The following is a 57,671-nucleotide window of genomic DNA, read 5'->3' on the forward strand; positions in this document are numbered from 1 at the left end:
AGCTTCCTTCAGATTCTACCTCACGATAGACACCCTTGCTGTTCGGCTATACACTTCCCACTATCCGGGCGTGTTCGGGACTTGCACCCGTTAGAGCGCGCCCATGGCGCGCAAACTTAAAAAAAGCTGCCGTAAATACGGCAGCCTTCTTATTGTTTTCATTATTATCTGTGTAACCTTCTGTATGATATATTATGCTTATCTTTACCGTTCTCAGTAACCACTTATCTGCTTTCCAGTTCACTGCGTTTCTTATCGATAAGTTTCTGGAGCTGTTCCAGATCTTCCAATGTGATATTATCGGATTCCAGAAGTGCGGTCATCATCTCCACTGGACTGATTTTTCTGCTTTTTGCGTTTCCTTTTAAATAGTCTTCTCTTGAAAGAAGAGGGGTATAATTTCTTGCATAAACTTTGCCGTTCATAGATGTTCCTGCAACTTTGATCAGGTTCTCTTTTAAAAGAAGCTCCAGGCATCTTCTTACTGTCGGCATTTTCAGTTCCGGTGCAATGTCATTGATCTCAAAAGCAGACAATGGTCTTCCTTCTTCCCAAAGCACATTCATAATATCATAACGTTTACCTTTTAAGATGTCCATCTTAAGATCTCCTTCCATTTTTAACCAGATATCACTATAATACAGAAATATCAGATTAATTACAATTACAGAGACCTTACACTCATTTACAGAGTTCTTACAAATTCATCTCATTCAGTTGATAATTTCGTCACAAAACGAGCTGTTTCTTTTCCAGCCGGTCGTATACCCACTCTCTGAAGAGGGTATAGATTACAGATACCATCGGAATAAAAATAAGCATTCCCACGATTCCCATCAGACTGCCACCGAGAGTTACAGCTACCAGCACCCAGATAGATGGAAGTCCAACGGAACCGCCTACTACATGCGGATAGATGAGGTTTCCTTCTATCTGCTGAAGAACAAGGAACAGCGCAAGGAACAGAACAGCTTTTAGCGGGCTTACCATCAGGATCAGGAAAAATGAAATCCAGCAGCCAATGATTCCGCCAAATACCGGGATCAATGCTGTAAATGAGATCAGAACGCCTACCAGCATTGCATATGGAAAGCGCAGGATCGTCATAGACACGAAGAACATACTTCCAAGAATGACGGCCTCGATACACTGTCCTGTAATAAAACTGGAAAAAATTCTGTTTGCCAGGTGCCATACATGTTCTATGTATCTGACCGGTTTCTCCGGAAAGATCGCGTACATGGCTTTCCTGATCTGCTGCTGAAGTTTTTCTTTCTGGAGAAGAATATAGCAGGCAAAAACAAAGCCGATGGATACGTTCATAGCGGTGCTAAGGAGTCCCATGGTGATGGACACTGTAGAAGAAACAATGTTATTTACGCCACTCTTGAGCACACTGAGTACAGAATCGATCATTTTACCCGGATCAATATCAAGGGACTGCGTCCATTTAACAATTTCCGGATTGTTTCCGAAAGCATTGTCTATCCATTTCTGAAAAACGGGGATGTTTTCTTCAATCTTTTTGCCGACACTTACGAAGGTTGCTCCCAATTCCGGCACTACTACCAGCATAACGATCACAAATACGCAAAGTACAAAGCAGATGGCCAGCACAAGACTGACCGGACGTGACAGTTTCTGGGCTGCTTTTTTCTTTTGTTTCAGGACTTTTCCGAATAAATGATGTTCAATGAATTTCATCGGGACATTCAGGATGAAGGCAATTCCGAATCCGATGATAAATGGGAACAGGAAACCTAAAAAAACTTTTGCTGTGCTGATAACGATATTGAGGTTCTGTACACCCAGATATAACAGGACAGCAAATGCGATGAGCCAGCGGATTTTTTTCATGTTTTCTTTGTTTAATTCCATTTTTTCTTTTCCCTTCTCTTTTATTTAATGGGTATTGTATCATATTTTATCTATAAAAGGGACGCTTAGAAAAATATTTTATCCAAAGGAAATTAAATGGTGGAAGTTAGATTTTTAAGTAAGCGCAAGCTAACAAAAAAGAATAATAAATTAAATCATAGAAAAGAATTGACAGTCAACTATAAATATTTTATAATCATTTTGTAAACAATATTAGAAAACTTATATATGTCCATAATCGGTTGGATGTTTCTACCAACTACCGTAATAGTTGTCTATAAGTTCTCTCCCCAAGGAGAAAGCATGAGGTAAAGGCAATATCGGTAGCTTTTTTTTGCCTTTCCTTAACTACGAAGAAAGAAGGTAATGATTATGAACAACAAAAAACAGACATTTGCACTTAAAGGAACGATCTGCTACAGCAGTTCTCAGACAGAGCTTTCTGTTACTGAGAGAGGTTATCTGGTATGTGAAGATGGGCGATGTGTCGGGGTGTTTGGCGAGTTTCCTGAGAAGTATGCAGGAATTGAATGTACAGATTTCGGTGATGAGCTTATTATTCCGGGTCTGACGGATCTTCATCTCCATGCTCCGCAGTATACGTTCCGTTCTTCAGGTATGGATCTGGAGCTGCTGGACTGGCTGAATACTTATACGTTCCCGCAGGAAGCGCGTTATGCAGATATCGATTTTGCAAAAGAGGCTTATTCTATTTTTGTTGAAGATATGAAGAAGAGCCCGAATACAAGAGCATGTATGTTTGGAACACTTCATGTTCCGGCTACGGAGCTTCTGATGGAGATGTTGGATAAAACCGGAATGAAGACTATGGTCGGCAAGGTAAATATGGACCGCAATGGTTCTGAGGAATTGCAGGAGGAAAGTGCTCAGGCTTCTGCTGATGCTACGGTTCAGTGGATTGAAGATACGCTGGACAAGTTTGAAAATGTAAAGCCAATCCTTACTCCGAGATTTACGCCATCCTGTTCTGATGAATTGATGGAGAAGCTTTCCGAGATTCAGAAGAAATATCATCTGCCGATGCAGTCCCACCTATCAGAGAATTTCGGTGAAATCGCATGGGTAAAGGAGCTTTGTCCGAATACACATTTCTATGGAGAAGCATATAGCCAGTTTGATCTTTTCGGCGGTGACTGCCCGACGATCATGGCTCACTGTGTTCATTCTTCCGATGAAGAAATTGCCCTTATGAAAAAACAGGGCGTTTACATTGCTCATTGTCCTCAGTCTAACACCAATCTTTCTTCCGGTATCTCTCCTGCGAGACGTTATCTGGATGAAGGCTTACATATCGGACTGGGCTCTGATATTGCAGGTGGAACTTCAGTTTCTATTCTGCGTGCCATGGCTGATGCCATTCAGGTTTCCAAGCTGTACTGGCGGCTGGTTGATTCTTCCATGAAGCCGCTTACCGTTGAAGAAGCCTTTTATATGGGAACAGAAGGAGGCGGTTCCTTCTTTGGAAAGGTCGGAAGCTTTAAGGAGGGTTATGAATTTGATGCGGTTGTGCTTAATGACAGCACTATTCCAACACCTTTGAAGCTTTCTCCGAAAAACAGACTGGAAAGATTGATCTATCTTTCCGATGACCGCAATATTACCGCTAAGTATGTAGCTGGAAAGAAGATTCTGTAACTGCAGGAAATACAGATTCCGGCGGCGATTTCTGATTTATCAGGACGATCAATTCTAGGAGTTTCACCCTGTTTTTTTGGGATGGTCGTCTGGATCGCCGCAGATTAACCGGCAATTTGTTACTGCTCACACTATGTACAGTAACGACAATTTTAAAATCAAAAGGGGGAAGGATTATGAACCTTGACAAATTGTTTCATCTCAAAGAGAACCACACTGACGTAAAGACGGAAGTCATGGCAGGTATTACCACATTCATGACAATGGCCTACATTCTGGCTGTTAATCCGAACATTCTGGAAGCGTCCGGCATGGACAGAGGAGCGGTTTTTACAGCAACTGCACTGTCATCCTTTATTGCCACCTGCCTGATGGCGTTACTTTCTAACTACCCGTTCGTTCTTGCACCGGGCATGGGCTTAAATGCCTACTTTGCATACACAGTTGTTCTCGGCATGGGATACAACTGGCAGCAGGCACTGGCAGCCGTATTTGTAGAAGGTATTATTTTTATACTTTTATCACTCACTAATGTGCGTGAAGCGATTTTTAACGCTATTCCAATGAACCTGAAACATGCAGTATCCGTCGGTATCGGTCTTTTCATTGCTTTTATCGGACTGCAGAACGCAAAGATTGTAGTTAACAATGACTCTACTCTGGTAAGCGTATTTTCCTTTAAATCTTCCGTATCCGGCGGAACATTTAATACTGAGGGAATCACTGTTCTGCTTGCATTGATCGGACTTCTGATCACTGCCATTCTTCTTGTAAAGAATGTAAAAGGAAATATCCTCTGGGGTATCCTGATCACATGGGGACTTGGGATCATCTGCCAGTTTATCGGACTTTATAAACCGGATGCAGCGGCTGGCTGGTACAGTCTCCTGCCGGATTTCTCAAACGGAATCTCTATTCCAAGCATGGCTCCGACATTTATGAAGATGGATTTCTCCATTGTCTTCACACTGGATTTCGTAGTCATCATGTTCGCATTCCTGTTTGTAGATATGTTCGATACACTTGGAACATTGATCGGTGTTGCTTCCAAAGCTGACATGCTTGATAAAGAAGGCAAACTTCCAAATATCAAAGGTGCTCTTCTTTCTGACGCAGTAGGAACTACAGTAGGTGCTATGTGCGGTACTTCTACAGTTACTACTTTCGTAGAGAGTGCTTCCGGTGTTGCTGAAGGCGGACGTACAGGACTTACTTCCCTGGTAGCAGCCATCCTTTTCGGATTATCACTGCTGTTATCCCCGATTTTCCTGGCAATCCCATCCTTTGCCACAGCACCGGCTCTGATCATCGTTGGATTCCTGATGCTCACATCAGTAACCAAGATTGACTTCAACGACATGACCGAAGCAATCCCGGCATTTATCGCGATCATCGCAATGCCGTTCCTGTACAGCATTTCCGAAGGTATCTCCATGGGTGTTATCTCCTATGTGATCATCAATGTTGTTACAGGTAAAGCAAAAGAAAAGAAGATCAGCGTACTGATGTATGTGCTTGCTGTACTGTTCATTCTGAAATATATCTTTATCTGACCCGAATATCAGAATTAAGAGTCAAGCGGATATTCGCAATCCGCTTCGCTACTTGCTCATAACCAAATAACTGCTTCGCAGTTTATCAGAAGGAGTTTGCATTCCTCCTGATACAAGCAAGTCCCCACCAACTGCTTATTGCTTTTCGCAATTGAAGCAGGGGACTTACTTGATTTGGTTAAACACTTACAACTACACATTTGCAAAAAGGAAGCCTCCTGCAGAGGCTTCTTTTTTATTCTCAGATCTATTACTTTAACAATCTTCTTTTACTTTCTTAATCTGTGTTGTATAATTATGAAAGCGTTTATTCATTTTACAAACCAGTTTGATAGTTGCAATTTATACGGTTTCTATCCACACTGTATGAATAAATATTTTGTATTATCCACATTTTATACATTTCATTTACACATTACTATTTATAAGGAAGGATTTTTTACAAATGCAAAAACAAAAGATACCTTTAAAAAATTCACTGCTCCTGCTTCTCGCGGCAGTTATCTGGGGCATCGCTTTTGTGGCTCAAAGCGTAGGCATGGATTATGTTGGAGGATTTACATTTAATGCAGTCCGTTCCCTGATTGGATCTGCGGTACTGATTCCTCTCATTCTTATTCTCGGACAGAAAAATTCCGGTGGCTCTACAACAGCAGAAACAACTGGCAGCTCCCACTCATCCGCCAGCACCATATCCAATATCCGGAAACGAAAAGATCTCATCATCGGCGGCATTTCCTGTGGGATCTGCCTTTGTCTGGCAAGTAACTTCCAGCAATTCGGCATTAAATATACTACTGTCGGAAAAGCCGGATTTATCACTGCCTGTTATATCGTGATCGTACCGATCATTGGACTGTTTCTTGGCAAAAAATGCAGCAAATTCATCTGGGCGGCGGTTGTAATGGCACTGATCGGACTTTATCTTCTGTGCATTACAGACGGATTCTCCATCGGAAAAGGCGACCTGCTTGTACTGGTATGTGCGTTCTTATTCTCCATACATATTCTGGTCATTGACCACTTTTCTCCGAATGTAGATGGAGTAAAACTTTCCTGCATCCAGTTCCTGACCTGCGGAATCCTGTCCGGAATTCCTGCTCTTCTGTTTGAGCATCCGGAGTTTTCATCTATTCTGGCAGCATGGCAGCCAATCCTCTATGCCGGAGTTATGTCCTGCGGTGTAGCATACACCCTGCAGATCATCGGTCAGAAAAACATGAATCCGACTGTCGCATCCCTGATCCTCAGCCTGGAATCCTGCATCTCCGTCCTCGCAGGATGGATGCTCCTTGGACAGCAGCTAAGTGCTAAAGAAATCTTTGGATGCGTGATCATGTTTGCTGCGATTATCCTTGCGCAGCTTCCGCAGAAGCAGACAGCATAATATCTCTGCCTGGTGCTATCGTTTTACTACTAAAGAGCGGCTGTTTCACAAAATGCTGTGAAACAACCGCTCCTTTACTTTTTCTATTCTTACTCTATTCCACTTCCCCCATTATTTTGTGGAAGTGCTCTTTTATCTTAGAAAAGCTCTCATCGCTCAGGTCATGCTCTAACTTGCAGGCATCCTCTCTCGCAACCTCAGGACTTACACCAAGGTGTTCGAGCATTGTACTCAGTACTGTATGTCGCTCATAAATATGAACCGCAATCTCATTTCCCTTTTCAAGAAGTGTCACCGTACCATAACGGTCCATCGCAATGTAACCATCTTCACGAAGCAGCTTCATCGCATGACTTACACTCGGTTTCGATACCCCAAGCATCGTTGCAATATCAATAGAACGAACTCCGCCCCCCTGTTTGGACAATACCAGGATTGCCTCTAAATAATCCTCCGCTGATTTTCTGATCTGCATTCAAAATACCTCCCATATTGTTTTGATATTAACACAATATGGAAAATTTTTCAATCGCTCTTCTTGAGAACAGTCGTCATTAACTGTTACTGCATTACTGTTCGCTCCGTTCTCAGTAACGTAGCCAAACTTCATTCCGGATTGCCTGCGGCAATGGAATTTGGGCTTGCGAGTCCCACCTCTCTCCGGTTCCATATGAAAAAACAGCGTCGAAAAATATTTCATTTCATGTGCATTTGCAGGATACTTAGATATTCTTAGCCACCAAAAATATGCGTTATGAGCCAGCAAGGACACTGTCTGAGCGAAGCGAGTTTGTCCTTGATGACTCATGCTTTTAGCAGATTTTTGACGGCTTAGAATATCTTAGTGTCCGAAACCGCACATGAAATGAAATATTTTTCGACGCGTCCCTATTGAAAGTAAAAAAGCCCCCAGACCAGTATTCCCACATACCAGTCAGGGAGCTTATCCCTTAAATTCCTAAAGCAATCTCCATCATCTTATTAAACGAAGTCTGTCTTGCCTCCGCAGAAATCGCTTCCTCTCTGAACATATGATCAGAAATAGTAAGAATACCCAGCGCCTCCTTACCAGCTCTTGCCGCATTCATAAATAATGCCGCACACTCCATCTCCGCGCAAAGAACTCCCATCTTTCTCCATGCCTTGGAACTCTCCGGATTATCACTGTAGAACACATCAGAAGACACAACAGTACCTACATGAACCGGAGTTCCCTGCTCTTTCGCAACTTCTACAGCTCTCTCAACCAGACTGTAACTTGCTGTCGGAGCAAATGTTCCAGGTAACTGATACTGGCTTCCGTAATTAGAATCTGTGCATGCACTCATGGCAATAACAACATCCATTACATTCACATCATCCTGTAAAGCACCTGCAGAACCGATACGGATAATCTTCTCTACATCATAAAAGTTATAAAGCTCATAGCTGTAGATACCCATAGACGGCATACCCATACCGCCACCCATAACGGATACCTGCTCTCCTTTATATGTTCCTGTATAACCGAACATATTTCTCACTGTGTTAAAGCATACCGGATTCTCCAGATATGTCTCTGCGATATATTTCGCACGCAGTGGATCTCCCGGCATCAGAACTTTCTTTGCAATGTCACCTTTCTTCGCGGTATTGTGTGGTGTTGGAATACACATAGTAATTTTCCTCCTTTTTGTTTTTATATAAATTTAATAAGTAACCTCTGCTTTTCCTTTACCTCTCGCCAGCAGCTCTTTCTGCAAGCGGATTGCCTCTTTCATCAGCGCCTCCGTATCCATCTTCAGCTTACCATCATATTTCAGGAACTCACCTGCTACCATAGTATATTTTACATTCTGGCTATTGCTGCTGTAAAGGATAGATGAGATCGGACTGTAAAATGGGAAAGTATCCGGCTGGTACAGATCCCAGATTACCAGATCTGCCGGTGCACCCTCTTTCATTCTTCCACTTCCAAACGGGAATGCCTGGTGACTTGCCATCAGATGTTTCCAGATTTCCTCAGCCGTATACTCTGCGGAATTTCTGTCCTGATACTTGCCAAGCAGACCAAACAGTCTTGCCTGTTCCATCGGATTCAGTGTATTGGAGCTTGCTGCACCGTCTGTTCCGAATCCGTAATTCAGTTTCTTATAATGATCAAAGAAACCGCCCTTACCGGATGCCAGTTTCATATAAGTCTTCGGGCAGAATGCAAACCAGGTATCATCTCTCAGATATTTCAGGTCATCCTCCTCGATCCATAAACCATGTCCGATCAAAACCTTACAGTCAAATCCGCCTGCCTCATGCAGGATTCCAAATGGTGTCATACCTGTCTCTTTTCTGGCTTTCTCTACCTGTACATCCTCTTCTGATACATGCAGATGGATCGGCAGATCCAGTTCTTTTGCCACATCAACGATCTCTTTCAGTGTCGGTGACGGGCAGGTATAGTTAGCATGCGGTCCCATGTGGAAAGAAATCTTGTCAGAATCATTTCTGTGCTCCTGGATAAATTCTTTCACCTGAGCCAGACGGTCATGGAAATCAGGAGTCATACCAAACAGTGTCGGTGCCAGATCTCCACGGATTCCTGTCTCTTTCACTGCTTTCAGTACCTGTTCCTCTCCGAAATAATGGTCTGCAAAAACTGTTACACCATTGTTGATCATCTCGGAGATTCCCATAAGTGTTCCGATATAAACATCATCATCTGTCATCTTGCTCTCATACGGCCAGATCATCTCATTGAACCAGGCATCTGCAGTTACATCCTCTGCAATTCCCTTAAAGATATTCATAGCTGTATGTGTATGCAGATTCGCCAGACTCGGACTTACAAAGTATTTGCTGCAGTCAATGTTCTCATCTGCAGCTACGGAATGGTCATCTTCACTCTCTGCTACAATCTTGAGGATTTTTCCATCTTTAATATATACATTCTGTTTCAGAGTGCATTTTGCTTCTTCATCCAGAATTCCTGCACCCTGCAGTAAAATTGTTTTCTGCATTAATTTCACCCTTTCTATATTGCCAGTAAAATCTATCTGTGATAGCATGTTTCTCGTAATAGTTCATTATCAATTTCTGTCTGCCAGATTTACATAATAAGATATCAGAATCAAAAACATCTTATTTTCAGGCAAAATTATGGCATTTCAACAGAAATTATTTTTTCATAATTACACAATCTCACATCATCAGAAGGAGTTTCCATCATGAAAAAAGCACTGATCATTGGTTCTACTGTTGTAGATGTTATCGTAAATCTTGTTGATTCTCTTCCAAGAACCGGAGAGGATGTTCATGTCCGCAGCCAGCACATGTCTCTGGGCGGATGCGCTTACAATGTTTCTGATTCTGTCCGTCATTTCCAGGTTCCTTACATTCTGTTCTCCCCTGTAGGTACAGGAGTTTACGGATATTTCGTAAGAGAAGAATTAAAGAAAAAAGGTATCGTCAGTCCTATTCCGTCCCCGAATATGGATAACGGATGCTGCTACTGCTTCGTAGAAAAAAGCGGTGAGCGCACTTTCATCTGTTATCATGGTGCGGAATACCTGTTTCAGAAAGACTGGTTTAAACGCATTGATCTGGAAGAAATTGACTCTGTCTATATCTGCGGTCTGGAGATCGAGGAAGTGACAGGAGTCAATGTCGTAGAGTTCCTGGAAAAGAACCCGCAGCTCACTGTTTTCTTCGCCCCCGGACCAAGACTTACAGTCATTGACCAGACTCTTGTAAACCGCATTTATAACCTCTCACCGATCCTGCATCTCAATGAAACAGAAGCACTGGATGCCAGCGGAAAATCCACCATTTCAGAGGCAGGTGCCTATCTCTATGGTAAAACACACAACACTGTGATCATTACTCTCGGAGAAAAAGGCTGCTACTATTTCGACGGAGCCACCGAAGAAATCGTTCCTCCGGTACCGACCACTCAGGCAGATACCATCGGTGCTGGTGACTCTCATATCGGTTCTGTCATTGCCTGTCTGAAAAAAGGTGACAGTTTACATGATGCAATCGCAAAAGCAAACCGTGTTTCCTCTGCTGTTGTAGCAACTCCGTCTGCAATTTTGCCAGATGAAGAGTTTGCAAAACTAGATTTGTAAATAAACCAACAAAAGACAAGTTACAAATATCAGCTTAACTCAATCTCAATTTTCAATCCTCAAATTCATATCCGTACAATTAATTTCAGGAGTTTGAAATAAGATTCACTCAATTCTTATTATCTCGTATACAAGCATCCCTGCTCTATTGCTGTCTGCAATATAAGCAGGGATTTTTTTAATTAAAGCATTATTTTTTATTTACCACTCAGACACTCTTTTTTCTTCTTCTGGCCATAATAGTAAATACCAAGTCCGATCAGAGTAGTCAGATAAGGTACCATCAGGATGATCTCATACGGCATAACAGAGGTAAGCTGCATAACGTTTGCAACCGCCTGTGCGATACCAAAGAGCAGGGATACCAGGAATCCTCCGATTGGGGTGTTTCCACCCATACTTGCTGCTGCCAGAGCGATGAAACCACGGCCACCTGCCATATCCTTTGTGAACATGTTCATATATCCACCGGAAAGATAGAAGCCACCCATAGCTGCCAGCACACCACTGATGATCAGTGCGATATACTGAATCTTACGGGAACTGATACCTACAGATTCTGCTGCATTCTTGTTCTCGCCGACTGCACGGATCGCAAGTCCCAGAGGAGTCTTGTACAGGAACAGATGAAGCAGGATCACTGCCAGGATAGAAAACCATGTCAGGATATTCTGTCCGGAAAGAACCTGTCCGATAAACGGAATCTTGTCAATAAGCGGAATTGTTACAGACGGTGCAGACACGCTTCGGATAGAGGAAGAAACTCCTCGGTCTCCGGAAACTGCAACCAGAAGTAATACCGTACCGCCGGTAGCCGTCAGGTTGATAGCGATTGCTGCCAGGATCTCGTCTGTCTTCAGGTTCAGGATAAAGAACGCAAGGATCATACCGATCAGTCCGCCGATCACCATTGTGATCAGAAGTCCCAGCCATGCGCTGTGTGTCATTGATGAAAAAATAACTCCGAACAAAGCAGAAAACAGCATGATTCCCTCGAGGGCCATATTACAGATTCCGGCTTTTGCAGCAATGGCAGCTGCCAGAGTTGCAAACAGGATCGGAGTTGCCGATCTTAAAATTGTCGCAAAAAAGTCAGGGGATAAAATCGCGCTCCACATACCTATGCCTCCTCATCTTTCAGTGCTGCTTTTGCTTCTTTGGCAATGATCTTATGTTTATACTTGCTCAGGAACTGTTCAGCAACTACAAGCAGAATGATGATACCCTGTGTGATCTGTACGATCTCCAGTGTAACGTCAGTTCTACGTGCCATGATAGAAGCTCCTGTACGCAGATAAGCAAGGAACAAAGCTGCAAAAGGTGTATACAACGGGTTCTTTTTGGAAAGTGTACAGATGATGATCGCATCCCATCCATATCCAAGAAGGGAGGTCCAGGTAAATCTGTTATAGATCGGGCTGAGCATTTCCACACCACCGCCGAGACCTGCAACAAAACCACCCAGAAGCTGGGAGATCATGATAACTTTCACAATACTGATTCCGGAATATTTTGCAAATTCTTCATTCTCACCTGCAAGGCGGAGTTCATATCCGGTCTTTGTTCTGTAAAGGAAGAAGTATCCGAGAACAGCTACTGCGATCGCAATGATAAATCCTAAATGTACACGGGTTCCAGGGATCAGTACCGGAAGCTCTGCAGCGTCTGCCAGCTTATAGGAAGCAGCACTGGCTTTCGGATCACCGATCACGTTATTTAACATATAGTTTCCAAAATATAACGCCAGATAGTTGATCATCAGGGATGAAACCATCTCAGACGCTGTTGTTGTAATTTTCATGATAGCAGGGATTGCTGTAAACAGCGCACCTACCAGACCAGCACAAAGAAGTGCCATAAATGGTGATACAAAAGTGGCAGTTAATTTAATTGCCACGCAGGATGCGATCAGACCACCAATGTGGAATGCACCCTCACCAGCCAGGTTGATCTGGTTTGCAGAGAACATGATGCAGACACCAGTACCTGTAAAGATCAGCGGAATCATGGATTCCACTACGTTTCCCATACTTCTCTTGTTTGTAAAAGGACCGATCAGCAAATATTTGATTGCTTCCAGCGGCTGATCACTTACCATGAAGATAATCACAAAAGAGATGGCAAGTGCGATCAGGACGGAAAAGACGGTCCTCACCATATCAAATTTCTTTGCACTATTCATATAATACTCCCTCCAGTACATCATCATGCTTAATACCCAGCATATGCTGTCCAAGCTCATCCTCTGTTACATTCTCCACGTCTGTAAAGAATCCGGCAAATTTGCCTTTGTACATAACAGCCAGTCTGTCACTCAGGGAGAAAATCTCTGTAAGGTCCGCAGAGATCAGGATAACCGCACATCCCGCATCACGGAACTCCAGCAGTCTCTTTCTGATAAATGCCGCAGCACCAACGTCGATACCACGTGTCGGCTGGTTCGCAATAATAATATCCGGACCTGTTGAGAATTCTCTGGCAACGATAACTTTCTGGATATTACCACCGGAAAGCATTCCCACGTTCTGCTTTCTGGATTTACACTTAACCATATATTCCTTAATCAGCTCATCACTTCTCTGTTCCATTGCCTTGCGTTTCAGCAGGAATTTTCCGGAGAATCTCTTATCTTTATACTGATTGGAGAACATATTTTCCATGATACTCAGGGTTCCTGCACATCCGGAAGTCATACGGTCCTCAGGGATATGTGCCAGCTTCATCTCTCGGATATCCTCAATAGAAGCATTTGTAATATCCTGTCCTTTGATCTTGATCTCACCTTTGTACTTCTTGTTCAAACCTGTCAGTGTGTCGATCAGCTCACTCTGTCCGTTACCCTCAACTCCGGCGATTCCAAGGATCTCACCGCCTTTCAGGTCAAAGGAAAGATCGTCAACTTTCAGGACACCCTGTGCATTATGTACAGTCAGGTTCCGTACTCTCATAAATACGTCATCTGTAAGATGCTGCTCTTTCTTGTCAAATTTCAGGGAAACTTCTCTTCCCACCATCAGACGGGACATTTCCTGTGTGGAGATATCCTTTACCTCGTATGTTCCCATACTACGTCCATTTCTCATGATAGTTGCACGGTCGCAGATCTTCTTGATCTCATCCAGCTTATGGGAAATAAAGATAATCGTATGGCCTTTCTCTCTCAGCTTCATCAGCTGGATGAAAAGCTCGTCTGTTTCCTGTGGAGTCAGTACTGCTGTCGGCTCATCCAGGATCAGGATCTCAGCACCTCTGTAAAGGGCTTTCAGGATCTCTACCTTCTGTTTGATACCAACCGGGATCTCCTCTACTTTCTGACGGACATCAATGTCGAAGTTGTACTCTTTTGCAATGTCCTCTGCTGCCTTGATCGCCTTGTCCATATCAATGAACAGACCTTTCTTCGGCGCAACTCCCAGAATGATATTCTCAGCAACTGTCAGTGACGGTACCAGCATGAAGTGCTGATGTACCATACCGATTCCCTTACTGATAGCATCCTGCGGAGATTTGATAGTTGTAGGCTGTCCCTTGAGAATGATCTCACCCTGATCCGGTGCTTCCAGTCCGAAAAGAACTTTCATCAGTGTACTCTTACCGGCACCATTCTCACCGAGCATCGCGTGAATCTCGCCCTTACGAAGCTCAAGGGATACATCTTCATTGGCTACCACACCATTGCCGTAAATTTTCATGATGTGGTTCATCTGTAATACAGTCTGATTATCCAATCCGTTCACCTCGTTTCTTATTTGTCGCATATATCAGGTTCAAAAAACTCAAAAACACTCATCACTATGCAGCTAAGCTTTTGGAACCTGATATCATTGCTCATCTCTGATATAGTATCGTGTTAAAACGTATACTTATCTAAACAAGAATGCGCATCATGCGAAACAGCATGACGCGCACCTTTGCTTATCATCTTGATATATCAGAATACAGACACATCACCAGCCTAAGGCTTGGTCGTTTTTCAATATTCAGTTCAATTAGCTTAATTTTGCAGAGTCGATCAGCGCCTGAACATCATCTGGGCTCATTGCATCGTCGCCGAGAGTTGTTGGAACTGTGATCTTTCCATCGATGATATCCTGTTTCAGTTCTTCAACTTTTGTACGGATATCTTCCGGAACTACTTCTTCGTAATGTTCGTCTTCTACAAGTTCAACACCGCCGTCTGCAAGTCCAAGGTATTCAAGAGTACCATATGGAAGTTCTCCATCCATGTCTTCTTTGATCGCACGAACCAGAGAGTTACCTACGTTCTTAAGAGCGGATGTCGGAATGTTTGCTGCATAATCCGGAAGAACTGCTGCCTGGTCAGAGTCAACACCGAATGCATATCTGCCTGCATCAACAGCTGCCTCGATCTGTCCAAGACCTGCACTACCTGCTACGTTAAATCCTACGTCTGCGCCATTCTGGTACTGAGTAAGAGCCATATCTTTACCAGCTGCGGAATCATAGAAGTTACCTACATAAGCAAGCGCAACCTGTGTTTCTTCGTCGATATCTTTCGCACCCTGGATGTATCCAACAAGGAAGTCCTCGATAACGGAGTTGTCCATACCACCAAGGAATCCGATGATCTTATTGGACGGATCAACCATTTCAAGAGAATCATCTGTTGTCATCATAGCAGCCATAGCTCCGAGAAGATAAGATACTTCGTTCTGTTTGTACATTACATTGTATACATTGTCCTCTCCGCCTGCGCTAAAATCAAAAGCTTCATCAAAGAAGATGAATTTCTGATCCGGATAATCATTTGCTGCATTTGTAAGAGCATCCATCATCTGATAAGTACCGCAGATGATCATATCGTAAGAACCGTCATCACAATAGTCGTACATTGTCGGCTCCCATTTTGCTTCGTCTGCAGATGTAGCACCCATCTGTTCTACTTTGTATGTGAACTTGTCTTCTCCAAGTTCTTCCTGCAGTGCTTCCATTCCTGAGTTTGCAGAGTCAAAGAATGATTTGTCTCCGAGAGTTCCGTTAAGCAGAAGTGCTACTTTGTATGGTTCTCCATCGTCTTTGGCCATAACTGGTACTGCTGCTACTCCCATGGACAGGATCATTGATGCGGTAAGAGTTGCTGCTACTAATTTTTTCTTCATTATTTCGTTCCTCCTTTTCCTTTTGCCTGTTCAGCCATTTTGATACTCTTTACTGTTTTCTGAACTAACTCCTCCAGAGAAATGGTTCTGTATTCTCCCCTCATGTAGGTGTCCAGCCTGGAAAAAGCCGGATGGATCAGTTCAGCGGGAATCGCTTTGGTTCCCTGTTGAATTGCCAGAAGCGGCATGATCATTCCCGCATTGCAGTCCACATCAACACCACACATGGTAATGATATGAAGTGTCTCACGGAAATCGCCGTTTCCATATATTAATGCGATGATCTCGCAGCAGGCATTCGGGTACGCATGGATCCAGTTGTACTTATGGAACTTGTCCATACATGCCTTTAATGCATCCTGCCAGTGCTCATAACGTATACAGCAGTCATACGCATAAGAGATCACCGAATAATATTCACTGTCTTTCGGAATCAGATCTATGGAAGTTCTCACCACATTCCGGATATCCGTATCCACAAATGCCAGTGAAGTCATCACTGCGTTGAAAACTTCTCCAAGAATTCCGTTGTTCGCATGGGAAACCTCTCCGTCCCTCCATGCAAGCATTGCTGCGATATAAGGTTTCCCTGGTGCCGCCATGCCGCATACACCGGCTCTCATCTGAGCCCCGATCCATTCATTGAACGGATTACAATGTGTACCGCTCTCCGGCGGGAAAATCCCATTCTTGATATTGCGGATCGCCAGTTCCTCAGCAGACCATCCACAAGGGATCAGTCCCACCCAGGCAAGTGCAATATCCTCCGAGGTTACCTCATATCCTTTCTTTGAAAATGCATCCAGAAATGCAAGTTCAAAAGTTATATCATCATTATATGTATTGGGCTCTCTCAAAAATCCCTTTACATCTCCAAAAGCCTTAACTAAATTCTCGCTGGTATAGCCCTCGACCATAGTTCCCATGGCACCGCCCACCAGCTGCGCAAGCCACCCTGCGTGGATCTTGTCCGCAAACTCCTCTGTTGTACAGTCTACAGAAACTGCCTCCGGAAAAATGACCTGCTCTTCATACTCCTCAAAGGAGTGATAATACCTGTAATTCCAGTAAGGCGATGTCTCATCTTTCACTGCATGTGCCAGTTCTCTTCGAAGCTGTGCGGAAACCTGATGAAGTTTCACAAAGTCTCCTGCTTCATGTGCCGCAAGTCCTTCGTGTAAAAGCTGATAGCCTTTCTCACTGACCAGATAACCTCTGTTCTCCAACGCCTGGACCGCTGCCACCATGATCTTCTCCGGTGCTCCGGATCCCGGTACATTGCTGCCCCAGTCAAGAGACAGGTTGTCATCATAGAAACCAGACACATCTACGTTATCCGTCCATGTCTGCTCTTCTTCGCTGCGGATCACGGGCTGTGCATTATGAAAAATCTCCTGTGCCATCTCCCATGCTTTCATAGGTTTGTCTCCTTTTTTTGGTGTTATTGACCAGAATATTGATGTTTTCGTCAATATTTTAGTTTAATATATCTATTGTAACTTACTTTCAAAAGAATTTCCACCCTTTTTTCTGACAAAAAATATATATTTTGGTGATTCTGAAAATACTTTCTTTCATTTCAGCCAGTTTCACTCTCATATTTAGATATCTTCCCGATTTTCGAAAATAATTGTCTGATAATTTTCTCAAAGGACTGGCAAGCCGCATTTTTTTCCTGTATAATAGCGTGATACAATGTTAACTGCATATGATATTTTCATTTTTCTTTATGAAAATATCACCCGGGGATTTCTGTCAGTTACAGATAAACGACAGTCATCCCGTAACATTTTACTATTTAGGAGGAGGAAATCTTTTTATGTACGCATTTTTTACTCTGCTTGCAGGTGCCTGCCAGTCTGCCATGGGCAGTCTGAACCGCATGCTCACAGATTATGTGGGCATGTTCGGCATGAGTCTTGTAGTTCACGCTGTCGGCGGTATTCTTCTGATCCTGTACATGAAGCTGTACTGCCATGAAAAATTAAAAATTTCCGGAATGCCATGGTACCTGTATTCTGCAGGATTCTTCGGCATCTTTCTGGTTGTCACTTCCAGTTACTGTATCGGAGCCCTCGGAGTATCCGTCATGACCTGTCTCTCTGTTACAGGACAGCTTGTGATCTCCGCAGTGATCGACCACTTCGGCTGGTTCGGAGTTCCTAAGATCCCGTTCAACCTGAAGCGTCTTCCCTGCTTCGCACTGATCCTGATCGGACTGATCATCATCAATCTTTCATGAAAGGAGCTTCGATATGGCATTTGTACTTACTCTGGCATTCGTAAACGGATGCGCAACTGTAATCTCAAAGATGATCAATTACCGCTGTACCAAATATCTCGGAACAAATAATGGTTCCCTTGTAAACTACATCGTTGCTACAGTGTTATCTTTTATTCTTCTGCTGGTATCCACCAGATTCTCCGTGGATCTGTATTCTTTCGGACAGGCACCGTGGTGGGCTTACCTTGGAGGTGCATTCGGGATCGTGGCATTTATCATTTCCATGATCACCCTCTCACACCTCAAGGTTATGGAATCCACCATTCTCCTGCTGGTTGGTCAGTTAACCGCAGGTATTCTCTTCGATGCTCTGATGTTCCAGAATATCAGCCTTAAGAAAATCCTTGGCATCGTTCTTGTTGCCGCAGGTATTATCTGGGACAATCGGATTTCGCACGGTCCTGAGCAATAAGCAGTCTCAGTGCTCCCACACCCACGCGCACAGCCATGTCTGTGTCGTGGCACTGCGGGTTGTCCATTCCTCTCTTCGCTCTCTCCTGATTACCTACAGCAAGAAAAGCTGCACCGCAGCGAACTCTCAGATAGCTGCCTACTGTGAAAAGAGCAGCTGATTCCATTTCAGATGCAAGGCATCCAAGTCTCATCCATGCTTCCCATTTATTTTCAAGTTCATAACTTACAGGTTTTGTCTGTGGTGAATGCTGTCCATAGAAAGAATCTTTACTCTGTACAACACCTGTATGATAATTGCATCCCATTTCTTTTGCAGATTCTACCAGAGCATTGACCACGTCCAGGTTTGCCACTGCCGGAAATTCGATCGGTGCGTATTCTTTACTTGTTCCCTCCATACGGATAGAACCGGTTGCCACGATAATGTCGCCGCCTTTTACCTCAAGGTCCATGCCGCCGCAGGTTCCTACTCTGATAAAGGTATCTGCGCCGCACTGTACCAGTTCTTCCAGTGCGATAGATGTGGACGGACCACCGATCCCTGTAGAGGTTACGCTGACTTTCTCTCCGTCCAGATAGCCTGTGTAGGTTACAAATTCTCTCTTATCTGCGATCTGTACCGGATCATCGAAATATTTGGCGATTGCCGCACATCTCTTCGGATCTCCTGGCATAAGTACATATTTGCCTACCTCTCCCGGTGCTACATCAATGTGAAATGCTCTTCCGTTGTCTGAATAAACCATAACTTGTCCTCTCTTTCCTTTTTATGTTTTATTTTGAAATTTTGTTTTAACTTCGGCACATATATTTTTCATATGCTCTTTAAACTGAATTAAGTAAGTTTGATACTTCAATCACAAATATTTGTTGACCAATTCCCTATAATATCACACAGAAAATATCTGCATTTATCATGCCTGAGTTTTTTCAATGGCATTAATTCCGTCTTAATTTCGCACTTTTAATATTGCTATTAGTTACTCAGCGCACAGACGGCTGCATACTGTTTTTGTCTCGTCAATAGCTTCACGCAGAATCTCTTCTCCATCCAGTTCCTGGATATCAATCCCATCTGCATATACGCAGGCATATTCATCAATTCCAAAGAACTTGCACAGAGCCTCCATATAGGTGCTTCCCTGCTCCATATCGCTGTCTGCCCAGATTCCTCCACGTGTAGTAAGGAAAAGCATCCATTTCGCCTTACAGAGACCATACAGGCCCTCTTCATTGCATCCAAAGGTAATGCCCTCTGCGGATACATTCTCAATGTAAACCTTGAGAACTGCCGGAACGCTCAGATCCCAGAACGGGGCAGCTATGATCATTCCATCTGCCTCACGGAACTGATTCCCGTACTTAAATACCGGTGCATCATACTCTTTCTTTGCCAGAAGCTCATCACGTTCTCTCAATGTCTCTGTCTTCCAGTACATTAAATCCAGATCCATAAGGTTCAAAATCTCCAGATTCCAGTCCGGATGTTCTTTTCTTACAGTGTCCAGCGCTGCATCCAGAAGTTTCTTTGTTCTGGATTCTTCTCTGCGGACACACGCATCGATCACAAGAATTGTTTTTTTCAAAACATTTCCTCCTGTTTTTTCATATTTATTTTTTACATTGTTTATTTTGCATACAATTATATAGGTTTTCAGATTTTTTTACAATCAAAATAGCCCAAAATGTCGAAAACAAAATAAGCCCTTTGTTCACTACCGAAGTAATAAAACAAAGAGCTTATCGGATTTACTCAAATCAGGCAATTATTTTGTTATAAGCAAACAGCAAAACAGGAATTATTTGTCATCTCCGGTAAGACGTAAAACATCCCTGATTTCTTCTTCATCCATGTCAAGAATGATTGCCAGTTCCTCTACACTGAATTTTGAATTTTCGTCATCTTCATCCTCTGTAAGTTCGCGGACTGCTGATTCCAGCTTTTCTACTTTTGCCACCAGATAATCATCTTCAAATTTTCTCTGGGTCTGTTCTTCAATAGCGTTACGGATTCCTGCACGGATACGGCCGAGAAGCCATGTCTCATCCTTCTGTGCAGGTTCTTCCTCTCCCAGAGCCATCAGAAGGCTTATATTTGCCTCCTGGATCAGATCAGCAATGAAAATCTCCTCACAGTTCATTTCGACTGCCATTTCGGCCGCTGAGCGCAGATATTTCTGTGAAAGTTCCGCCTGCGCCAATGCATCGCCCTGAGAGAGCAATGCAAAGAGCTCTTCCGCACCTCTTTCTCCCTGTGCCTGTTCATCAAGACCTTCCAGATATTCTTTCAGATATGCCTCTTCTTCCGGGGTAAGAGGTACTTTCGTTTCCTCTTGTTCAGACGCAGCTTCCGTTTCTTCCTGATGTGCTGCTGCAATAGCTTCTGCACCTTCAATGGAAATTCCTTTTAATTTCAGATACTGCAGGATCTTAATCAGCTGTGATTTGTCCAGGTCCAGTTCTCCGAAACACTCTTTTATCTGTTCCGGCTTCAGTACCTTGCCGTTCTTTTCTCCAAGCTCACAGACTTCTGTAAGTTTCTGCTGAAATTTCTGTATATCCATATTTTCGATCTCCTTATTCTTAATATTCTCATGTTTTAAACATCGACCAGACAGTTCCGGGGATCCTTTACCTGCTGATCAGGCAGATAAAATATTTCGTTTCCCTGTTCGATCAAATCCATTCACAAATTATAACTATTCAATCCCTTCATAGCAGACTGCAAAATAGCTATTGTAAATTAAATATACAACAAAATATTTCCTCTGTAAAACAGAAAAAGTACCGTCTTAACCGGTACTTCTTCTGTGAATGCGGATAACAGGACTTGAACCTGCACGGGAAGCCCACTGGTACCTAAAACCAGCGCGTCTGCCAATTCCGCCATATCCGCATCTCATTATAAATATTTTATGCTTTTACTATTTCATAAAAGCATTCCGTAAGTTTCCGGTTTCAAAAATAACTTTACCGGTACCTCCGAAAAATAAAATAGCGGAAACCTATGATTAAGATTTCCGCTAATGAAGCATCGGGGATTCGAACCCCGGACAACTTGATTAAAAGTCAAGTGCTCTACCGACTGAGCTAATGCTCCATATTAAGACTGGGCTAGCTGGATTCGAACCAGCGAATGCAGCAGTCAAAGTGCTGTGCCTTACCGCTTGGCGATAGCCCAAAGGCGAAGGGTGGATACAGGGATTCGAACCCTGGGCCTCCAGAGCCACAATCTGGCGCGCTAACCAACTGCGCTATACCCACCACAGCGTGCCTGAAGGGATTCGAACCCCCGACCCACGGCTTAGAAGGCCGTTGCTCTATCCAGCTGAGCTACAGACACATCTCTCTGTGCATACAGAGAAGCGGGTGATGGGAATCGAACCCACGTATCTAGCTTGGAAGGCTAGTGTTCTACCATTGAACTACACCCGCATTTCGCTGAAACGGTAATGTTGTTGTTACAGCAGTCGGGGTGACAGGATTCGAACCTGCGGCCTCCTGGTCCCAAACCAGGCGCTCTAGCCAAACTGAGCCACACCCCGCTGTTTTTCTTTATTTATTTGTGCTTCGTTGTCCGACGCAAGACATATTATATGGTAACCCACCCTAAATGTCAACACTTTTTTTCAATTTTTTTTGATTTTTTTTGAAAAAGTGATTTTTCAAGGTCAAAAAAATTCCGCAAAGCCAGTAAAATCAAGGGTTTTCGGGGTTTTAACTTTTTTGAAAAAAGTTGAGATTTTTTTATAAAAAATGGGTTTTCGGAGTGGTTTTTATAATTTTTTGTAAAAAAATATTTTATTTACACAATAAAAAAATCTTAATTTTTTTTACTTTTTTTCTCATATTTTTTCTGAGTCAAAATAAAATATCGTTTTATTTGTACTACTTTTTTTATTTTTCATTTTAAATATTTTGATTTAGAACAGAAAAAGCCCAATTACGGTCAACTAAAATTTAGAGGATTCTTGACCTAATCTTAGAAAAATGTAATTACAGTCATATAATAACGCGGAAACTTTTGACTTAAACTTAGAAAAATACAATTACAATCAATTAAACATGAAAATTTGTTGATCTGAAACAGAGAAATTACAATAACAGTCAATTAGAAATAGAAGTATTCTTGACCTAAAATACAGAAAACAGAAATATGATCAACGTATAAAGCAATTATAGTTGACTATATTGAATAAACTTCCCAATTCCGGTCAATTTACATATACATATTTATTTTTCAACTTATCATTTCATATTTTTCCTTAATTTTGTTTAGAAAATAAGGTTACCGCAATCTTATATGCAGTAACCTCGCAAAAATCCATGCTCAAATAGTTTTATTATAGATACCTGATCTCTACCTGAGGCGCTTTCCCCTGTTCCAGCTCCATAACCGCATAGCTCGGCATGCGGCCGCGCTGGCGTGGATAGGTAAGACTTCCGGGATTGATCACGAGAATTCCGTCCTCTTCTTCGATCACAGGCATATGCGTATGGCCGTACATGGCGATCTGACAGTTATCTTCTCTGGCTTTCTCCACAAGTCTGTCATGATTTCTGGACACAAAATAATAGTGTCCATGTGTGACAAGCATCTTATGTCCTTCCAGTGTAATTTCCTCTTCATGTGAAAGATCTGTAAAAAAGTCATTGTTCCCTGCAACAATGATGCATGGGCACTCTGCCAGGGATTCAATAAAAATTTCTCTGCCTTCCACATCTCCACAATGGATCAGATAATCAAAAGGAGCCTCCCTAAGTACTGCCTCTTCCAGATTCTCATCTCGTCCATGAGTATCGCTGACAATCAGTACCTTCATTGCAGTTCTTCCTTTATGGCACGTAATGCCTTGCCTCTGTGACTGATCTTATTCTTTTCTTCCATAGAAAGTTCGGCTGATGTGCATCCATACTCCGGCAGATAGAAAATCGGATCATAACCAAAGCCGTTCTCACCCTTCTCTTCGTAGCCAATACGGCCTTCCATTGTTCCACGTACTGTTTTTACACTTCCGTCCGGAAAAGCGGCTGCAACAGCGCATACGAACCTTGCAGTGCGTTTCTCGTCCGGCACACCATTCAGGCGTTCGATCAGATTTGCATTTTTGATGCGGTAGGAGGTGTCCTCACCCATATAACGTGCAGAATAGATTCCAGGTTCTTTATTCAGATAATCAATCTCAAGACCGGAATCATCCGCCAACGTGATCTCTCCTGTCATTTCACAGATGGTTTTTGCCTTGATCGTGGCATTTTCCTCAAATGTAGAACCATCTTCTACGATATCAGCATGAATCCCTGCTTCTTTCATGGAAACAACCTCTACATCCATATCTGCAAGGATTTCGCGGATTTCTTTCATTTTATCCTGATTTCCAGTGGCAAAAATTATTTTTTTCATAATTTCTATTATGTCCTCTGTTTTACAAATTTTATGTTGTTACATTTTCCTGTGCCAGAATTTTATCTGCTGTTTATTTCTGGTTTTTCTTCGGTGGACGCGGTCCAAGGAACTGATAATAATAGGTTTTCAACATTCCGTTATAAATTTTACGGTTCTTGTCTGCTTTTCTTCCAATATCGTTCTCTGCTTTATCATAAGATGTGATCAGATACATAGACCATTTGTCCAGTCTTGCATAGCTTTCCCCGATTTCTCTGTAAAGCTGTGCCAGATTTTCTTTCTCTTCCAGTCGTTCCCCGTATGGCGGATTTGTAATAATAAATCCGTATGGTTTCGGATGGCGGAGATCTTTTACCGGGCGCTGCTGGAAATGGATCAGCTTGTCTACTCCTGCCATCTTTGCATTTGCACGGGCAGCTTTCAGTGCCTCCGGATCAATGTCAAAGCCCTGGATATCTGTATCAATGTTAAGGTTTACTCTGTCCTGTGCTTCTTCATTGGCATCATACCAGCATTTACGTGGAACCAGATGCTTCCAGTCCTCTGCAAGGAAAGAACGATTCATTCCAGGTGCAATATCCGCTGCCATCATAGCCGCCTCGATCGGGAAAGTACCGCTGCCACAGAACGGATCCACCAGGATTCTGTCTTTGTTCCATGGAGTGAGCATGATCAGTGCAGAAGCCAGTGTCTCTGTGATCGGTGCCTTTACAGTCATCTTACGGTAACCTCTCTTGTGCAGAGAAACTCCTGATGTATCAATACCGATAGTTGCCACATCTTTCATAAATGCCACACGGATCGGGAAACTTGCACCGTCTTCCTCAAACCAGGATACCCCGTATACGCCCTTCAGACGCTCTACAATGGCTTTTTTCATAATAGACTGAATATCTGACGGGCTGAACAGTTTACTCTTCACAGAATTGGCTTTAGCCACCCAGAATTTGCCGTCTTTCGGAATATAATTCTCCCACGGAAGGGCTTTGGTCTTCTCAAAGAGTTCGTCAAAGGTTTCTGCCTTCACTTCTGCTACTTTCAGCAGGATTCGTTCTGTAGAACGAAGGAATACATTCGCATCTGCGATTCCCTGGGCATCTGCCTCAAAAGTTACTTTGCCGTCCTCTACCTTGGTGATCTCATATCCCAGATCAAGGATCTCTCGTTTCAGTACTGCTTCCATGCCAAAATGGCAGGGTGCGATCAGTTCAAATTTTTCCATTCTTTATCCTCTCTAATTATATACAGTGATATGCCAGAACTACTGCTGTTCCAACATATGGACAATATCCAGACACTTTCCTTTCAGGTGGATCTCAACACCCCACTGTCTGTTCTTACCTGAATATCTTTCCTTCTTTTTAAAGGTCAATACTCTTTACGATATTTCCTTCAAAGTCCTTAATCGTAAACACACCATCCTCAAAAATTGCATACGTAGGCGGGTTTCCCTCTTTCGGGATAGATACAGAGCCTGGATTCAGGATCACATAGCCTTCTTTCCGCTCTGCTCTGAGCACATGAGTATGGCCATGGATCAGAATATCTCCTTCCTGGATTGGCGGCAGATTGTTTTCATTATAGACATGTCCATGTGTGGCATAGAAAGTTCTTCCATCCAGATTTAAGATGCAGTAATCTGCCATTACAGGAAACTGCAGTACCATCTGATCCACTTCTGCTTCGCAGTTTCCACGTACCGCATAAATTTCTTTCTTCTTCTCATTGAGCATGGCGATAACTTCCTTCGGTGCATATTCCTTAGGAAGATCATTTCTCGGTCCATGATAAAGCAGATCGCCCAGCAGTACCAGGCGTTCTGCCTTTTCTTCTTTATAAGCATCCAGCGTCTTTCTGCAATAATATGCAGAACCATGGATATCTGACGCAAACATATATTTCATGATTTTGTGTCTCCTTTTTTATAGTTTGTATTTTAGTAACTATTCAGCAGTCTACTGTGAAGATACTGAACAGTTACGTTTTTTGTTGTCATTTGCATGCCGCCTTTTCTCTTACATCACGCAGTTTCCCGGTGCTGTATGAAACATAGCTGTGTCTCGTATTGCATTCCACAATATTTTTCAGCATTGCAGGATCTGTTTCTGTTATCAGAACCAGAAAAATCTGCCTGTAAACAGCTATATACACCTTATCATGCTTATGGCGAAATTACAAGATTTCTTCCCCGATATGCTTCAAAACCGCCGATCACTGACCGGGTGCGGTATCCAAGTTTTGCAAGCTGACGTGCAAGGCGCAGGCTTGCCCCGCCTCTGTCACAGTAAAGTACCAGTGTTTTCCCCCTGGGAAATGAAGTATACTCGTCAATCTCTGCGTATGGCATATTCACTGCTCCTTTTACATGGCTGTGTACATAGGATTCTCTTTCGCGCAGATCTATGATCAATGCGTCCCTGCGGTCCACATAATAATCCAGCATTTTTGCAGAAATCGTTTCCACCGGAAACATGGCAGACTCCTTTTTGTTATATCATATGTAAAAAAATATAAATTGCCAGCGGAATGAATCCGCTGGCAGAAAAAACTTAATATTCGTTTTCCTCTGAAGTATAAGACTGAGAAGTTTTATTTTTCATCTTATTTTTTGTCTTATCTTTGTAATCTGTCTCGTTCTTGCTTCTCAGATTATCGGTATGGTTCATTTCATTTCCATAGGCATTTTTGCTGGATGTCTCTGTGTAATTTTTGCTGTTTCTGCTTTCAGATTCGTAATTTTTTGCCATTATTTTATTCCTCCTGATGCATTTTGTACGCCCACACCTTCTGAAAGTCCCAGAAGAATTCAGGCACTTTTGCAACGCACTTCATTACTGAATGTGCTTCACATTGACTATTATCCCAAAAACACGGGGGAATATTCATCAAAATATGTTGCTTTTTTCACCAAGCTATATTATAATCATACCTGTAAAAAGAATTTACCCTTCAAAAATTTTTTTTACATAAACCCCTTATTTAATTATTTATACTCCCCTCGAAAGTCCCGGCAGCTCCCCTGTCGGGGCTTTCATTTTGTATTTATACGGGTTTGCAGGTTTGGGAATAGCTCCTATTTTGTTAATATTTTCGTAACATTTATATTTGTACCCAAATTTTACCCAAGATTGCTTCTAAGGCTTTTTCCATTTCTCCCGGCATAGTCGTTCCAAACTTTGTCAAAAAATAAAAAGCCCTCGGTTTTCCAAGAGCTTTCTATTCTTCTTAAAATAATGTCGCCAGTTTATCCATCTCTTCTGCTTTTTTGTCAGGAAGAACATGTGAGTATATATCCAATGTCATAGTGATAGATGTATGCCCCAATATCTCCTGCATAACTTTGGGCGGTATTCCCTGTTCCAATCCGCGAGTAGCAAATGTATGACGTAATGAATGAGGATGATATATTTTCATCTCATGTCCGTCCTCCCGAATTTCCTGAATAATCTTCTTCATATCTGTATGAAGTGCTGTACCCGTAATGCAACGTCCAAATCGTCCTGTAAACACCAAATTTTCAAGTCCTGCCTGTGGCTTCCACTTATCTCCCAATAACATTCTCATTCTCAACTGTTCTTTTCTATGAATTTTTAATGTTTCCATAACATAGTCCAGTATTGGAATATCTCTTCGCCCTGAAGTTGTTTTGGGTTCATCAATTATGTATTTTTCAGTTGCTCTGGGAATATACTTCAACGTACCTTTCACATGAATTACTTTATTTTCAAAGTCAATATCATTCCACTGTAATGCCTGTAATTCGCCCGGACGCATTCCTGTTCCCAATGCTACTGCATAAACTCCATAATACGGACTATTCTTCGAATATCTCAGAAATAATTTCTGTTCCTCCAAAGACATAGCACTTATTTGTCGTTTTCTCTTTTCTTTTTTAATAGATGTATTTGCCACTGGATTTCGTAATACCATACCGTTTTTCACAGCCTGTCTGTACATTCCATTCAATATCACTTTAGTCAGGTTAATTGTCGTTCTACTATATTTTTCTGCCATATCATTAAAAAGTTTCTGCACATGCTCTCCTCTGATATCTTTTAATTTTCTTTTTCCAAAAACTTCCTTGATATGAGATCTATACTCATCCTGATAAAGTTTATACGTTCCATACTTTACCGTATTTTTCTTATATTCCTGTAACCAGGTATGAAACCAGGTATCTACTGTTACATTTGTTTCCTTTGCATACAAGCCATGTTCTACTTCATAACGTTTATCCGCCATTTCACTTTGTAAAATCTTTAAATTTGTATTATACAAAGTATAGTCCTGTCCTTTATAGGTAAATCTGCCTTCATAACGTCCATCCTTTCTTTGGCGAATACCTTTAGGTAGTGGTTTACCCTTAATATCTACACTCATTTTCATTCCTCCGATACTGTAAATGCCCTCCAGATTGTGTCCGGAGAGCATTTTTATTTCATTAATCCATATCTGTCATATTCGCAAAGTATTTATCAAGTTTTGGTAAATATATCAAAACCCGTCTGCCAATCTCTATTCTTGCCCCCGCACGCCGTGCTATTTTGTCCGCGGTGTATTGACCGCATCCTAAAAGTTTAGGCAATTCTTTACGACTTACGCATACAGCTTTTGCAGTAGTTTCATCATTTGAATCGTTTACCATAATCTCTTCCTCCTATTCGTTATATACTTGGCATGAAAATAATGTATAAGGGTTTAAGATAACATTACGGTTTCATTCCACAGTTTTTTTCCATTTTATGTAACTGCATAATGCATCTAGCATTATTACATAATGACGTTTTTTCATGAATTTTTTTCCTCTTTTATCGCAATCTTCATCCAATAGTGCTTTTTCATCCAAATCATCTATTATTTTTCTCCATGAGACAAAATGACCATAATATTTAATCATCCCCTGTACTAATGCCTCTTTTGTAATATATACCCTGTTATTTGTCCAGACACATCTGTCTAACTGTCCCGGAACATACTCGAGCACACTTGCGACAGCTGTTATATATTTATCATTCCCAGTCAGCATTTTGTAAACATCCACGGCATAATCAATATCACATTCTCTTTGCAGCTCTCCCTGTTGAATCATACAATTTTTCTTTATCGCATCATCCAAAGCCTTAGCTTCTGTCACATCAGAGGAACCCATACACATATATTGTCTGAAAAGTTCTTCTGTTAATCTGATAAATATTCCATGATGATATGTACGTGTATCATAGTTTACTCCCTCTATGTTTAGGTTTTGTTCCATATATTCACGGATTCTTTTTTTCACAGAATCATAATTTTTCATCAGGCTTTCCAGAAACAATGTTGCTAATCCACTCATATAATCCGATGACAACAAGCCAATTTTTCGTTTCAATTCTTTCAATTCTTCAGAATTTTTCCTCGGAATTTTTATCTGCAATATTCTGTCTTTACAACTAAAAATTCCCATTTTCTCCATAGTTTCACCAGTAACAAAAATATTTGCAGAATTTCTATGTACTCCTATGTGGCGAACCCATGAATCCAGTTTTTCTTGCTGTCTGGCTGCTACATCGGATGCTCTGGCTTCATGCAAATCATCTACCAGAAAATTTTGTCCGGGAATCTTATCTATCATGGCAATAATACTACTATTGCGTCTGTGATCTCTAAAAGACACCTCCTGCTTTTCAGAGTCATCAAGCCATAAAGCATACTTTCTTGCCATGCTGGTTTTCAAATGTCCCGATGGTCCTACCAACGATATAGCAAAATCCGGCTTAATTCCCATATCATCTATATCGTTCATATCACATAAAATAGGTTTTACCACCCCAAACAAAGCACCATAAAACAACATTTCTGACACTCCCGGAAAAAAATTTATGTAATTTTTTAATGATAATTGCCAGTCCGAACAACTCACATTATTGCGCAATGAAATACCTGCCTCGTTAATAACAGATATTCCCTGCTCCAGTGCATGGCTCATAAATATATTCTCACCAAAGCTGTAAATGTCAGAACCTTTATAGTGATATAATCCCTGGTCAACTTGTACAATATTTTCTATCTGCTTTTTATTAAGCTGGGCTACATCCTGTTGCAATTTATACTGCAAAATCTTTTTTTGCTTGGCTGATAATGCACAGTCAGGAATATTCCACATATCAAAATATGATATTTGACATAAATTATCTATTTCCTTTATTTCTGTTTCTGTGCCATCTATTTTCCGAACCATAATTTCATATGTCATTTTTGTTGTTCTGTCAGGCAACCGGATATGTCTCTTAATTCCAATTACCCTTGGTTCAAAATTTGCAATCAGGTTTTCGTCCGCATATAAACCTTCATTTTCCCTGAAATATATCTTCATCTCCCATTGCCCCCTCTCCACTGACCATTATTTTCCATCATCCCCAACTGCTTACACTTTCCATTACGCTTTATCACTTTATTTGCACATTTCTTTACTTCCTTTTGTACATTCTTTTTCTTAATATATCTATCAAACATACCGCCAGCAATTCCCATATCTCTTATTATTTCCATAATAGAAATTATTTTTCTATTTGTCTCCTTGATATTTTGATTCAAGCAATCCTCCATTTGCTTAATCCTGTTCTTCTGTTTTTTCACACTGTCTTTCAGATCAATAATAATATCATCCTGTTTTTCCAGTCTTTTTTCCAGCAAATCAATTTTTCCAACCAAATTTGTAAAGGCTTGTCTGCTGTATATACTCTCTGCATTTTTCTGTTGAACAAACATGTCTGAATCATCAACTGTTGTGTCTTGTATATCATCTTGGATAATTCCAGCTAAATTCATTTTCTGATTGTAGTTTTGGCATTGTGATACTTCCATTAAATCTTGTCTCTTCTGAAACTCTTCAAAAAATTTTTCTACAAATTTATCTCTTTCTTTTTTCTTCATTATTATATTGCTCCTTTCGTTACATCTTTAATAGATTTTTTATATGTCCATAATATCCTTTTCAAAATGATATGTCAGGAAACAAAATGTGCCTTATTTTCCAATAAAAATTAGGGCTTTATCCCATCCGTTTATCATCACAGATGTATAAAGCCCTAATTTTCCCACATTTATCAATAGGTAACACTTTGTGCCTTTTTATTTTTTATTTTTCTCAGGATCAGGAACATTTTCAACCTTTTGTCCCTCTTTTGCACCTAAATTCCAAGCCTCAATTAATTCTCGCCAATCTTCCAACGTCTCACCCGTATGATTATGTATTAAATCCAGATAACACCAATCCTTTTCTCGTTTGTCGTTCAAAAAAACTCCCCCCTCTCTCAAAAGCAATAGGCAAAGTTCCTCTTTAATTCCCAATCCTACACAAAGTCCCATTAAATTTGAAGGCTTTATATTTTTACGTTTACCTGATTGATAATTTTTTATAGTAGTACTACTTAACCCTGAACGCGCTGCCAGTTCTTCGATTGTTATATGCGCCACTTCCTCTCTGAGATATTTAAGTAACTCTGGAAAGTCTTTTGTTTCTATCTCGTCCATAATTTTATTGTTTGTTCTTCTTTGCTTTCTAACCTTCATGTACTCATCTTGTTTCTCTTCTAAAGTCTGATTATTTTTATTTTCACCATAATTATAGAACATCAAATAATCATCTTCTGAAACATCCCTGTTCAAATAACACTGTCCATAAAAATCATTTCTATCCATTAATTCAAAAGATGATTCCCAGCCAAAAATCAAACAACACTCATCAACATGATCTCTACCATAATCCGTTAAATCGTACCCTGTGACATTATTATTCTCATCCCTTACTTCCTCCACATACATATTATCATTACAACACACTACATAGCCTAAATAAATAAATTCCTCCGATTCGAGTAGCTCTTTTAAATGTTGATTTTGGTTACACAATTTTTCCAGATTTTTTTTATCAATCAAAAATGTTTGTTTTCTCTCAATCACTTTCCTTTTAAACGAAAACGGAAAATGATAGCACTTATTTATGTATATCCATGTTCCTAAAGCCTCTGTAAAGCCTAACTCAACAGCTCTTTGCTTAGCCGCAAGTTTCGGCACTCCAAATACTCTGGCTGTTTCTCCAATTGCTTTCTCCCATACATCTGCTTTCCAAGAGTGCTTACTTGGTATATTTAATGCTTTTTGATACTTATTTTCGAGAATCTTCCGGAATAAATTTCTAGGCATTGCAAATTTCATTCCAATTGTATTTGCCTGCCACTCTGCAATCCATATCGCTTTATCAATATCAGATAAATTCTCTGAATATTTTTTAGGTTTACTGTCACAATTCAGCACGGATTTACCTGTAAGTAAGTTTAATATTGCAACAAAGCTACGATGTGCCATCCAATGCACAATTTCATGTGCAATTGTCAGAATGTCATTTCCCATAGTTTCTAAAAAAAAACATTTATCATTAAGAACAACAGTACCTGGATTTATTATTTTTTCTTTATCTACATTATCCATTTTATATTTTTCAAAATACATTCTTCCCATTATATTGTCTGGCAGTTCAATTTCTGCAATTTGCATCTCCCATCCTCGCAAAAGTGTCCGATACGGCAATTTACAAGAATCATACGAAGGTTCTATAATTCCTAAATATTTCCAAAGGTCTTCTGCCAGTTCTTCCATATCCTCTTCTTCCATTTGGGGAATCGCAAATTCTTGAAAAACAGTTCCTTGTGGAAAAGCTTCAGCAGTCTTATATTCTTTCATATCAACATATTCAAATGTCAGTTCTGGTTTAATGTCCGCGTTTAAAAGCAGTGCGAGATATTTTGCTTCTAATCGGTCTGCTTTATTATTTCTTACATCTACCAACATACATATGTAAATATCTACATTATTCGCCCTTATAGGAACACAGCCAACTGATTCTATTTCAAGCTTTTCTATATCTTCATCCAACACTAAACTGCCATTCTTATTACTTAAAAACTTTTTCACCTGATTTATTAAATATCCTGAATAATTTTCTTTTATATAGCTTTTGAAATTATCATATTTCATTGCAGTCTCTCCTTCGTATTATAATATTTCAACATAATTTGATTTTAACACATCCACCTTCAAAAACAATTATTCTGTTTTTAATCATTAAAAATATAATAACTTCAATAATATTTAGCAGAAAGGTGGGAACATTCCCACCTTTCCACCAAAAATAATGCATTTACTCATCACAAAAGCAAATGCATTATTTTCTTATCTATTGCAGATATACTCTTCAATATCTTCTTTTACAAATAACCACTTTCCTCCCACCCAATGTCCTGGAATGACATCTTCATGAACCAACTTCAGTGCTGTATTTTTTCCAATTTGAAGAACTGTTTGTAATTCTTTCAATGTCAATGTATCAGGTATATTATCAAGCATTTTGTATACCTCCAATTATAATTGTTTTAGAAGAATGTTTAATAATATTCGGTCCATTACGGTTTATCTTAGTTTATTCAGTACCATTTAAGCACTACACAACTTATATATCTGGTTTTTACATTGAACACTCTTGCTTCAGTTCCCGTTTATACTTGTAATAACTTCCTTTAGATATACCAATAAGTTTTATACACTCTTTATCTGACAGAGTTCCAGAAAAATCCCGGCTATACTTCTGTATCAATCGCTTTGAATCCACTGATTTTTTAGTAACCAGCTTAGTTCCCCGTGTCAGCCCAATCTGCTTTCCATTCAATCGGGCAGTTTCTATTCCTTCACGAGTTCTCTGATGCAAATCAGCAACTTCTTTTTCTGACTGCTCAAATGCAAGCTGAATCTGTTTTCTGGCAAGATTCAACATATAGCCATTGACTGCATTCAATATTCCAGACATAAGTTCGTCTGATGCCAGATCACCTGTCTTTATATTTACAGATAGTTGATTATTCATCGCCTGTTGGTAAGTACTGGTATTAATATGCGGCTCCTTTAGAAATACCAGTGATACACCCCGGTTATATAGTTCTTCATATGTTTTATAACCATCCTGCGAAGTACGGCTCATTCTTGATACCGAATCAAACACCAATGTATCACCCTCAGAAACCTTTCTGAGAAGTTTTTCAAATTCTTTTCGTTCATGTATCTTGGTTCCAGTGTATATTTCTCGCACAATAACCGCATCCGGATACACTGTCCTGATGTTTCTGACCTGTCTCTCCAGATTTTGTCTGGGAGTAGAAATTCTACAATATCCATAAATCATTTTCAAAATCCTCCAAGAAAAAGGGCAGAACCTCAGAATATTCCAAAGTTCTGCCCTAAAAGCCTACTTATATTATGTCTCTTACCAATATTTTTTCACGTAACCAACAGCCTCTTCTTCGGATAAAGAAAATTCTTTCATGAGATTCTTAACCGTTACATCCTGACTTGCATTAAAGTTCTTACACGTTCTGATATTTGCACGAATACCATCAAGCCTTCCAATCTGCACGCCTTCCTGTCTTAGTTCTTCCAATGCATTACACATATTAATCTGACCTCCTTTTTGTTCCGATTCCAAAGCATGGTCAATCAGTTTCTGTGACTCTGTAATTGCGCCTATCACAAGACCAAGTTCCGCTGACATCACCCGATCTTTATATACCATATTAATCTTTTGATAATCACGCGCATAAATAGATCTGCTGACATCAAATACCGTATTTACATCCGGGTTACAAAATTTAAGGGATTCGCTGGCTCTTACTTGAATGAGATTCATTTTGTAATCAACTACCAGAGGTTTCAGTTTCTCCGGGATTTCCAACATATCCTTTAAAGAAAATGGTCCATCCCATTCACGTTCGCCATAGTATACACAAAGGCTGATTACCGGATGCAGACGGTCTGTTTTCCTAAAATTTGACAGGAACTCATCTGACGACTGAAAATTTTTATCGTTCCTGTTCTGTACTGCAATCTCATCATATTCCTTCATGTATGTAAAAGCATCCCCAACCATATGACGCAATGGCATTGCATAATGTATCTTTGCCTGATTTTCCAGACCCCATATCACGAAGTCTACGCCATACGCTGTTTTCTTCACAACGTCCAGAATCTTCTGTACTGTTTCCGCATGTCCATTAAATTTCAGCATTGATGAAACATCTGTATCAACTTCAGTAAGATCATCCGGCTTCAATACCTGTTCACCATCAAACAACGCTGCATTAAACAGATCTGCAAAATGATTATTGTCTCTCCAAAAGGTCTTTAGTATGGTATCCGGTTTTATTTTGTTCTTTTCCACCGTTTTTGACACCTCCTCTTGTCTGTTGTTATTATCAATATACCATAATCTATATTCTATTTCTATTAAAACAAAATGTAAAATTCTTAAAAATTTGGAAAATGCTACCAAAAGAGCCCTCTACAAAAAAAGTATCAAAAGTTGAGCATCTACATATATTCCAGATATTATTTTTCCGGTCTATATCTGACGCTCGTTTCTTTTGATACTTTTCATAATTCTACAATAAAACGTATGCCCCTTAATTATTGCTTACTGTTTTAATCATTTACCCGATTCCTCTTCTGAGTTTTCGTAAACCATCTCATTCTCTACTTCTGTTGCCATGTCCATACTCAGTCTGCTTTTAATCGTTTCGTCCGTACTGAGTGCTCTCTGGAACTCGGTCTTTATCGGAGCATACTTCAAAGCCTGTTTGATAACCGTTTTCTTCGCCATTTCCTCATAATTGCTCTTCCATGGTGAATAGTCGGAATCAAAAGCCTTGGAATATGTTTTTGCGTAAATATCCATGTCATTCTTGGACATTACTGAGAATCCATATCCACCATTTACCGTTTTAAAGATTCCATAGAAATAAATCAAATCTCCTCTGTCCGAGAACGCTGGTCTATGTCTTAATTTTGCATCCAACCCGTATTCATAGAAGAACTCATCATTTTCATAAACCGCCTGTGCCTGTATGGTCTGCATTTGTCCATTACGATAGGCAAGGTCAATCAATCCCTTATATCCTATCTGAAACTGGCATTCCAGTTTTCCATGATTCTTATATGGAATCAGATATGCCTGTCCCAGCGGTGTATTCGGTTCCAGTCCGAGCTGTGCTGAATTTAATAAAGCCGCCAGAAATGACATTGGCGTACACGCCTGCAACTGCGGTGTATTATTCAGTGCTGATAATGCAATCCTTGTAAAGCGTTCCGGTGACATCACACTTGGAAGTGCCTTTTTGATTTCCGGCATCATCACTTTTACCATATCCGGAATTGTCATATTTTTTGTCAGTTTAACTTCCTCATCTTTCTTAGCTGGCTGTGCCTGCGCCTGTGCTGCCAGTTCCTCTTTCAAGCTAATCTGTTTTGCTGCCATTTCCTAATCCCCCTTCCTATGCTACACGGTTTACTGTAAATCTTCTCGTACTGCTTTTATTTACATATGCCTCATAAATCTCTGGTTTCTCAGCTTTCAGCTTTTTGCTGTCCAGACGTGATGAACTGTAAGAAGTCCAGCTAACCTGGTACTTTTCTGTCAGTGCCTTTGAAGCGTCCTGCATTTCCAGTTTTATCTTCTGGTCAATAGTGTTTTTCTCATTCTCCATTTTTTCAATCAATCCCACCAGTTCCTCACGACGGCTCAGTAATCCGTTATATCCATGCAGTTCCACAACTTTTTCCTTATCTGCTTTAAAATACATCTTCGCAATCTGCTCAGAACAGTTTTTAGTTCCATCCGGATCAGGCATGACATGTGCCATCACATGTTCTTTCCAGAAACGTTCCTCTATGATAATCAGGTTCTGAATCATTTCTTCATCCCTGTCTATCTTATGAACGATAAAATCTTTTCCAAAGACTACCGCCGCGACATACCAGCAGTCAAAACCACTGACCGCCAGATAATGCTGTACCTGCATCTGATAATGAAGTGGTATCTGTCCCTCTGACCATTTATCTGAAGAATACGGAGAAACAGTCTTGCACTCTAATCCGGCTTTCTGCCCTACAATCAAACGGTCAAAATCCGCCAGCATAATCGGATGTTCTTCGTTCTGAAAAATCGCATTCGCCCTGCGTACCTTGAAACCTGTTTCTTCCATAAATCTCTGCGCCACATATTCTTCCAGATCTCTTCCCTGACGCATAGCTTCATTATCTTTTTCTTCAATTTCATCTGTGATTTTATCCTGATAGACCTGAAATGCTGATACATACGGATTTAATCCGCAGATCGCACCTGCATCTGTACCCGTAATCCCTGTTTTGCGGTATTTCAGCCATTCCTTTTTCTCTAATCTATTTGTCCCAATCAGTCGTTTCATATCAAAATTTCCTTTCTATTGAAATCATTTCTTAGTATTTAAATTCTTAAACTGCCTCGTAAAGTCCATATCCTTCCAGCTCATCAAGCTCATGTTCGACATAATTATCTAATTCATCGAATGAAGAATCCTTAATTCCAAGCCATTTTTCATACAGACCTTCCAGGATTCCGGTTCCCATATTGAGAAGATTCAAAAGAGCCACGTCGCTAAGCTGTGTGGATTTTTCCAGCAGAATCTCATATAAAGATGAGAATGTCTCAATCTTATACGCGTCTGCAATCAAATCAGTGGAACTCTCATTCAGCAGATTCTGTCTGTAATCTTTAAACTCTCCATAAATACGCTTAATAACTTCCTGTTTTAATTCTTCCTGAACTTTTTGTTTCATTATGTCTGCCTCCTCTTACGAAAAAATATGGGAACTTCCTTTTTCATTCAGAAGTTCCCATTTTTGAAATCATGCTGCTTTTACAATCTGATATGCCCGGTCAATCATCGGGTTGCCGTCCATTGTTCTCATAAACAGATTTTCCTTATAGTTTGCTGTGCGTCTCAGTGGTTCATTATGCGTAGCAAAATCTGATACTGCATTAATAAAACGGTAAGCATTGTTTCCACCCACATCCTGTAAATCCGGTGCATCATAATATCTTGCTCGCAGATCATCTCGCAGCTTCTTTACATTCTTTGCCGTTACCAGACTGGTAGTCTTTTCTAACGGAAGAAGCAGTTCAATATATTCCTTCACCTGTCTTTCGGATAATTTCTGGCGTTTCAGTTCTTCAAACTCTTTTCCGAGCTTACTCATATAATTCTCTGCCATAAATAAAGTTTCCTGCGCTTCATGAATTTTGCCTTTGATATTTCCGGTATGTACCATAGCCCAGGAACGCTTTGCTGTACTCAGCGCCAGATTCAATGTATTATTACACACTACACGAATCGGAGTCACTGCAACCCTCACTGCCGCACTTCCATCATGGCTGTTACTGAACACCAGATACGGAGAAATCTGTTCACCGGAAATGATATACTCTTTCGGGAGTCTTGCCAGAAGCCAGACTTTCTTACCCTCCTGTAAACTACCCGCAGTTTCATAACGGACTCCTTTACCCAGAAGTGCATCTGTAAATGAAAATGCCTCTTCATTCTGTACGATTTTGTAGCGTTCGGTCACAACGCCCAATACTTTATTATCTGTATTTCTGACATTTGCACGATAGCCCTCAATCTTAATACCGGAGTCTGTATATACCTCTCTCTGATAAACTTTCCAGTCCAATCCTGCCAGTCTTAACGCATCCTTTGATTCCGGTGCTTCCCGTACCTGTACACCAAGTCCATGCCACGGCTTTGTTCTTGTGTAAAACATAGATTCTACATTTGCTGCCATAATTATTTTCCTCCCTTTCGACTGATGATCTCATTCCAGATCACAACTACTGTTGATAAAACCGCCATAATAATCTTCTGCATTTTTCAAATTTTCCTTTCTTCCTTTTACTTGCATGGAAAAACATTTCCTTCTCCGCTTGCCAGACGGATGCAATGATTCTTTCCGTCATAATAATAGATTTCCTCTGTCAGCTTGTCTTTCGGGTTTCGATTCTGTTTTAACTCTTTTTTCAGTCTTTCTTTCATTTTACTGACTGATACCTCTGAATCTGCTGGTCGTACCAGAACCTCATTAACAGAAGTAAATGTCAGATACAGATTTTCTGTATGCAGGGCTTCACAAAGTTTATCCCCAACTCCCGGATAGAATATCGCTACCGAACCATGGTCAAAAGATTCTGTGCTGATACATTTCTCAGGCACAATATCTGCCAATACCTCTTCTGCATCTTCGCCCATAAAATCGTCACCTTTATAATCTTTACCAATGGTAAGTGCTCTAAAGATACTGTAATATCGTGCCGGGAAGATCCTTGCCGAATTTTTCAGCGCATCGCTGAAAACCTCTTCCATTCCCTTCTCCCAGACATCTAAAATTTCCTGAGATACTTTCAGTCCAATCATATTTTCTCCCTTTTCCATGAGATTCAGGCTGATACTTAACGCGATATCTCCAACCGTCTTATATGTGCTCTGTTCCAATGCCTCTTTGTTATTAATATTTTCCGGTACAATAAACAGTCGGGATTTTGCTTTGTCATAAGTAAGTACTTCAACCATTGCATTAAACAGACGTTTTCGGCTGTTCTCTCTGACATATGTTACCAGTTCCTTTGCTATCCTCTGGATTTTCTTTCCCTCACAGTATTCTTTATAAAATTTATTTGTTCCTAACGAATCACATCCTACATGCGTCGCTGATTCAATACAAATGATTTCTAAGCGGTCTTCACCAAGTTCGTTTTCTTCCTTTGGTACAAAACGTACATTTTCTGCTTTCCATCCACTGATATTCAGGATGGCTTTTCTCAGTTCTTTCATAAAGATTTCGTAGTTTAACATCGTTTTTCCTCCTTGGATTGTGTGAAATTGAAAAGAGCTGAAACGTTTTTCACGTCTCAGCTCCAAATAAATAAGTTACTATTATCTTTGCTTTTCCTCCTTCTGCAAAGATAATATATAATTCATATTCCACGGTTTACGAATAAATAAACTTCAAAGTATCTATTTTGTTTTTACGTTCTCGTAGCGATTAAATATATTAGCTATATACTCTATTTTTTCATATGTATTTAATACTTCTTCGTCAACTACTATCGCACCCAATTCTATATCATATACATTTTCATCCTGTTCAGTTAATATAAACTGAACTTTTACTTCAGATTCTTTTCCATCATAAATTCCTTTCCCATCAAATTCAACTACATTATCTTGTTCTGTCGATTCAAAATGCTTCCATTTTCCATTTGTAAAATATTCTTTAAATGATTTTTTATAGGAAATATCTGGATATGCCTCCGGGCACACATTCTGTACCATATAAATATACTGAATGTCATGCTGTACAAAAATCCCACCTGCTATCAAAACAACTGATAATATAAGAACAGCTTTTATCTCCTTACCAGCTCTCATCAAGCGCTTATTATTTTTGCTTTCTTTATAAGCATTAACAGGAGCCTGATAAGACAACTCTTTCAGCAAAGAAACAATAATCGTATTTTTCTCTAAAGTTCCTTTAAAATCATTTACACCTGAAAGTTCCGGTCTGTTTTTATCATAGTGATACTTTATTTTTTGATCTTCTACTGGAAATCCATATGTGCCATGTTTTCCTTCCACGCATAAACATCCGTATTCGTTATAATAGACTTTCTTTATTGCTTTTATTTTAAGAGACAATAATGCGTTATATAGTGCCTGTACATCATTTATTACAAGCATATTCAGACACATTTCAGAAAATTTTTGTTTGTTTTTATAAATGAACCTTTCTGAAATACGCCATACTACATATGCAATAAGAGCATCGAAGAAAATATACATCACTACATCATATACTGCCCACATGAATGCCCATTTGCTTCCAAAACTTGACATCAGCTCTCTTATCCAGGCTTTTCCTTCAAAAAACAAAATTATCAATGACGCCAAAAATATGAGCACAGATTCCGTAGAATGACGCTTATCATTCTTCTCAACCATGTTTTTAAGATTCTCAAAACTACCATCAATAAAAATTCCTCTTTTACTCTCTTCTTTTTTTCCCGAATCCTGTTCCTCTTTTTCAAAAATTCCTTTAATTTTTTTCAAACGGTAATCCAACTCTTCTACAATAGTAGATGCAATATTATACTTTTGACTGATTTCTTTTATTTGCTCCCGAATATTACGAATGCTATTTTCATCCTCAATATTCATGCTGCTATACAAAGAAATTATCTGAGATTCTGCTTTTTTCAATTCCTCTACCATTGCTTCACTATCCAAAACTATTTTCTTTCCTTGAACAATCTTGGATTTTTCCATGGTCTCAGAGTTAAACTCCACTTCAATGTCCCAGAAAAAATACATTTCTAGTTTAGCTCCACATTGAGGGCAGAATCTATTATTTTCACTTACTTCCTGTCCGCACTTTTGACATTTCATCCTCGTGTTTCTCCTTCCAATTTTTTATCTTAATTATACGCTGTTTAGGTTTTATTTTCAACGCTGTTATAGTTTATTTTTATCCTTTTATTATTGGTACAATAATTGTAAAGGAGAGACGATCACTATGAAAAATTTGAAAGCCCTACGCCTATCCAAAAAATTAAGCCAACAACAGTTAGCTTTACGTTTAGACCTTTCTCAGCAAACGATATACAAATACGAAAATGGAATTACAGAACCAGACATTGCTACATTAATTAAACTTGCTGATTACTTCAACACTTCTGTTGATTATTTAATTGGTAATACTAACAATCCGCAACGTCCGGGCATTTATTCTGAAACAGAACTCACAGAAAATGAACTTCGACACTTACGCATATATCGAAATATGCCAAGTACTACGCAAGAATTACTAGACTCTCTTCTATCAGAAATTTCTAAAAACACCATCTAATTTCATTTTGAAAATAGAAATACCAAAAGTTTTTATAACGCATAGTGTAGGCTACTACTTTTATCACACATAGTTGTAAATTCTAAAAAAGTGGTACTTTATCTATTTTGATCAAGTACCACTCTATCATTATTTTATATTCTAAAACAGCTTTTACGTCTGTATAATAAATCAAAAATTCTTTCTATTCTTCATCAATGTGATTTCTACATTATTAATTGCTGAACTTTATATTTTATAAATTCGGAAAAATAGTTATTTTACCCAAAAGCACTGTAATTGATTATATTATAATATCATCCATAATATAATTTACACTTTCATAGTTAATATCGTTTTCATCAAATTCTGATATGAACTTTGTCACTTTCTCGTTATTCCATGCATCCTTTATTTTATTTTTCCATATAACTGCAAAATCATCTACAAGAATATTTCCTATAACAAACGGTGCCATACCATCAATTCGAATATCACCATTTGGTCTAATAACAGCACATGATCTGGGATTTTTTCTATGTCTTTCCAACCCAACTTTTACTGTATTGGCATTTTTTACAATCATCTTTTTATTATACTTAGCAGCATTTTCCTTTATCTTTGCTTCTAAATACTGTTCTTCCTCATATGATAAAAGATATTTAGTATTTATCGAAGCTCTTCCACTGTATGAAATTCTTCCAGTTATTATTTCAGAAGCCCCCAATGAATACGCCAATCTGTACATATCATCTATTTTTTCTATATTATACGGAGTAACACAATGAGCAATTTTTAAAGGAATGCCACTCATAGACACTTTCTTTGCTGCATTTACAGCTTTTTCCCATGAGCCTTGCAAGTTTCTAAATTTATCATGATATTCCGGGGTAGAACCGTCTATAGATATTTGCAACCAATGATATCGAAATTTTCTAAGTCTCGATACTCTTTCATCAGTCAAAAAATATCCGTTTGTCAACAACGAAAACCATCTTTTTTGACCTACTTCATTTAAAATATCCATAATTTCTATCACTGTATCTCCCAAAAGAAACGGTTCTCCTCCAGATAATATCGTTTCATAAACCCCTCCCTTATTAACGAGATATTTTGCGAAATCAATCCACTTTTGTGATGTCATTGGATCTTGAATTGTATTATTTATGCCTGAATTATTGTAACAATGAGCACATTTCATATTACAATGACTAGTTAATTCAAAATGTAAAGAATCAATCGGAAACAATTCTGTTCTTTTATTCATAGTTAAACATTTTCCTCCCTGTCCCATTTTTCTTTTAACTCAAGCACAAACTCTTCGACATCTTTCCAAACTCCTTTTCTAGGATCATAAGTACAATACCAAGGTTTTTCATACATTTTGTTGCTCAACGAATTTGGTCTACAATCAAAACACGCATATCGGAATTCACATTCTTTGCAATCCTCAATGTTGTCTTTATTTAGCTTTCTTATAGACTCATTAAGCATTATATTTTGACACTCTGCAATATTACAATGTTTAAATCTTCTTTCCATGACACAAGGATATACATTTAAATCCGCAGAAATATATATCCTTGTGTCAAAACAATTATGTCCTGTTATTAATCTTCTGCAAAAAGCTACTGTGAATGTTTCTGTAAATGTCTGTTTTGTTATCAATCTCTTTTTTATTAAATCATCTGATAATAGTTTAAAATTTCCTCTCCCAGACATACGCACAATATCTTTACTGGTACTCAATTGATAAAGATCTGTATTTGAATTTTTTAATTCAACATCTTTCATTAAAACATTACACACTCTATATCTTATTTTATATTCTTTTAATTTGCTTATTGTACTATTAGTTTTTTCCCACGCCCCTTTGATTCCAGTTACTTTATCATGTTCCTCTTTATCATATGAGTAAACTGATAAAGCAACACATATTTTGTTCTTTGCAAGATATTCAAACCACTCATCTGTAACCAAAGTCCCATTTGTAAATATCTCTATACGATCAAATTTACCAATAGCATAATCTAATTCTTCACGGAGAAGTTTTTTATCCCAAAATGGTTCTCCTCCTATAATTTGGATATTCTTTATCTCCCGTGCAACAAGAAGATCAACTACCATCTTAAACTGTTCAATAGACATTTTTTTATTACATTTCGCATCTGATTCATTATAACAGTGCCTGCAACGCAGATTGCATTGATTAGTAATTTCAATCCATGCAAATGTTATTTTTGAATTTTTATAGGCAATCTCTTTAATGTCATGCTTTTCCATAGTTTTTGATAGTACTACCACTCCATTATCAATAAAATATCTAAGACAGTTTTTGAGTTCTATATCTTCAATCTCATCTGTTAAAAAACCCGCATCAAGCAATTTAAATTGTTTTAATAATTCAAAATTCAGAGTATATAATCTGCAAAAATTTAAATCATAAATGCAACTATTGGAAGCTCCTGATACTAAATATACATTTTTATTTAATTGATAATACATTCTACTTTTTTCTCCCTTACAAAAAACCGTATGCCAACCATCTAAATGATTGCATACGGTTTTAGTTTTAAATTTTTAATTGTAAACTCAATTTATAAAAAATCTACCTTAGGACCACAATCAACATCCCATGGAGGGCAATCCGGTGAACATCCTCCTTCTGGTGAACAATCAGGTCCACAAACTCCCTCAACTTCAGGATAACATGCACCTGAAAAAGGAGAACATTCCTCACAATGAACTTTTCCACTTGTTAAACACTCAAATGCATACATTCTTTTTTCCTCCCTACCTAAATTTTTCTTGTTATTTACGGTACTAAATTAATTCTTATTAGCATTGATACTGATTTTCTTATCCTTCTCAACACTCCTCTTAACAATAATTTGTATATTTATTATACCTCATATCAATATAACCGTATACCCCTTTTCTGAAATTTTTAATATTTTACAGCAATATAAACATATCAATTTGCATCCGCACTAATTATTGTCTAAATATTCCAAATAATTTTCACAGTTTTCCAATTTTAAACATCTTCAGTTCGTTTTAATCATTTCAAATATAGCTACTAATCTATAATATTTCCTAACGATATATCAATCTTAATATCATTTCCTCATAATATTTTTTGAACTATGGCATTAAATATAAATCGAAAATCATTTTATATATAACCATAGCATAATGTGGCGTATATTCAACGCCACATAAATGTCATAATATAGTACTATCAGTTTTAAATTTTGAAATGCAAAAAAATTCTCCCAACGCCGAACTGCGCATCGGGAGAACAAATTGTAAAAATCAAAAATGCGGTACCATATTTTATAAAAAGGAGATTATTTTACAATGAAAATAGAAAATATTGATAATAGTGTATCCATGTCACCACATACATTCTTGTGGGGAAGCAAAGTCAGTAGTGATACATATTCTACACTTTTTAAACTTTTAATCAAAACCAGAATTACTTATGTAACTGATTCCTATATCAAATATACAACTTACGATTACAGTCCATTGGGAATCAATCGAATCGAATTTATGGACTATAAACATCAATATTACCAACACCTATATTATATAAGTTTTCTTATCAATCCGTACATCCTAACTGGACAATCAACACGACTATATACTCGCATCGTTGAAAAAGCTCAACTGAAAACGCTTCCTGATACTGTTACCTCTATCCTATCCAAATTATGCGGCTTTATTGAAGATATAGCAAACAATGGGAAATATCGACGAATTGATTATTGTTGTAACCTATGGTTTAACTCGCAGGAAACCGCTGAAATATATTTATACTTGCTTAAACAAGCAAAAATACCCAAAGCATTTGAATTAAAAAAATATTTCAATCCAAAGCAAAAACGAAAAACCACCGAACCTTATGCCATTACTATCGCTTGCAAGAGTTACGAATTATCTATATATTTAAAATACCCCCAGCTAAGGGCTAAATATGATTCTGGCGATTTAAACGATCCGGATGAGCTTGCTAACGCCTGCGGACAGTTGCGTATTGAGCTACGCGAGCGTAGACCTAAATTATTAGCGGATAAAAAGAAATATTCTCTCAGTGAGCCTGAACTGCTGAATGGTTCAAACCCACGTCCCATCGAAACTCTTTGCAGAATCTTCAATACCATGTATGGTTCCGGAGATTTTCTGTTATACGAGGACGCAAAGGAAAAAATTCTTAACAGCAACTATCATGTCAAAGTAAAAAAAAGAATGCTCAACATACTCGAAACCGTTAAAAAAGGACGTGGACTTGATCCTGAAAAAAACAGACTTGATTTAAACATCATCACCAAAACTATGCCATACTTTAACAAATTGGATATTTCACCCATAACTATTTCTCAAAAGAAATACGAATATTGCGGCATTGAAACTTTCCCTAACCCTTTAAAATATATTACCGGAAAAACTTTAAGTCTGTTGGATGATACAGATGTACTGGAAACTACTTCATATAACGAAAAATAATCCTTTTTCGTATCCTCTAACAGATAATTTGTACCCAAATTTTACCCAAAATCCACTCCCCTGTTGTGGTTTTCTATAAATCATAATCCACGATTTTTCGTGTATTTACGGTACTTTAAGTGCCATCACTCCTCAACAAATACAACCCCTTATTTAATTATTTATACTCCCCTCGAAAGTCCTGGTAGCTCCCCTACCGGGGCTTTCTTTTTGTCTTCATAAAAGGACCCTACCCGAAGGGTCTTTGAACAGCAAAAAAGCAACATTGCCGGCCTCATGGCTTACAATGCTGCTTTATCTGTTATATTTTTCTTTTCCCTTTCAGTTTCATACGCGCCAGCGAACGATTTGCTTCTCGGTGTTTCCAACGAACATTGCTGTTACTCTCCTCGTATGACTTGATAGGGATATTCTACAGTGTTTATCATGGTTCTTCAATATGTGGCAAAAAATGTGGCGAACTTTTTGTCCACATATTTTCACCAGATCAAAGAGCCAGAAAACTCTTCCATATTACCAGATTTTAGATTCTACTGCTGCCCTTTCGATAGAAAGACCCTTCATATAGCTATCCATAAATGCATTGAATCCTGCTACACCTTCCGGCTTCGGATCCAGTGTGCTGCTTTCCTGATCTGCAAATACTTTCTTGTCAAGGAATGCTTCCAGAGTTTCACCTTCTTCTTTATTTACAAGATAAGAAGCCAGAAGTGCGATTCCCCATGCACCGCCTTCACCTGCAGTGGCCATTACGGATACCGGTGCATTTACAGCATCTGCAAGGATCTGCTGTCCAACACCTTTTGTCTTAAATAATCCGCCGTGTCCGAGGAGGCGGTCTACTTTTACATTCTCTTTCTCAAACAGAAGATTCAGACCTACTCTCATAGCGCCAAGGCATGTATACAGATTGGTTCTCATAAAGTTTGCAAGGTTGAATTTGCTCTCTGGGGAACGAACGAATAACGGACGGCCTTCTTCGAATCCTGTCATATGCTCGCCTGAGAAGTAGCAGTAAGACAGAAGCCCGCCGCAATCCGGATCACCTTCCAGAGCTTTGTTATAAAGGGTTCCGAAGAGTTTGTTCATATCTACTTCCATACCCATAGCTTCTGCAAATTCCTTAAATACATTTACCCATGCATTCAGGTCAGAAGTACAGTTATTGGAATGAGCCATAGCTACCAGATGTCCGGATGGAGTCGTAACCATGTCGATTTCTTTATATGGTCTGGAAAGTTCTTTTTCCAGAACGATCATCGCAAATACAGATGTACCTGCGGAAACATTACCTGTACGAACTGCAACACTGTTTGTTGCAACCATACCGGTTCCAGCATCACCTTCCGGAGGACACATTGGAATTCCGGCTTTCAGTTTGCCTGTTACATCGAGAAGTTTCGCACCTTCTTCTGTAAGGACACCAGCATCTTCACCTGCAACAAGTGCTTTCGGCATAATGTCACGGAGTTTCCATGAAAATCCGTAAGGAGCTACCAGTTCATCAAATTTATCAACCATTTCCTGGTTGTAATCTGCTTTCGTGGTGTCAATCGGGAACATACCTGCTGCATCACCGATTCCCAGAACTCTCTTACCAGTCAGTTTCCAGTGAACATAAGCTTCCAGAGTTGCAATATAATCAATATCTTTTACATGTTCTTCTCCGTTAAGGATCGCCTGATACAGATGAGCAATACTCCATCTCTGAGGAATATTGTAGTTAAACAGTTCCATCAGTTTCTCGCTTGCTTCGCCTGTAATATTATTTCTCCATGTACGGAATGGTACAAGAAGTTCTCCCTCTTTGTTGAATGGCATATATCCATGCATCATGGCACTGACACCGAATGCACCTACGGATTCCAGTTCTACGTCATATTTTGCTTTTACATCTTTCGCCATATCCTGATAGCAGTCCTGGATACCTGTCCAGATATCTTCCAGACTGTATGTCCAGACACCGTTCTCATAGCGGTTCTCCCACTCATGTGCGCCGGAAGCGATCGGCTGATTTTTGTCATCTACGAGTACTGCTTTGATTCTGGTAGAACCAAATTCAATACCAAGTGCTGTTTTGTTCGCAAGAATTGCTGCTTTTGCTTCTGCTGCTCCCATTTTATGTACCTCCCTGTTTCACTGTCATTTTTATTACGGATTATCTGATAAACCGTAATCGTTTATGCGATATACCCTAATAAGTATTATCGCATTTCTTTTATGGTTTTACCATAGAAATTTTTGACTGTTTTAACGTACTTTTTTTACATTTTTAGGGCTGCCATTTCAGGCAGTTCAATGAATTCATTGTTTCAGTCCCAGCCTGATATGGCAGCCTCCATATTAATTGCAAAATTTATTATTTTCTGAATGCAAGTTCATTCCATCTCAGTTCGTTCTTGAAGTCACGGATGTTTGTATCTTTGTCAATGTAAACAGCTTCAATGCCCATTGCTGCTGCCCAGTCACCCATCTGCTCTGCTGTCAGGTCATAAGTAAATGCTGTATGATGAGCGCCACCTGCAAGGATCCATGCTTCTGCACCTGTCTTAAGATTTGGCTGTGGTGTCCAGAATGCGCTTCCTACAGGAAGTTTTGGCATCGGTTTCTCAACTTTCTTACACTCTACATCGTTGATGATCAGACGGAAACGATCGCCAAGGTCGATCAGGGATGTTGCGATAGCCGGACCTGTCTTGCTTGTGAATACAAGTCTTGCAGGATCTTCTCTGTCACCCATGGAAAGTGGGCAAACTTTAATGCCGATCTTGCCATCTGCAACAGACGGGCAAACCTCAAGCATATGAGACTGAAGGATTCCTTCTTTTCCAGGTACAAAGTTATATGTATAATCTTCCATCATGGAAGTTCCTTTTGCATCTTTCATTCCGGCTGTCATAATCTTCATCAGACGAACCATTGCTGCTGTCTTCCAGTCACCTTCTGCACCGAATCCATAACCTTTTTCCATAAGTCTCTGGATTGCAAGTCCAGGAAGCTGCTGCAGAACACCCAGGTCACCGAAGTGTGTAACGATTGCCTGATAATTCTTTTCTTCCAGGAATTTCTCAAATCCGATTTCAATCTGAGCCTGAACTGCTACGTGACGTTTGAATTCTTCCGGATCTCTTCCCTCGAGAATGATATCATATTTGCTGTAGTATTCATCTACTAATGCATCAACATCGCCCTTAGCTACGTCTTTTACATAATCAGCGATCTCATTTACAGGATAAGCATCAACTTCCCATCCGAATTTGATCTGTGCCTCTACTTTATCACCTTCTGTAACAGCTACGTTTCTCATGTTATCAGCTACACGGCATACACGGATGTGGCTGCTTTCCATAATACCAACTGCTGTACGCATCCAGGAAGCAAGTTTTTCCTGAACTTCTTTATCTGCCCAGTGACCAACGATAACTTTTCTCTCGATTCCCATTCTGGTAACAATGTGACCATATTCACGGCCGCCGTGTGCAGACTGGTTCTCGTTCATGAAATCCATATCAATGGTATCATAAGGAATTTCTTCATTAAACTGTGTATGCAGATGGCAAAGTGGCTTTCTGTATTCTTTCAGACCAAGGATCCAGGATTTTGCCGGTGAGAAAGTATGCATCCATGTAATAACACCTGCGCAGTCCTCATCTTCATTTGCCTCATTAAATGTTTTACGGATCAGTTCGTTTGTGATCAGGGTTGGTTTCCATACAAGTTCAAATGGAAGAACACCGCTCTTGTTTAATTCTTCAACAATAATTTTGGAATGCTCTGCAACTTTTCTTAAGCATTCATCTCCGTAAAGATCCTGTGAACCTGTGCAAAACCAAAACTTATAGTTTCTTCCTGTTTTCATGATAAAATTCCTCCTGAATTTTTATTTATTTTTCAGATCCCACATCTGCTGTCTTAAACAGACCCCGCCATGCTCCGACCTGTACATTTACCTGTTATACCTGCTACGACTCTTGATTCAGACTATCCTCTGACTCATTGTCTTCTCAATCTGCTTTTCTGCATGAACCCCGAATGATCAGTTCCGGATGGATCAGTCTCTCGACTTTACTTTCCTCCTCTGGAACTCCATTGATCTTTTCCAGGATCAGTTCTGCTGCCATCTCTCCCAGTTTCTCCTGTGGATGTGCGATTGTAGTGATCCCGTTTCCACGCTGTGCATACAGAGAATTATCATAACCTGTGATGGAAATGTCTTCCGGTATCCTGACTCCCAGTTTCTCCAGCTCCTCCATAACCTGAACTGCGATCTGGTCATTATAGCAGACGATTCCATCCGGAAGCTGTCCACTCTGTACCATCTCTTTCGCCATCAACGCAGGTTTTACTTTTCTGTCCTCTGTGTGAAACCAGACAACATCATCCGGATTGTAAGAAATCCCCGCCTCCTGCAGTGCCCTGACATAGCCTTTATGTCTTTCCAGTCCCTGCATATCATCCGCTTTAAAGAAGCCTTTGATCCTGCGGTGCCCCAGATCCAGCAGATACTTCGTCACAAGATAGCCACCCTGAGCATCATCCATCAGAATATGAGGTTTCTCTCTCATTTCAGAATAAATCCCCTGGATGAATACATACGGTATCTCAAACTTGTCCAGATTCTGGTAAAGATTTCTGTGCTTACAGACCATCTCACTTTTACTCGGCTCAATGATCAGACCATCGATATCTTTTTTCAGAAGTTCTTCCAGACATCTTGCTTCTTTCTGTCTGCTGTTTGCAGTGTTCTTCAGAATAATGCTGTAACCACTTTCCGAAAGAACATTATCCATTCCCTGTATCAGTCTTGGAAAAATATAATCGGAAATATATGTGGTAACTACTGCAATGTTCTTTGATTTCTTTATATGGCGCATATTCTCAGAACAGTAAGTCCCTTTTCCGTGAAATGCCTCCACATATCCGTCCTGTTCCAGAATTCCCAGTGCTTTGCGGACTGTATGTCTGCTCAGAGAATACTTCTGTGAAAGTTCGTTTTCTGAAGGAAGCTTTTCTCCCGGTCGGATAGCTCCTGATACGATATCATTTCTGAGCTGTTCCATCAGTGAGAAATATTTAGGCTTTCCATTATCTGTCATGTCTTCTTCCCTCCTGTTCTTAGGATACAACTTGTACGGTCATACGAACAAGTTGTTTTTTATGCATAAATTATACAAAATATCAGGGAAGTTTTCATTACTTTTTTCCAAATCATAACTTGGAATAGTAAAGTGGATAAAATCATCTGCCTCACAATTGAAGCAGGAAACTTACTTGGTTTAATTAAAATCCAGATAGATAATTGGCTTTATTCCCCCATAAACCGGCATTTTCGTCACTCAGTTTCCAGCATTTCATAACAAGTTCCATGTACTGCCATACGTATTTCCTTATCCAGACGGGAATTGCAGGTAATCAGAGTTACTATCGGCCTTGATGCATCCGGTTCTATCCCTGTATCGTACATGGAATTGTTTTTCAATTCCTGCAGTTGTAACTTGTATGCAGGACTTGATAATTCGTACCCACATACAAATGCTGCACTCTGAGACGATGCCTGCTCCACGGAAAAAATCCTGTACAGAAACTTCCTTTCCGGAGTTGTAATCTCTATCTGCGGACACTTTTTCAGAAATTCTGGCTGTTCATAACGGTTTAAATTGGCAAACATCATGTTTCCTTCTATATTATGCCCATATAATATGCTGTGGGAGTCTGTCAGGTCTTTCTTATTATTATGTTCCAGAAAAATACATCCAAACAAATCCTCTTCTTTCTTAAAATTATGTTTCAGATAATATTCATCATCCGCCCCCTGCACTACAGGATAAGAAATATCAGCTCCCGGAATGGTAATCCAGGAAACCACCTGGGAATTGATCTTTCTTAGATTTTCCCAGGAAATCCCAAAGGATTCCCTGATCTTATCTGCATGGCTGTTATGTTTCTTATTGCTCTGTTTCCTATTTTCAGAATTATTCCTGTTGTTTTCTTTCGTGCTTTTTTGTGTTGTTCTTTCTCTTTCCTGAAAAGAATGCTCTGCATCTTCGCTCTGTATTTCCGCAATCTGGAAAATTTCTTCATAATCCCTTTTTGCAGCGAGATTCTGTTCATAACTTCTTATATAAAAACTGCCGCAATACACAAGAAGTCCTACTGCCGCCACGACCATACTTATGGCAAAAGTTCTGAGTTTCCTCATTTCCGCATAATACCTTTTCTACCGGAACCGGACTTTCTGAAAATCATCACACCAGCACCAAGCAGAATAAGTCCAAGCAATCCAAGAACTGCCATTGCCTTAAATGGTCTGGTATCTCCTGTCTTAGAACTTCCTGCTGTATAGCCGGACTGATAGCTTCCGTATCCGGAACCTCCTGAAGAATATCCTCCCGAATTTCCAGATCCACTGGTTCCTGAATTACCGCCGGCACTGTTGCCACTTCCATTTCCGGAATTGCCGTTGTTTCCATTATTTGATGCAGAAGGTGTCTTTGTCGGCACCTGTGTCAATTTCGGACAAGTTCCCGGCGTAGACGGAGTTGGTGTAGCTTTCGGTGTTTCTGTTGGTTTTGGTGCTTCCGTTGGTTTCGGTGTTTCCGTCGGCTTCGGTGTTTCTGTTGGCACCGGTGTCTCTGTCGGCTTTGGTTCTGCCTTTACATATACCTCCTGCTGTGTCGATACTTCCGGTGCAAGATCTCCTCTTGCTTTCGCTGTATTTACAACTTTCTCGTTTTCTGCTCTCTCAGTTTCAAATACCACTTCATAACAAACTTCAATCTTATCCATGTCAGACAGAGAAGTTCCTGTATCAATCAGAAATCCTGTATCTGCCGCTTCTATTTTGATATCTTTTATCTCTACACCATTCTTCTTCACAAAAATATTATCTCTTACCAGAGAAGCTCCTTTTGTTTCAATCGTATCTTCAATCACAATATTCTGATCAGAAATATCTTCCCGAAGCTGCCTTACTGTCAGTTTATAATATCCTTTCTCTCCGGAAGCATATTCCTTCTTATCAGATTCTTTGACAATTTCCAATACCGGACTATGTACCTGTACTTCTGTCTCACCTGTTGCCGGAATGTTCTCATTGCTGTCTGCAGTTGCAGTGTTATGGATTGTCTGACCTGCCAGCGCAGTGTCAATAACTGCTGCCTGATATTCCACGATCATACTCTTCTGTTCCTGACAGTCCAGAGGATTGTACATAACCTGCTCAACAATTCCACCTCTGTCATTGTCACAAATACTGTATCTTGCATCCTTAATAAGTGCTTTTCCCGTTGACAACAGAAATGTATTGTCATCGTTGACCTGTACATCTGCATCTGTTACATTTCCCTTCTCATCCATAAGAATTACAGAATCCTTCAGAAGGCGCACTCCAGGAGTATCCAGCACATCATAGACTGTCACATTCCTTGCCACGCAGCCGGTCTGCTCCTGTGTCAGCATAATGCGGTATGTAATAATATCTCCATATTTATAGGACGGTTTATCTGCAGACTTTTCTACCTTAAGAACAGGCGAGTTTACCCAGATTTTTGTGGTATCTTTCACCGGCTGTGCATTGTCTGCGCGTGCCTGTGCAGTATTTACAATTTCCAGACCATTTACACTCTCCTGAACAGTACAGTGGAAGTTAACTGTTACAGGTGTCTGATACGGAAGATCTGAAACAGTTACGATCCAGCCGGTTCCCTGACGTGTGATCTGACAGTTCACAGGCTTTTCTACTGTTTCATTATAATTATCCGGATCCAGCTGATTTCCCGCATCATCTGTTCCCGCCACAGGATTCTGGATCACTGCCGGTACCCCGTTGACTGTAACTGCCCCTTCTTCTCCGTCCAGTGCAAGTCCTTCCGGCAGAGAAAGATCACTGATCACAAGATTTCTGGCAATAGACCCTTTCTGAAGATTGTTCACTGTAACCTGATAGTTTACCTGTTCTCCAACACGGAACTCATTCTCTGCACGTCCGTCACCGGCTGCCAGATATGGATTCTGGAAAGTTTTCTCCACTGAAAGAACAGCCGTGTTCACATATACTTCTGCATCATCCTGTGCTGCCGGTGCATTCTGTGCCTGCACATTGGCAACATTGATACTCTCCATTCCATTTGCCTCCTCCGTAACTGTACAGAGGAAAGAAATCATAACCGGAGTATATGCCGGAAGATCTGAAATATTCAGTCTCCATCCGCTTCCTTCCTGAAGGAATTCATAATTTACCGTTTTCTCAGATGTTTCATTATAAAATTCCGGATTCAGCTGATTCGGAACATCTTCTGTTCCTGTCACAGGCTGCGTGATGGTCTGTGGGATTCCACTGACAGATACATCCTCTGCTGAAACCAGAGCAAGGCCTGCCGGCATCTGGGTATCCCAGATCGTTACATTTCTGGCGATAGTACCTTCTCTTTTATTCTCCACAAGAACATTGTACTGAACCTGTTCACCCACCTGCCATTCATAATGGTCTGCTGTTTTCTCAATCCAAAATTCTCCGGAATTAACGTACACTTCCGCATCATCTGTCTGTTCATCTGCGTTAGATGCCTTTACTGACGCGGCATTCACGCTTTCATGTCCATTTGCTTCTTCCTGTACGATACAATGAAAAATAAGTGTCACAGGCTGGCTGTACGGCAGATAGGAACAGTAAAAAGCAAAACCATTTCCGCCCGCATCCAGACGAGATTCTACCTGTCTGGTCTCAAATGCCTGTCCACTCTTTTTATCCGGTAACGGATAATTGATCTGCTGTGAAACTCCCAGCACTTCTACACTCTGAGCACCATCTGCAAGTACCAGTCCCTGCGGCAGGCCGATATCCGTGATATTTACATCTCTGGCAATGGTTCCCGCAGTCACGTTATTTACCACAATCCGGTATGCTACCTGTTCACCAGTCTGCCATTCATACTTATCCGCTGTTTTATCAATCTCAAGCTGCGGACTGTTTGTCCATACTTCTGCCATATCCTTGCGGGATTCCTGTTCTCCACTTTCCGGATTAAGCAGATTATCTGCAGTAGCAGAAACAATATTCTCCCATTCCTGACCATTGGAGTTCTCAAGTGCCTGGCATTTAAATCGAATCGTTATCTTCTCTCCATATTTCAGGATCGGACACTCTGCCTTCCATCCATTTTCTCCCATTCTGTTAAGAGTGCAGACTTCCGCACCCTCACTTGTCTGTACAGAATACTGTCCATCCAGAAGCTTCAGACAGGATGGAATCTCATCAGTGATCACAACATTGACCGCACACACGTCCTTCTTTGTCTGTGTAACGGAAACTTCATAATCCACCACATCTCCGATTTTCCACTCATACTGAGAAGTATTCTTCGTCACCTCAAGCTCCGGCGGAATTACACTCTTTACCCATACAGTTTCTGAATCCATGGTATCTCCGCTTCCATTTGTACGTTCATAACTCATAGAGGCATGATTCGGCACAAGAATCGTATATCCATCCTGTGCAAGGTATTTTGAAATATTTATTTCTGATTCCGGTTTCCTTTGTACTTTCAGAGTAAATGTATAAGTCTGATTATCTGTAAAATTCTCGTCCTGAAGACTCTCTGTTTTCGCACTGCAGGTAACTTTCTGCCCTTCAACCGCAATGTCAAACAGATCTGTCACTGTCTGCCCAATATCATTTGTAATACTAACTTTAGATGCATCTTCTATAGAAATGCAGTCCTCCAGTACATCCTGCACAACAAAAGATTTCAGCTTATTTGGCGTTACCTCTGCACGGATCATATACTGAAATTCTTTTCCCTGTCTGATCATAAATGGTGCATCTTTCGTTGCTGCCGACGCCTGATCCCAGGTACATCCGCTCTCTCCTACACGCTTCTCCGGTGCTTTCTTCATTTCAACATCACCGAAACAGTAAGAAGTAAAGTCAAAATACGCATATGCCTTGCAGTATTTCTGTCCTTTAAAAGTCTCACAGTAGCTCCTTCCTGACGGATCCAGATATTTATTTCTGGTATTCTCCGCCCATTTCTCCTGTGATCCTGCTTTGGCAATTCCGTCCTCACGGCTCTTATCCCATTTATCCAGACGGAACTGATGAACAAACTCTACTGTAAAATTATCCGTATTGTAAAACAGATTCAGCCATCCCTTCGGATCGTTCGGTTCTACAGACCCCAGTGGAGAAGTTACAGAATTTCCCTCTACTGTCAGATAATCATTATCTTTCAGCACATAGACATTATCCAGATTGCAGTCGGACGGGATTCTGACTCCCTGTCCTGCATCAATATCGCGGATCGTTCCGTGCCCACTGATAGGAATCGTCTCCTCTGTGCCATGTTTCAGAAACTGAAATTTTACTTTCGCATAACCTACAGAATAGATAAATACGCCAATACTGTTCTTGGAGAATCCCACCATAGGATAAGCTTCGTTATCTTTCCACGCAAAAGTAGCACCGCCTTTATTCTGTACAATGGACTCGGCAGTACGCAGATCATAACGGGGTTCCGCATTCTCCACTCCCATAAGAATCAGACGGACATCTACGATATTTCCATTTCCATCCTTTCCTACATTATTGTAACGCATGCCCGCACTTCCAGCTTTATAGTCTGCCCCTACACGGACACACTCTGTATCACGTTCACTCTTTCCATTATCAGAAAAAGCTTCCCTGTCCAGATTGTCACAGCCAAAAGATTCATATGTTGTAATTCCGGGCTGAAACTTCATATTAAAGCGGTATCCATAATCTACCTTCTTATCCTCATCCCAGGTCTCAATCGACATGGATGCTGCCTGCGTAGTATGAACAGGCAAAAGACCCAAAACTGCCTGCAGAATAAAGAGCAATGCCATCAGCAAGGCCCCAAGGCGTTCTTTCCATTTTAAATTGTGTTTCATTTGCTGGCTCCTTTCCAAATAAAAAATATAAACATGAATGTGGGATTTTTCCCTGCACCTGGCAGGATTAGTGAGTAAAGAAAGATGGGATTTTTATAAGAATGTCAGAATGAAAGATATCTCTCTTTTGATCGAATAAGGCAAACAGATATTCGCAATTGAAACAGGAATTTATTTGATTCAGTTAAAATATATACTATAGTAATATTGGAAAAATTGAGAGTTCTGCACAGAACTCCTTAGAACATGTTTGAAAAAGGCTTTCTGCAAGATGTGCGTCACAATTTGTGGGAATGATTTTTCAAACATGCTCTGGTAAAAGTTCTGTACAGATTCCAGAAAAATATTCACGCTAAAACGCTAAATTAGTGATTCCGTTTCTTTAACCATGAAAGGAAAGAAAGAATAATTACAAGAATAATAAAGAAAGGAAGAACTGCTCCGATCACCAGAACAATAAGGATAATGGCAAGAACTGCCCCGATAATAACAACTGCCTTGCCCTGCCAGGTAGAAAGATCCAATACCTTCTTCCAGCGCTTCTCCGGCTGCCGTGGCTGTTCTGCTGTGCTGTCATATCCTCCATATGAGGAATATTCTCCGTAATCCTCCTGTGTACTTCCATCATCTGTATCGATCAGGGTCTTGGCAATCAGTCGCGGGTCTCCAAGTTCTTCAAG

General features: G+C 40.1%; 51 protein-coding genes, 7 tRNA genes and 1 riboswitch (1 of these 59 running past the window's edge). Of the genes, 8 read left to right on the forward strand and 50 right to left on the reverse strand.

Annotation, left to right across the window (positions count from 1 at the left end):
* Nucleotides 1-224: 224 nt before the first annotated feature.
* Both KQI87_RS16020 and KQI87_RS16025 read right to left on the reverse strand, forming a co-directional pair.
* Nucleotides 225-599 (reverse strand): BlaI/MecI/CopY family transcriptional regulator, encoded by a 375-nt coding sequence (locus tag KQI87_RS16020; protein WP_253292573.1) that lies wholly within the window; start codon nt 597-599, stop codon nt 225-227.
* 130 nt (nt 600-729) lie between these two features.
* Nucleotides 730-1,878 carry an AI-2E family transporter gene (locus KQI87_RS16025; RefSeq protein ID WP_216460971.1) on the reverse strand — a complete coding sequence of 383 codons (1,149 nt, stop codon included), beginning with the start codon at nt 1,876-1,878 and terminating at the stop codon, nt 730-732.
* Between the two features lie 202 nt (nt 1,879-2,080).
* A riboswitch (purine riboswitch) is annotated at nt 2,081-2,176 on the forward strand.
* A gap of 74 nt (nt 2,177-2,250) precedes the next feature.
* Between KQI87_RS16025 and KQI87_RS16030 the strand changes: the two genes are divergently transcribed.
* The 3 genes from KQI87_RS16030 (at nt 2,251) to KQI87_RS16040 (ending at nt 6,474) form a co-directional block, all read left to right on the forward strand.
* Entirely contained in the window at nt 2,251-3,534 is a 1,284-nt protein-coding gene (locus KQI87_RS16030) for an amidohydrolase family protein (RefSeq protein ID WP_330655929.1), read from the forward strand.
* A gap of 176 nt (nt 3,535-3,710) precedes the next feature.
* Nucleotides 3,711-5,087, forward strand: coding sequence for an NCS2 family permease (locus KQI87_RS16035; protein WP_128866305.1), 1,377 nt, complete (start codon nt 3,711-3,713; stop codon nt 5,085-5,087).
* A gap of 460 nt (nt 5,088-5,547) precedes the next feature.
* A complete protein-coding gene (locus KQI87_RS16040; protein WP_216461034.1) occupies nt 5,548-6,474 on the forward strand; it encodes a DMT family transporter in 927 nt (308 codons plus the stop codon).
* A gap of 94 nt (nt 6,475-6,568) precedes the next feature.
* Here KQI87_RS16040 and KQI87_RS16045 read toward each other — a convergent pair whose 3' ends face one another.
* From KQI87_RS16045 to KQI87_RS16055, 3 genes are all read right to left on the reverse strand, one after another.
* Complete coding sequence (locus tag KQI87_RS16045; protein WP_216460973.1) at nt 6,569-6,949, reverse strand: metal-dependent transcriptional regulator; 381 nt, start codon at nt 6,947-6,949, stop codon at nt 6,569-6,571.
* 475 nt (nt 6,950-7,424) lie between these two features.
* Nucleotides 7,425-8,129 (reverse strand): purine-nucleoside phosphorylase, encoded by a 705-nt coding sequence (gene deoD, locus KQI87_RS16050; protein ID WP_216460974.1) that lies wholly within the window; start codon nt 8,127-8,129, stop codon nt 7,425-7,427.
* A 33-nt stretch (nt 8,130-8,162) separates the two neighbouring features.
* Entirely contained in the window at nt 8,163-9,467 is a 1,305-nt protein-coding gene (locus KQI87_RS16055; protein ID WP_216460975.1) for an amidohydrolase family protein, read from the reverse strand.
* Between the two features lie 207 nt (nt 9,468-9,674).
* Here KQI87_RS16055 and KQI87_RS16060 point away from each other — a divergent pair, with 207 nt between their 5' ends.
* The gene (locus tag KQI87_RS16060; RefSeq protein ID WP_216460976.1) at nt 9,675-10,574 is read left to right on the forward strand and encodes a PfkB family carbohydrate kinase; all 900 of its coding nucleotides are present in this window, start codon (nt 9,675-9,677) and stop codon (nt 10,572-10,574) included.
* Between the two features lie 197 nt (nt 10,575-10,771).
* On the opposite strand, the gene KQI87_RS16065 is transcribed toward KQI87_RS16060, so the two are convergent.
* The 5 genes from KQI87_RS16065 to KQI87_RS16085 all read right to left on the reverse strand — a co-directional run bounded on the left by KQI87_RS16065 (nt 10,772) and on the right by KQI87_RS16085 (nt 17,112).
* A complete protein-coding gene (locus KQI87_RS16065; RefSeq protein WP_216460977.1) occupies nt 10,772-11,692 on the reverse strand; it encodes an ABC transporter permease in 921 nt (306 codons plus the stop codon).
* A gap of 2 nt (nt 11,693-11,694) precedes the next feature.
* The gene (locus KQI87_RS16070; RefSeq protein ID WP_216460978.1) at nt 11,695-12,756 is read right to left on the reverse strand and encodes an ABC transporter permease; all 1,062 of its coding nucleotides are present in this window, start codon (nt 12,754-12,756) and stop codon (nt 11,695-11,697) included.
* Nucleotides 12,749-14,311, reverse strand: coding sequence for an ABC transporter ATP-binding protein (locus KQI87_RS16075; protein ID WP_442860628.1), 1,563 nt, complete (start codon nt 14,309-14,311; stop codon nt 12,749-12,751). The genes KQI87_RS16070 and KQI87_RS16075 overlap by 8 nt, the downstream gene beginning before the upstream one ends.
* Nucleotides 14,312-14,563: 252 nt before the next feature.
* Nucleotides 14,564-15,694, reverse strand: coding sequence for a BMP family lipoprotein (locus KQI87_RS16080; RefSeq protein ID WP_216460980.1), 1,131 nt, complete (start codon nt 15,692-15,694; stop codon nt 14,564-14,566).
* Entirely contained in the window at nt 15,694-17,112 is a 1,419-nt protein-coding gene (locus KQI87_RS16085) for an ADP-ribosylglycohydrolase family protein (RefSeq protein WP_216460981.1), read from the reverse strand. The genes KQI87_RS16080 and KQI87_RS16085 overlap by 1 nt, the downstream gene beginning before the upstream one ends.
* Before the next feature lie 401 nt (nt 17,113-17,513).
* Between KQI87_RS16085 and KQI87_RS16090 the strand changes: the two genes are divergently transcribed.
* Nucleotides 17,514-17,936: a DMT family transporter gene (locus KQI87_RS16090; protein WP_216460982.1), complete on the forward strand. Its 423-nt coding sequence runs from the start codon at nt 17,514-17,516 to the stop codon at nt 17,934-17,936.
* A 13-nt stretch (nt 17,937-17,949) separates the two neighbouring features.
* On the forward strand, nt 17,950-18,390 hold the full coding sequence (locus KQI87_RS16095; RefSeq protein WP_216460983.1) for a DMT family transporter: 441 nt from the start codon (nt 17,950-17,952) through the stop codon (nt 18,388-18,390).
* Here the strand turns inward: KQI87_RS16095 and udp are convergent.
* The 30 genes from udp to KQI87_RS16245 all read right to left on the reverse strand — a co-directional run bounded on the left by udp (nt 18,350) and on the right by KQI87_RS16245 (nt 41,135).
* The gene (gene udp, locus KQI87_RS16100) at nt 18,350-19,138 is read right to left on the reverse strand and encodes a uridine phosphorylase (protein ID WP_216460984.1); all 789 of its coding nucleotides are present in this window, start codon (nt 19,136-19,138) and stop codon (nt 18,350-18,352) included. The genes KQI87_RS16095 and udp overlap by 41 nt on opposite strands.
* Before the next feature lie 234 nt (nt 19,139-19,372).
* On the reverse strand, nt 19,373-19,978 hold the full coding sequence (locus KQI87_RS16105; RefSeq protein ID WP_216460985.1) for an NAD(P)H-dependent oxidoreductase: 606 nt from the start codon (nt 19,976-19,978) through the stop codon (nt 19,373-19,375).
* 213 nt (nt 19,979-20,191) lie between these two features.
* A complete protein-coding gene (locus KQI87_RS16110) occupies nt 20,192-20,956 on the reverse strand; it encodes a hypothetical protein (RefSeq protein WP_216460986.1) in 765 nt (254 codons plus the stop codon).
* 251 nt (nt 20,957-21,207) lie between these two features.
* Nucleotides 21,208-21,288 (reverse strand) — tRNA-Leu (locus KQI87_RS16115).
* A 131-nt stretch (nt 21,289-21,419) separates the two neighbouring features.
* Nucleotides 21,420-21,492, reverse strand: a tRNA-Lys gene (locus tag KQI87_RS16120).
* Between the two features lie 9 nt (nt 21,493-21,501).
* A tRNA-Gln gene (locus KQI87_RS16125) sits at nt 21,502-21,573 on the reverse strand.
* A 9-nt stretch (nt 21,574-21,582) separates the two neighbouring features.
* A tRNA-His gene (locus tag KQI87_RS16130) sits at nt 21,583-21,656 on the reverse strand.
* A gap of 5 nt (nt 21,657-21,661) precedes the next feature.
* Nucleotides 21,662-21,735 (reverse strand) — tRNA-Arg (locus KQI87_RS16135).
* A gap of 21 nt (nt 21,736-21,756) precedes the next feature.
* A tRNA-Gly gene (locus KQI87_RS16140) sits at nt 21,757-21,827 on the reverse strand.
* Between the two features lie 35 nt (nt 21,828-21,862).
* Nucleotides 21,863-21,937: transfer RNA gene (locus tag KQI87_RS16145), tRNA-Pro, on the reverse strand.
* 798 nt (nt 21,938-22,735) lie between these two features.
* Nucleotides 22,736-23,215, reverse strand: coding sequence for a metallophosphoesterase family protein (locus tag KQI87_RS16150; RefSeq protein ID WP_216460987.1), 480 nt, complete (start codon nt 23,213-23,215; stop codon nt 22,736-22,738).
* A complete protein-coding gene (locus tag KQI87_RS16155; protein WP_216460988.1) occupies nt 23,212-23,796 on the reverse strand; it encodes an XTP/dITP diphosphatase in 585 nt (194 codons plus the stop codon). Before KQI87_RS16155 ends, KQI87_RS16150 begins: the two co-directional genes overlap by 4 nt.
* A gap of 73 nt (nt 23,797-23,869) precedes the next feature.
* Complete coding sequence (locus KQI87_RS16160) at nt 23,870-25,021, reverse strand: THUMP domain-containing class I SAM-dependent RNA methyltransferase (protein ID WP_216460989.1); 1,152 nt, start codon at nt 25,019-25,021, stop codon at nt 23,870-23,872.
* 139 nt (nt 25,022-25,160) lie between these two features.
* Nucleotides 25,161-25,703, reverse strand: coding sequence for a phosphodiesterase (yfcE, locus tag KQI87_RS16165; protein WP_216460990.1), 543 nt, complete (start codon nt 25,701-25,703; stop codon nt 25,161-25,163).
* Between the two features lie 257 nt (nt 25,704-25,960).
* Entirely contained in the window at nt 25,961-26,272 is a 312-nt protein-coding gene (locus KQI87_RS16170; protein WP_216460991.1) for a rhodanese-like domain-containing protein, read from the reverse strand.
* Between the two features lie 76 nt (nt 26,273-26,348).
* Nucleotides 26,349-26,546 carry a hypothetical protein gene (locus tag KQI87_RS16175; protein WP_216460992.1) on the reverse strand — a complete coding sequence of 66 codons (198 nt, stop codon included), beginning with the start codon at nt 26,544-26,546 and terminating at the stop codon, nt 26,349-26,351.
* Nucleotides 26,547-27,024: 478 nt separating this feature from the next.
* Nucleotides 27,025-28,179: a tyrosine-type recombinase/integrase gene (locus KQI87_RS16180; RefSeq protein WP_216460993.1), complete on the reverse strand. Its 1,155-nt coding sequence runs from the start codon at nt 28,177-28,179 to the stop codon at nt 27,025-27,027.
* A gap of 61 nt (nt 28,180-28,240) precedes the next feature.
* Nucleotides 28,241-28,444 carry a hypothetical protein gene (locus tag KQI87_RS16185; RefSeq protein ID WP_216460994.1) on the reverse strand — a complete coding sequence of 68 codons (204 nt, stop codon included), beginning with the start codon at nt 28,442-28,444 and terminating at the stop codon, nt 28,241-28,243.
* Between the two features lie 72 nt (nt 28,445-28,516).
* On the reverse strand, nt 28,517-30,151 hold the full coding sequence (locus tag KQI87_RS16190) for a hypothetical protein (RefSeq protein WP_216460995.1): 1,635 nt from the start codon (nt 30,149-30,151) through the stop codon (nt 28,517-28,519).
* Nucleotides 30,148-30,711, reverse strand: a complete 564-nt coding sequence (locus KQI87_RS16195; protein ID WP_216460996.1) for a hypothetical protein — start codon at nt 30,709-30,711, stop codon at nt 30,148-30,150. The genes KQI87_RS16190 and KQI87_RS16195 overlap by 4 nt, the downstream gene beginning before the upstream one ends.
* A gap of 198 nt (nt 30,712-30,909) precedes the next feature.
* Nucleotides 30,910-32,814 (reverse strand): helix-turn-helix domain-containing protein, encoded by a 1,905-nt coding sequence (locus KQI87_RS16200; RefSeq protein ID WP_216460997.1) that lies wholly within the window; start codon nt 32,812-32,814, stop codon nt 30,910-30,912.
* A gap of 195 nt (nt 32,815-33,009) precedes the next feature.
* Nucleotides 33,010-33,183, reverse strand: a complete 174-nt coding sequence (locus tag KQI87_RS16205) for a helix-turn-helix domain-containing protein (protein WP_216460998.1) — start codon at nt 33,181-33,183, stop codon at nt 33,010-33,012.
* A gap of 118 nt (nt 33,184-33,301) precedes the next feature.
* Nucleotides 33,302-34,012: a recombinase family protein gene (locus tag KQI87_RS16210; RefSeq protein ID WP_216460999.1), complete on the reverse strand. Its 711-nt coding sequence runs from the start codon at nt 34,010-34,012 to the stop codon at nt 33,302-33,304.
* Between the two features lie 81 nt (nt 34,013-34,093).
* Nucleotides 34,094-35,044 (reverse strand): hypothetical protein, encoded by a 951-nt coding sequence (locus KQI87_RS16215; protein WP_330655934.1) that lies wholly within the window; start codon nt 35,042-35,044, stop codon nt 34,094-34,096.
* Between the two features lie 264 nt (nt 35,045-35,308).
* On the reverse strand, nt 35,309-36,136 hold the full coding sequence (locus KQI87_RS16220; protein WP_216461001.1) for a recombinase RecT: 828 nt from the start codon (nt 36,134-36,136) through the stop codon (nt 35,309-35,311).
* 16 nt (nt 36,137-36,152) lie between these two features.
* On the reverse strand, nt 36,153-37,085 hold the full coding sequence (locus tag KQI87_RS16225) for a YqaJ viral recombinase family nuclease (protein WP_216461002.1): 933 nt from the start codon (nt 37,083-37,085) through the stop codon (nt 36,153-36,155).
* Between the two features lie 46 nt (nt 37,086-37,131).
* A complete protein-coding gene (locus KQI87_RS16230) occupies nt 37,132-37,476 on the reverse strand; it encodes a DUF3848 domain-containing protein (RefSeq protein ID WP_216461003.1) in 345 nt (114 codons plus the stop codon).
* 69 nt (nt 37,477-37,545) lie between these two features.
* Nucleotides 37,546-38,481, reverse strand: coding sequence for a DUF932 domain-containing protein (locus tag KQI87_RS16235; RefSeq protein ID WP_216461004.1), 936 nt, complete (start codon nt 38,479-38,481; stop codon nt 37,546-37,548).
* Between the two features lie 107 nt (nt 38,482-38,588).
* Nucleotides 38,589-39,545 (reverse strand): DUF5688 family protein, encoded by a 957-nt coding sequence (locus KQI87_RS16240; RefSeq protein WP_216461005.1) that lies wholly within the window; start codon nt 39,543-39,545, stop codon nt 38,589-38,591.
* Between the two features lie 162 nt (nt 39,546-39,707).
* Nucleotides 39,708-41,135, reverse strand: a complete 1,428-nt coding sequence (locus tag KQI87_RS16245; RefSeq protein WP_216461006.1) for a zinc ribbon domain-containing protein — start codon at nt 41,133-41,135, stop codon at nt 39,708-39,710.
* A 127-nt stretch (nt 41,136-41,262) separates the two neighbouring features.
* Between KQI87_RS16245 and KQI87_RS16250 the strand changes: the two genes are divergently transcribed.
* Nucleotides 41,263-41,595, forward strand: coding sequence for a helix-turn-helix domain-containing protein (locus KQI87_RS16250; RefSeq protein WP_216461007.1), 333 nt, complete (start codon nt 41,263-41,265; stop codon nt 41,593-41,595).
* Between the two features lie 283 nt (nt 41,596-41,878).
* Here KQI87_RS16250 and KQI87_RS16255 read toward each other — a convergent pair whose 3' ends face one another.
* From KQI87_RS16255 to KQI87_RS16265, 3 genes are all read right to left on the reverse strand, one after another.
* A complete protein-coding gene (locus tag KQI87_RS16255; protein WP_253292576.1) occupies nt 41,879-42,841 on the reverse strand; it encodes a radical SAM/SPASM domain-containing protein in 963 nt (320 codons plus the stop codon).
* A gap of 2 nt (nt 42,842-42,843) precedes the next feature.
* Complete coding sequence (locus KQI87_RS16260) at nt 42,844-44,079, reverse strand: radical SAM protein (protein ID WP_216461009.1); 1,236 nt, start codon at nt 44,077-44,079, stop codon at nt 42,844-42,846.
* A gap of 92 nt (nt 44,080-44,171) precedes the next feature.
* Nucleotides 44,172-44,354: a hypothetical protein gene (locus KQI87_RS16265; protein WP_216461010.1), complete on the reverse strand. Its 183-nt coding sequence runs from the start codon at nt 44,352-44,354 to the stop codon at nt 44,172-44,174.
* A 580-nt stretch (nt 44,355-44,934) separates the two neighbouring features.
* Here KQI87_RS16265 and KQI87_RS16270 point away from each other — a divergent pair.
* Entirely contained in the window at nt 44,935-46,083 is a 1,149-nt protein-coding gene (locus KQI87_RS16270) for a hypothetical protein (RefSeq protein WP_216461011.1), read from the forward strand.
* A 513-nt stretch (nt 46,084-46,596) separates the two neighbouring features.
* On the opposite strand, the gene KQI87_RS16275 is transcribed toward KQI87_RS16270, so the two are convergent.
* The 7 genes from KQI87_RS16275 to KQI87_RS16300 all read right to left on the reverse strand — a co-directional run.
* Nucleotides 46,597-48,201: a xylulokinase gene (locus KQI87_RS16275; RefSeq protein WP_216461012.1), complete on the reverse strand. Its 1,605-nt coding sequence runs from the start codon at nt 48,199-48,201 to the stop codon at nt 46,597-46,599.
* Between the two features lie 241 nt (nt 48,202-48,442).
* A complete protein-coding gene (gene araA, locus KQI87_RS16280) occupies nt 48,443-49,942 on the reverse strand; it encodes an L-arabinose isomerase (protein WP_216461013.1) in 1,500 nt (499 codons plus the stop codon).
* 145 nt (nt 49,943-50,087) lie between these two features.
* Nucleotides 50,088-51,179, reverse strand: coding sequence for a GntR family transcriptional regulator (locus tag KQI87_RS16285; protein WP_216461014.1), 1,092 nt, complete (start codon nt 51,177-51,179; stop codon nt 50,088-50,090).
* A gap of 236 nt (nt 51,180-51,415) precedes the next feature.
* Nucleotides 51,416-52,282: a class B sortase gene (srtB, locus tag KQI87_RS16290; RefSeq protein WP_216461015.1), complete on the reverse strand. Its 867-nt coding sequence runs from the start codon at nt 52,280-52,282 to the stop codon at nt 51,416-51,418.
* Nucleotides 52,279-56,991 (reverse strand): isopeptide-forming domain-containing fimbrial protein, encoded by a 4,713-nt coding sequence (locus KQI87_RS16295; protein WP_216461016.1) that lies wholly within the window; start codon nt 56,989-56,991, stop codon nt 52,279-52,281. Before KQI87_RS16295 ends, srtB begins: the two co-directional genes overlap by 4 nt.
* A 196-nt stretch (nt 56,992-57,187) precedes the next feature.
* The gene (locus KQI87_RS17640) at nt 57,188-57,289 is read right to left on the reverse strand and encodes a DUF6783 domain-containing protein (RefSeq protein ID WP_442860629.1); all 102 of its coding nucleotides are present in this window, start codon (nt 57,287-57,289) and stop codon (nt 57,188-57,190) included.
* Between the two features lie 67 nt (nt 57,290-57,356).
* A protein-coding gene (locus KQI87_RS16300; RefSeq protein WP_216461017.1) for a DUF1700 domain-containing protein crosses the window boundary here: on the reverse strand, nt 57,357-57,671 show its 3' portion. It continues 141 nt past the right edge of the window; the window shows 315 of its 456 coding nt (coding positions 142-456); the start codon falls outside the window, past its right edge — the gene reads right to left on this strand; it ends in the stop codon at nt 57,357-57,359.

The organism is Blautia sp. MSJ-9 (assembly GCF_018919065.1).
Lineage (GTDB): Bacteria > Bacillota > Clostridia > Lachnospirales > Lachnospiraceae > Blautia_A.

Coding starts and splice junctions, on each gene's coding strand:
- KQI87_RS16020 (WP_253292573.1), bottom strand. CDS start 599: ATGGACATCTTAAAAGGTAAACGTTATGATATTATGAATGTGCTTTGG.
- KQI87_RS16025 (WP_216460971.1), bottom strand. CDS start 1,878: ATGGAATTAAACAAAGAAAACATGAAAAAAATCCGCTGGCTCATCGCA.
- KQI87_RS16030 (WP_330655929.1), top strand. CDS start 2,251: ATGAACAACAAAAAACAGACATTTGCACTTAAAGGAACGATCTGCTAC.
- KQI87_RS16035 (WP_128866305.1), top strand. CDS start 3,711: ATGAACCTTGACAAATTGTTTCATCTCAAAGAGAACCACACTGACGTA.
- KQI87_RS16045 (WP_216460973.1), bottom strand. CDS start 6,949: ATGCAGATCAGAAAATCAGCGGAGGATTATTTAGAGGCAATCCTGGTA.
- deoD (WP_216460974.1), bottom strand. CDS start 8,129: ATGTGTATTCCAACACCACACAATACCGCGAAGAAAGGTGACATTGCA.
- KQI87_RS16055 (WP_216460975.1), bottom strand. CDS start 9,467: ATGCAGAAAACAATTTTACTGCAGGGTGCAGGAATTCTGGATGAAGAA.
- KQI87_RS16060 (WP_216460976.1), top strand. CDS start 9,675: ATGAAAAAAGCACTGATCATTGGTTCTACTGTTGTAGATGTTATCGTA.
- KQI87_RS16065 (WP_216460977.1), bottom strand. CDS start 11,692: ATGTGGAGCGCGATTTTATCCCCTGACTTTTTTGCGACAATTTTAAGA.
- KQI87_RS16070 (WP_216460978.1), bottom strand. CDS start 12,756: ATGAATAGTGCAAAGAAATTTGATATGGTGAGGACCGTCTTTTCCGTC.
- KQI87_RS16080 (WP_216460980.1), bottom strand. CDS start 15,694: ATGAAGAAAAAATTAGTAGCAGCAACTCTTACCGCATCAATGATCCTG.
- KQI87_RS16085 (WP_216460981.1), bottom strand. CDS start 17,112: ATGAAAGCATGGGAGATGGCACAGGAGATTTTTCATAATGCACAGCCC.
- KQI87_RS16090 (WP_216460982.1), top strand. CDS start 17,514: ATGTACGCATTTTTTACTCTGCTTGCAGGTGCCTGCCAGTCTGCCATG.
- KQI87_RS16095 (WP_216460983.1), top strand. CDS start 17,950: ATGGCATTTGTACTTACTCTGGCATTCGTAAACGGATGCGCAACTGTA.
- udp (WP_216460984.1), bottom strand. CDS start 19,138: ATGGTTTATTCAGACAACGGAAGAGCATTTCACATTGATGTAGCACCG.
- KQI87_RS16110 (WP_216460986.1), bottom strand. CDS start 20,956: ATGGATATACAGAAATTTCAGCAGAAACTTACAGAAGTCTGTGAGCTT.
- KQI87_RS16150 (WP_216460987.1), bottom strand. CDS start 23,215: ATGAAGGTACTGATTGTCAGCGATACTCATGGACGAGATGAGAATCTG.
- KQI87_RS16155 (WP_216460988.1), bottom strand. CDS start 23,796: ATGAAAAAAATAATTTTTGCCACTGGAAATCAGGATAAAATGAAAGAA.
- KQI87_RS16160 (WP_216460989.1), bottom strand. CDS start 25,021: ATGGAAAAATTTGAACTGATCGCACCCTGCCATTTTGGCATGGAAGCA.
- yfcE (WP_216460990.1), bottom strand. CDS start 25,703: ATGAAATATATGTTTGCGTCAGATATCCATGGTTCTGCATATTATTGC.
- KQI87_RS16170 (WP_216460991.1), bottom strand. CDS start 26,272: ATGTTTCCGGTGGAAACGATTTCTGCAAAAATGCTGGATTATTATGTG.
- KQI87_RS16175 (WP_216460992.1), bottom strand. CDS start 26,546: ATGGCAAAAAATTACGAATCTGAAAGCAGAAACAGCAAAAATTACACA.
- KQI87_RS16180 (WP_216460993.1), bottom strand. CDS start 28,179: ATGAGTGTAGATATTAAGGGTAAACCACTACCTAAAGGTATTCGCCAA.
- KQI87_RS16185 (WP_216460994.1), bottom strand. CDS start 28,444: ATGGTAAACGATTCAAATGATGAAACTACTGCAAAAGCTGTATGCGTA.
- KQI87_RS16190 (WP_216460995.1), bottom strand. CDS start 30,151: ATGAAGATATATTTCAGGGAAAATGAAGGTTTATATGCGGACGAAAAC.
- KQI87_RS16195 (WP_216460996.1), bottom strand. CDS start 30,711: ATGAAGAAAAAAGAAAGAGATAAATTTGTAGAAAAATTTTTTGAAGAG.
- KQI87_RS16200 (WP_216460997.1), bottom strand. CDS start 32,814: ATGAAATATGATAATTTCAAAAGCTATATAAAAGAAAATTATTCAGGA.
- KQI87_RS16205 (WP_216460998.1), bottom strand. CDS start 33,183: ATGCTTGATAATATACCTGATACATTGACATTGAAAGAATTACAAACA.
- KQI87_RS16210 (WP_216460999.1), bottom strand. CDS start 34,012: ATGATTTATGGATATTGTAGAATTTCTACTCCCAGACAAAATCTGGAG.
- KQI87_RS16220 (WP_216461001.1), bottom strand. CDS start 36,136: ATGGCAGCAAAACAGATTAGCTTGAAAGAGGAACTGGCAGCACAGGCG.
- KQI87_RS16225 (WP_216461002.1), bottom strand. CDS start 37,085: ATGAAACGACTGATTGGGACAAATAGATTAGAGAAAAAGGAATGGCTG.
- KQI87_RS16230 (WP_216461003.1), bottom strand. CDS start 37,476: ATGAAACAAAAAGTTCAGGAAGAATTAAAACAGGAAGTTATTAAGCGT.
- KQI87_RS16235 (WP_216461004.1), bottom strand. CDS start 38,481: ATGGCAGCAAATGTAGAATCTATGTTTTACACAAGAACAAAGCCGTGG.
- KQI87_RS16240 (WP_216461005.1), bottom strand. CDS start 39,545: ATGTTAAACTACGAAATCTTTATGAAAGAACTGAGAAAAGCCATCCTG.
- KQI87_RS16245 (WP_216461006.1), bottom strand. CDS start 41,135: ATGAAATGTCAAAAGTGCGGACAGGAAGTAAGTGAAAATAATAGATTC.
- KQI87_RS16250 (WP_216461007.1), top strand. CDS start 41,263: ATGAAAAATTTGAAAGCCCTACGCCTATCCAAAAAATTAAGCCAACAA.
- KQI87_RS16255 (WP_253292576.1), bottom strand. CDS start 42,841: ATGAATAAAAGAACAGAATTGTTTCCGATTGATTCTTTACATTTTGAA.
- KQI87_RS16260 (WP_216461009.1), bottom strand. CDS start 44,079: ATGTATTATCAATTAAATAAAAATGTATATTTAGTATCAGGAGCTTCC.
- KQI87_RS16265 (WP_216461010.1), bottom strand. CDS start 44,354: ATGTATGCATTTGAGTGTTTAACAAGTGGAAAAGTTCATTGTGAGGAA.
- KQI87_RS16270 (WP_216461011.1), top strand. CDS start 44,935: ATGAAAATAGAAAATATTGATAATAGTGTATCCATGTCACCACATACA.
- KQI87_RS16275 (WP_216461012.1), bottom strand. CDS start 48,201: ATGGGAGCAGCAGAAGCAAAAGCAGCAATTCTTGCGAACAAAACAGCA.
- araA (WP_216461013.1), bottom strand. CDS start 49,942: ATGAAAACAGGAAGAAACTATAAGTTTTGGTTTTGCACAGGTTCACAG.
- KQI87_RS16285 (WP_216461014.1), bottom strand. CDS start 51,179: ATGACAGATAATGGAAAGCCTAAATATTTCTCACTGATGGAACAGCTC.
- srtB (WP_216461015.1), bottom strand. CDS start 52,282: ATGAGGAAACTCAGAACTTTTGCCATAAGTATGGTCGTGGCGGCAGTA.
- KQI87_RS16295 (WP_216461016.1), bottom strand. CDS start 56,991: ATGAAACACAATTTAAAATGGAAAGAACGCCTTGGGGCCTTGCTGATG.